This is a genomic window from Enterococcus sp. DIV1420a, from assembly GCF_051712165.1.
Classification (GTDB): Bacteria; Bacillota; Bacilli; order Lactobacillales; family Enterococcaceae; genus Enterococcus; species Enterococcus faecalis.
This window is the reverse complement of the sequence record NZ_JBIOOI010000001.1, coordinates 2045343-2103013: the sequence shown is the minus strand read 5'-3', so window position 1 is coordinate 2103013 and position 57671 is coordinate 2045343. Positions and strand designations below refer to the sequence as shown.

The following is a 57671-nucleotide window of genomic DNA, read 5'->3' as shown; positions in this document are numbered from 1 at the left end:
CTTATTTATAGTCACTATTTCTTGTTGTAAAATTGGTTGAAATAGACGACGTTCTGCTAATTTTCTTGCTAAAATTGCTTCACTTTTTTCCGTAAAGATACCTAAGTTATGGCGCTTGCCTTTCAAAGAGATATAAGCCAGCCATTTCCCAGAAGCGGTCTGGCTCACTCCTTTGTGTCCGCTGCTATTATTTTTAGGGCGTTTACTTTGCAACTTCCCTGGAATTACGCCAGCAACTCTTTGTCGGTAATCCTTCTTTTTACGATGACCGCAACTTTTGGTATGACCATTCAACAAATTTTCACAGCGAACCCAGCAAGATTGTCCGCATGAACACAGACAATACGCTTTCATTGTCTGATGAATACTTTCGATCCGTACCACGACTAATTCATGATAGTTTTTTTTCAACATTGTTTGATAGCGATGGTGCGCACATTTGGTTCGATACCCACGAATTAGTTGTCTTCTTGAAGCTTCTGTATAGCTCCCACAAGAACAGCGACAGGCCCAAACAATTAGCCCTTCTTTTCTTTTTGCCGTTGGTGCTACTACTGTCAACTCACCAAACTTTTGACCAGTTAAGTCTTTATAGTTAACTGCTTGTCTCAATTGACTATCCTTCGTATTCTTGTTCTCGCCACATCTCGATTGGGTCTCTCTCATAGTGCTCATTTTTCTGAGTCTCTCCCTTTCTTAGTTCTCTGACTACCTCAGCAAATACTTGCCAATCTTTTGTTTCCGGCAAATGACGCCATGTCAATTGACGACACCGTACTTTCGAACTATAAAAATCGGACAAATACAAATCGGTTTCTAAGGTTAATTTGTGATCAATCATCACATCCATATAATTGAAAGAAGCAATAATTTTTGCAATAAAGCGGTTATAATCCTCCCCACCAGAAAAATCAACAAATACATGAATCGTTTTTTCAATTGCGCAAAAAGACCGATCATTTAACAAACAAAACATAAAATCATAGTATAGATGCACGCGTTCATACATTAAAAATCGTTTTTGATGCAGCGACTCTGTCTTTTGTATAAAACCATCTAAGGCGCGATGAATTTGAGGAAACCGCTCTTCAAAGAAACTGCTCTGCTTGGCGGGAATAAATGCAGCCACCGAAAAGTATAGGCGGTCCCAGCGATAACAAATCAACTTTAATTTTTCTTTTGTTTCCACCGTAATTCGCTTTTCAAAGAAAGGAATAACACTATTCATATGATCAATAAATTCGTCTAACATGGTTAACTTATCTGGAAAAACAATCGAACTATCAATGTATTCATTTAAACTTAAAAAAAGAAAAATATATGAAGTCTCTTTGCCAAAATCCTCTTTAAAAAGAGGTGTTTCACTTGTATAGATTTTTTCAAACGCATGCTGTAAACAGCTAGGCACATGAACTTCCGTAAAAGAGTCCACTACATGATCAGAAAATACACGAAAACGTTGGATCGTTAAAAGAATAAATAGTTGTGCGCTTTGATTAAGACTAAACGTTCTTTGATACATCAGTTGTAAATCGTTTATAAATCGTTTAATGCCAGGACTATTTTCCAGCAAAATGTTAGGCAGCCTTTCTTGATTACTTCCATAAAAATAATACAAGCATTGAAAACAAAAACTTCGGATATTTTTCTCTTCTCCAACCAAGCCTGTTGACTTTAATTTAATACGCCAATTAGCTAAAATCAGATTTAGTTTATACGAGAAGGCATAAATTTTGCTTTTGCTCATAAAATGAATTTGAGAAAATTCTTGAATCGTGTGCTTTTGATAGAGGCCCACATCAAGAAGCAACTTGGCCATTAGTGATTGATCAAAATAATATTTTCTTAAGGCTTGATAATCAATTTGCGATAATTTTTGCGCACTAATCAGTCCTTTAGCTGGAAAAAGAATTTGACTCCTTGAAGAAATCTGTGTACATTCATAATTTATTTGACGGCACAACGATTCTAACTTTTGAGTGGATAAATCAAAATATCCATAAAATTCTTCTTTTAATAATGGACCTTCACTATTCATAAAAGTTTGATAAATAAGTAATTTATCTCGGAATTCTTGGTCTAATAATTCATCTAACAAAGTAGTCACATTTTCAACTCCAAACTATCACGCCTTAAGTATCTATTTTTTTGACAAGACGTGAGTGTCAATCTTGCTTATTTTTTCCACAAATTTAAAAATGATTCTTTCAATATTTAGGAATCTTCATAGAAAAGTATTATTTTAACCAAAAAAAGCCCCCTTGCGTCACCAAGGAGGCTTTTTTTGTTATTTTTTTACTTTAAATTTAAAGAAAAGCTGATTTGTTTGACTAATTTTCTGTTTCTTTTCTAGCCTATTCGTCAAAAATGATTGAAACTTTTGGTTCGTCTTCTATACTATCTTCCTATAAAGTTCTTACTCTTTTAAGTATCAGCTTCTGTCAATAAAAGTCCTCATTTGGCATTGCTAATCTGAATACAGTATGACTACTTGTTGCCGCTATTTTTTGCTGTTATTTTACTCTTTAATTGAAGCGCTAGAAACGCTGTCAACTGTTGGCTTTTCGGTCGCTGACTCTTCTTCATGGACTGATGCACTTGAGACACTATCTGCCGTTTCTGGCGCTTCTTTTTTGGAGGCACCACTGACTGCATCGACGTTTTTTCCACCGACTAATTCTTGCCCAGTTTGTTTTAAATACCAATCAACAATTGGTTTAAAGTCTAAAATATACTCATTAATTCCCGCGTAATTTCCATTATCATCATACATCGCTTGATAGTTATGCACTACATAGGTATCTGGTCCGTGCATTGGAACATGAACGCGAATAGCATCTGTTTTTCCTGACCGTAATTGTTGAATCACCCATTCTACATTTTTCAATGCTTTTGGCGGATGGCAATTCGCTAATGGATTACCAACTTGTCCTGGTTGCCGTTTAGCAAACATTTCTTCAGCAGCCATTTTTTTATTGTAATATAAAAATTGATTGTTACTGTCTGCATAAGTCAATTCCATTGGCATTGATTTTAAGAAATAATTTAGCTGATCTACGGTTAAAATGCCTCGATCTAATTTTACATATGTGTCGCCTTCCACAGCCTGAACCGCTTCTGCTGCTTGTTCTACCCAATCATCTGCTGCCATATCAACCCCTTCGATCGTTGTTTCAATGGTTCCTTTTGCATGTAAATCCTCAGGTAAGTCTTTTGGCTTAGCTCCTTCTAATTTTGAAATCACATCAATGAATTCCACGAATTTTTGTAATGTGCTTTCTAAAAATTGACGTGTTCCCTCCGCAATTAAGTTGCCGTTTTCATCAAATGCTTCTTTAGCTTTTCCTAATAAAAACTCGTTTCCAGGCATCACGATTGCATTGACACCAGGTGCATCAAGAATTTGACGGAGATGTAATTGCGCACGTGAGGTTCCTTGATCATAATAAGAGCAACCAACAATCATTACTGGTTTATTTTCCAGCGGATGAATTTTGAAAGATAACCATTCTAACACACTTTTCAAACCGGCAGGAATGGTATGGTTATGTTCGGGCGTCGCAATAATTACGCCGTCTGCTTGTAAAATTTTGCGATTCATATTCTGAATCAAGACACTGTTCGTTTGATCCTTACTTTGATTAAACATTGGAATATCTTTAATTTCTAAAATTTCCAAGTCGAACATTTTATAAAACTCTTTGCCAATATATTGCAGTAGTAACCGATTATAAGAAGAATCAGCGTTTGATCCGACGATCCCAATTAATTTCATTTTATTCACTCCATTTCGTTAAATCGTTTCCCATGAGAAATTTTCTGCTTCTTTTTTATTTTGCGCATGCGCATGTTTCAGCTGTTCTGTAATTTCAATAAATACACAAAAATCTGCAAACAAACCAGCTAGTTTATCTATTTGTTCTGAATCTTTTAACGCATTGTTTTCATCAAAAGCTTGTAAGGAATGCGCTAATAGAAATTCAGAGCTTGGCATAATTCGTGCTTTCAATTCAGGAGCATCTAAAATTTGACGCAGATGCGCTTGTGCTCTAGAGGAACCTAACGTGCCATAGGATGCACCAGTAATCATAACTGGTTTATCAACAAACGGAAAAATCCCGTAAGATAACCAACTTAGGGCATTCATCAAAGAAGCCGGCACCGCATGGTCATATTCAGGCGTACTGATAATGACGCCATCTGCTGCTTCAATTTTTTCAGCAACCGTTTTAACTATTTCTGGCAAAGCTTTGTCTTCTGGCTTGTTAAACATAGGAAAGTCAACAATTTCAACTAGTTCAATGTCAGCCTCCTGCGCAAAATAGTGTTGCATAAATTGCAAAAGTTGACGATTGGTTGATTGCTCTGAGTTCGTTCCTACTAAGCCGATAATTTTTTTCATAATGAGCTGTCCTTTCTTTTTCGGTTCTATGAATGGATAATGTGAAGAGTATTTGCTAACCCACTGCTATATAAAATTTGCTGGTCTTGTGTAATGATGACTCCTTCAATCCCATCTAGTTGATTGAGGATTTCAAGCGCTTCTGGAATTGGATAACCAAATAAACGCGTTGTCCAAATCTCACCATCCACTGAAGCATCCGAGATAATTGTGAGGCTGGCCATTTCAGTTTCCAATGGGTAACCGGTTGTCGGATCCAACAGATGGTGATAGACTCGCCCAGCTTCGGTTAAACTTCTTTCATAAATGCCCGACGTCACAACCGATTGATTAGCCACTTCGACAAGTAAGCTGATTGTTTCTCTGGATTCTTGCGGATTGCGAATACCAATTCGCCATTTTTTGTTTTGATGCGTAGAGGGCCCCAACGTCACAATATTGCCGCCCAGATTAATCAAAGCAGACGTCACATGGACTTCTTTCAAATAGGCAATTAGTAAATCAGCGATATAGCCCTTTGCTAAAGCCCCCAGATCTAATTTCATTCCTTCTTCTTCCAAAAAAACCGTTTGTTTTAATGGATTTAAGTGAATCTTTTCTGGATTAATTTTTTTCAAACAGGCTTTAATCTCCTTTTCTGACGGGACACGGGCATCTTTAAAACCGATTCGCCACGTTTGAACTAGTGGGCCAATGGTAACATTCAAATGACTAGCTGGATCACAACTATGCTTTTTCCCTAATGCAATTAATTGATACAACTCTGGATGAACGCTGACTGGTTTTTGCCCAGCTTGTTGATTGACAGCCATCAGTTCCGAAGTTGAATCATTTGCACTAAAGCGTTGTTCATAAGTGATCAATCGTTGATGCACTTCTTCTAGAATTTTTTCAGGTTCTTCATGGTCTACAAATACATCTATTACTGTGCCCATCAAATAAATAGTTTGACTTTGTTGCACCTCAAGACTTCCTCTCCACGAAAGATTGTGTTTTATTTCACATTTATTCACAAATGAATCATACGCCTTTATTTGATGCCAGTCAAGTCGTTTATATATTTTTTTATATAAAATAACGACCTTAAAATTTTCATTTAAGGTCGTAACGTGTCTTTAACTCTTTTAAAAAACGCTTTTTTTATTATATTTTTAAAATAAATATATAATTTTCTATATAAACTAATTCTCCTTAGATAAAATTGTTTCTTTCAATGTTTGAATTGCTTCCAACAAGATGCGGTTTTTATTGATTTTTGCATACGCGCGGGCATCTTGTAGTAGTTCTAAAATTTGCTCTTGCGGCTTTTCTTCAGCTAAGGCATTTTTCGCAAGTTGGAAAGCTGCTCTTGCCAAGTAATACGTGACGTGATTATCAGAACAGATGGAAATCGCATACTCTAACAAAGCATCACTTGTTTCTAAATCGCCTTTTTCTGCATAAAAAACACCACAGTGAAAGACAACATTTAATACTCGCCAAGTATCTTCCATTGATTGAATAGTATAGAGATAAATTTCCTTGAAGACCTTATTGAAATAAAATTCGGCTTTCTCAATTTCGCCTTCTTTGGCATAGGCCATGCCAATTCCAGTAAAAGCTAACAAACGGTAAATATCGCTCGTGTATTTTTGCTCTTCAAACAGAAGTTTTTCAAAGGTAAATAAGCAATCCATCAACGAAGCATTTTGAAAAATCATGACAAAGCCTTGTAAATAATAATATTCTAATAACAGTTGGGAATCTTTGATTTCATCAAAAGGAATATTTTTTAAAATTGTTTGCAATTGGTCATGTTCGCTGGTAATCAAGAAGAATTCTGCTTCTTCCATTTTTTCAAGAATTTCAGGTTGTTTAATCCCTACGCGCGGGAAGAGTTCCCCCAAAGGTAGCTCTAAACGATTACATAGTTGGATCAATATTTTTAAAGTTGGGACTTGACCATTCTTTTCAAAGCGACTAACCGTAACTTGCGTACAAATCCCTTTAGCTAATTCACTTTGCGACAAACCACGTGCTTTGCGTTTTTCTATAAACCGTTGTATATTCATTGCTTTTCCTCTCATTCTCATCTTCTCAAACTTACTATAATACAACTTACCTTAAAAATATATATAGAAAAAGAAAAATGTTTATAACAAAAAAGAACACAGACAACTCTTTCATTAAAAGTTTGTCTGCGCTCTATTAGAACCTGAATCACTAAACGTCAATTCAGCGTTATTTAATCAATCCGATACGTCATACTTGCTTTGTTTAGAGAGCAGCTCTTTTTTTAGCTTCTTTCACAAACGTATTCATGGCCTGATATAATTTTTCCTTGATTTCTTTGAGATTAGCTTGTTGTAATTCTTTATTGGCAACTAACTGTTGACCGTTCACCCAAACGGCTTCAACATTGCTAGCATTTGCTGAATAAACCAACGCTGAATAGGCATCAAAAATCGGAAACATATTAACTGATTGCGTTTCAATTAATGTTATATCCGCTTTTTTGCCCACTTCCAATGAGCCGACTTGCTCCGCCAAGCCTAACGTTTTAGCGCCCCCCATCGTTGCCAGATAAACAATTTCTTTCGCAGGAAACAAAGAGCGATCTTGGTGTGCTGTCTTATGAAAATTCGCAACCATACGCATTTGGGTGAATAAATCTAATGTATTCCCACTACTAGGTCCATCCGTGCCTAAACCGACAATAATCCCTTGATCAAGCATTTGCTTAATCGGCGCTACGCCTTTGGCTGATTTAGTATTCGCACCGATACAATGAGCGACACGCGCTTTTCCATTAGTCGCAGCTAAACTCGCAAGATCTTCATCTGTTGCCAAAATACAATGCGCTAAAATAAACGGCTCGCTCAAATAACCCAGTTCTTCTAAGAAAGCAATTGGTGTTTTTTGATAGGCTTTTTCAAACTCAGCCATTTCATAAGTCATTTCAGCAACGTGCATGGTCACAGGAACTTGGTATTGCCGACTAAGTTCAATAATTTTTGCCAACACTTCTGGTGAATTGGTATTCGGTGCATGTGGCGCAAGTATAGGCGTAATCAACGGATGGCCTTGCCACTTGCGAATAAAGGTTTCCGCGTAAAAAAGACCGCCTGAAGGCTCCGGACTATCACAAGTGGGCATATCAATGATCGTCTCTCCGAGCAAAGCACGAACACTCATTTTTTCACAACTTTTAGCAATTTCATCTTCAAAATAATACATATCACAAAAGCTCGTAATACCACTCAGTAACATTTCAGCAATTGCATAATCACTACTGCATCCTACTAATTCTTTTGTCATGAATTGTTCTAATGGAAAAAGAAAACGCCGGAGTCGATCTGGCACATCGTCTCCTAACGAACGAAACGGAATCATGCCTACATGGGTATGGGTGTTAATCATCCCAGGCATTAAAATTCCATTTTGACCATCGATTACTTGATTTGCAGCCATTCGCTTTTCATCAAGTGTGGTCATTGGTGCTAATTCCACAATTGTGTCTTCTTCAATCACTAAATAGCCGGCTTTGATTTCTGAAAATTGCTCATCCATTGTTAGTATATGCACATTTTTAATGAGTGTTTTCATGCAAAAGAACTCCATCCTCTGGAAAAACTAATGGATAGAAACGTTGTGACTTCGTATCCATCATCCCAAAATCTGTCACTTTAATGGCTGGCGAGACAGGCAATGATAGTGTAGAAAAGGACATGATTTCATTCATATTTTGATAACCTAACGCTTGCATAGCTTGTCGGACTTTTTGTAAAGAAGCGCCTAATTGTTCAATCGGTGCTTGCGATAAAATCCCACCAATTGGTAAAGGACAAGTTGCCATCACTTGCTGATCCGAAGCAACCAAATAGCCGCCTTGCATCGCTAATAATTCATTCTGCGCTAACAGAATATCCTCAATCGTATTACCCATCACCATTAAATTATGATGATCATGGGCCCAGGTTGTCGCAATGGCTCCTTTCTCGGAAAGAGGTTGATCCATTAAAGAAAAAGAAATATTACCATTTTTTCCGTAACGTTCCATCACAATTAATAAGGCGCAGTTGGCTTTTTGCCATTGCAACAATCCATTTTCAACAGGAATTTCTTTTGTAATTCGTTCTGTAAATGTGCCAATTTCTTGTTTTTGAATCACATTACAACGAACTGTTTCTTTTGTTGTAGCCACCTTTAAAAGTAAATCTTCTTCTGTTAACTTTTTACATTGGATGGTTTGTTGGTAAGCGCCTGGAAACTCTTCAATTTTTTCTGGATAATGGAAGGGCTCACCTTTTTCAAAAACGACCTTTCCAGATTTATAAACCGTATTAATATCAAAACTTTCTAAGTCATTTAATAACAAAAAGTCAGCTTTTTTACCAGGTGCAATTTCGCCACGATCATGGAGACCCATTCGTTTGGCCGGCGTATAAGTTGCCATATAAATGGCTTTTTCGATAGGCAATCCTGCATGAACGGCTTTTTTGACATTTTCATTTAGATGACCTTTTAGCAAATCATCAGCCATCACGTCATCCGTGATAATACTTGCATAATTGTAGAAGTCATTGTCTACTATCACCTGAATGTTTTCAGGAGTGATTGATTTATTTTGAAATTGAATAAAGACGCCCGCTTCAATTTTTTCTTTTAACGTTTTAGGAAATTGATGGGTATGATCTGAAGTGATACCACTATATAGAAAATCTGCTAACTCTTGATCTTCGATTTTAGGACAGTGGCCTTCTAAAGGCATGGTTGGTCGTTGTTTTTGACACAAATCGATAATTTGACGAATTAAAGAATCTGGCTCATAGGAAATCCCTTTAAAATTCATGGCTTCCCCTAAACAAATCACTTTTGGCTCTTTGAGTAATTCTGCTACTTCTGCTAAGCCGATAATCCCACCAGTTGTTTCTAATTCGGGAGTGGTCGAAGGAACCGAGGAAGGAATTGCGTGAAAGATATCTAGTTCTGTTTCAGCGGCCATAAAAGCTTTTAAGCCTTCTAAGCCAAATACGTTAGCCATTTCATGGGCATCGGCAATCACCGTTGTCACACCGTAACGCACTACTGCTTTGGAAAAAATAGTAGGTGTCGTCATGGAACTTTCAATATGCATGTGTGCATCAATTAAGCCGGGAATCATCCATTGATTCTCGGCATTAATTGTTTTTTTGGGCTGCAAATTGACGTTCTCTTCTTCATAAATGTAATAAAATTTATCATTTTTAATCGCAACATTTCGTTGAACGAATGTTTGAGTGACTGTTTGATACAGCCACACATTTTTTAGTAATACATCGACGTTCATTTTGTCCCTCTTTTCTAAAACTATTGATTCATCGTACGGTTCCATTGATCAATCCAATCCGCTAGTTGACTATTAATAAAATTAAAATCGACTGTTTTGGCACGTTCGGCAATGGCACCATATGTTTTATTTTTCGCTTCTTTTTCGCTTAGCGTTACTTGTTGATTTGTAGGTCCTTCATTTAATGAAATCGCTTTGGCCTTTTGTGATTCTTCACTAATCCGTGCGTTAACAAATTTAAAGGCGGTTTCTTTGTTTTGTGCTTTTTTAGGAATATTGACTGTATTATAGTTGGCATACGTGCCGCTTTCTGGGACGACATACGTCACGTTTTCTGCTGCGCCTTGAATAATATCAACCGCAAAATCAGCAACCACAGCTGCTTCAATTTCACCAGATTGGAACATATTAGCTAAGTCTGACGATTTTGAATACGTTTTAACAACGTTTGGTTTTAATTCTTTCATCGCTTCAAAAGCGGCCTTCCCGTTATCTTTTGTAATATCTTGACCAGCATGTTCACTGGCAACGTATAACATTAAAGGACCTGCCGTCGTGGCAACGTCTGGAACAGAAATTTTACCTTTCAAATCAGCTGACCATAAGTCATCCCAGTTTTTAATTTCTTTGCCTAATTTTTCTTTGTTGTAAACAATCCCGATACTGTTTACAGCGATTGGTACGCCAGCACCACTTTCAAAAACCTCTTTTGCTCCTGGTGTTAACTGACTTAAATTAGGTACTTCTTTTTCTGTAATTTTTTCAAATAACCCTTCTTTTCCACCTTGTGCTGCATTTGCTTGTGCTAATTCAATGACATCAATTCCCGCATTGGGATTATTTTTTAATTTCGTAAAGCGGTCTGCGCTATTGCCTACTTCTAAGGTAACTTTCGCTTCATTCTCTTTTTCAAATGGAGCGATGATGTCTTTTTTGACAATATCTTCACTTAATCCGAAAGTTGAAACGACTAAAGCATTACTTCCACCTTTGCTCTCGCTTTTCGTAGTTGCTTCGCTGTTTCCACAAGCAGTCATTAATAACGTTGCAGCGACTAATGTCCCTAAAATTACGCGTTTTTTCATTTTTAAATCTTCCTCCAAAATGGTTTTTATTTTTCTAAAATAACTAATTTCTCAGCTGGAAAAGCCAAGTGAATGGTTTCGTTTGTTTCATATAACTGTTCACTTGTTCCATTAACCAGCAATGTACCTAACGCTGTTTCCACTTCATATTGATAGCTTTTCCCTAAAAATGTTCGGACAGCGACAGTACCTGCGACAGTATTAGTAGCAGGTTCTGAAACAATCTCAATGTCCTCTGGACGAATCGTTGCCACCGTCGTTGTAACATTTGGTTCAGGATTAGTCGTTTTCACTATTTGATTTGTTTGTGTCCGATAATGACCGGCTTCCATTTTTTCGACAGAGAAAAAGTTTTCAAAACCGATAAATTCAGCGACAAACTTAGTACGAGGCAAACGATAAATCGTTTCTGGTGAATCATATTGTTCAATCACGCCATTATTCATAATGGCCACTTTATCTGAAATAGAAAAACATTCTTCTTGGTCATGTGTGACAAAAACTGTCGTAATGCCTAATTGTTGTTGAATCCGTTTGATTTCAATCCGCATTGCCACTCGCAATTTTGCATCTAAATTACTCAACGGTTCATCTAGTAGTAATAGTTTAGGTTCAATAATCAGAGCACGTGCTAGCGCAACCCGCTGTCTTTGACCACCAGATAATTGTTTTGGATAACGGTCGCCCAAGCTTTCTAAACCACATACTTTTAGCATTTCCGTGACTTTTTGGTCCATGGTTTGTTTGTTTTCTTTGCGTAATTTCAGCCCAAAAGCGACATTTTCTGCAATCGTTAAATGGGGAAATAACGCATAGCTTTGAAAAACCATCCCGAAGTTTCTTTTATGGACAGGAACCTTTGTTAGTTCTTCTTGGTCAACGAAAAACTGTCCTTCGTTTGGCTTAATTAATCCAGCAATCACTCTTAGCGTAGTCGTTTTACCACAACCACTCGGTCCTAATAAAGAAACTAACTCTCCTTTTTCCATTGAAATATTTAAATCTTTTAAAATATCTTGTTTTCCGTCATAGCTGACGCGAATATCTTTTAAATCCACAAAAGTCAAAATTTTCTCCTCTTTCTATCTCGTGCTTCTTCCATGTTTTAGGCAATGGAAGCTAGTCCCAACGTTTTTTCAATTAAAAACATTAAGCCCATTGTTAGTAGCATCAACAATACAGAAATTGCTGAAACAGTTGGATCATAATTGTATTCCATATAACTTAATAAAGAAGTAGGCAGCATCGTCACACCGGGACCTGATAAAAACATCGATACAGGAACATTGTTAAACGAATTGACAAATGCTAACATAAAGGCTGCAAAAATTCCTGAAGACACATTGGGTAAAACAATTTGAATAAAAGCTCGCAATCTTGTACAACCTAATGTCCAAGCTACTTCTTCCATTGAATAATCTAGTTGTTCCATACTTGATCCAACCACTCGAATAATATAAGGCAAACTAATTAAAAAATGCCCCATTAACAATCCTTGAAAGACAGGCAAACCTAATTTAATAACAATATATTGAAATAACGTATACCCGACCACAATTCCTGGAATCACAGTTGGGGATAAGAAAAAGCTTTTAATAAAGTTGCGCCCGCGAACGGAATAACGTGCCAGCGCATAGGAAGCCGGAATCCCTACTATTAATGCTAAAACAGTCGCTAATACCCCAATCAACAAACTTAACTTAAAACTGTCCATAAACGTTTCCGATTGTAAGGCTTTGGCGTACCAATCTAAAGTAAATCCTTTAATCGGAAATTGAATCGCTGCGGCTGTTCCAAAAGAAGTCACCACAATCAAACATAATGGTAAAAATAAAAACAGAAAAACTAGAATTGCAATAACAGATAGTCCTTTTTGCTTACGCATGATTTGCTTCTCTCCGATCTACTTTCTTAGCGACCATGTCTAGGCCTTTCATCACAATTAATGTTGTTAAAATCATAATAAATGCAAGAACACTCGCCGATTGCCAATCACCTAAAGTATTAGCCTTTTGATATAAGAAGGTCGACATCATCATTTTTTGGTTACCACCTAACAGCTGTGGCGTCGTATAAGCCGTTAAAGTTCCTGTAAACACTAATATACTTCCTACAATGGTGCCTGGAATTGATAAAGGTAAAACAATTTTCCGAAAAGCCGTCATTGGATTGGCGCCTAGCGTCTCAGCCGCTTCTAGCATTTCTCCTTCAATGTTTTCCATAACCCCAACTAAGGTCATAATCATTGTTGGTAAAAATAAATACACTGAACCGATAATAATTGCAAATTCTGTATACAATAAATTCAGCGGTTGCTCAATTAAGCCTGTTTTTAATAACAACGTATTCACTACACCGTTTTTTCCTAAAATGTTAATCCAAGCAAAACTTCGAATAACTGAATTGGTTAATAGTGGAAACAAGGTCATAGCCATTAAAAAGCCACGCCATTTTTTGGAAACTCCAGCAATAAAGTATGCCGTTGGAATGCCCAACACAATTGAAATACCCGTCACAATTAACGAAACTCTTATCGTTCGCCAGAAAATTGAAACATTATAGTCATCTTTAAAAAAAGTAACATACTGATTTAGTGTCAAGCCATGATCAGTAAAAATGGTTGGCAAAATGCTAGTAATTAATGGAATCATTAAGAAAAATAATAATAGTACTAGCCCCGGTGCCACAATTAAATAAGGAACTTTCTTGTTCATTCGTACACTCCTCGTTCGTTTTTTCACTTCATCAGTATACGCAAGGAAAACGTATATTTCAACACATTTTCATCTTTTTGTTCGTTTTTAAACCCGAACGTTCGTATATTTTTTCGAAAAAGGTTATTAAAAAATAAAACACGAACATTAAACAAAAAAACACAAACAAGACTGTTTGTGTTTTTTGTCAACTTTTTTATTTATCACTTAATTTTCTTGGAACGTTTGATCCTTTTCCATCATTTTCACTATAATACCATCTTGATACACCTGATAATATCCGAACAATTCATTCTCTTTTGAGACACTATTCTTTTCAGATATAATTTGAACAACATAACTTCCTTTATTTGACTGCTTAAACGTATAATGAAACGCCGAGTCGTTCGTTGGTATCCCTAAACCATTTTGTAAAAATTCAATCGCTTCCTGTTTAGTATAAGATTCTGCTTCTAATTGCGTTCCTAAATGCGGATTTTTTTGATCAACAAATTGTCTTGCTTTGTCATTATTAGCAGACTTTTCTATAACGACTTCCTGTTGCGAATTCCTACTTCCTGAACAGCCAGATAATACAAATAAAATCATCAACAACCCGAAACACTTACTCAAAGTTTTCTCCTCCTCTCCATTTTGATTAGTGATACTTGATGATTTCTTTTATATTTTAGCATGCTTGATATAACGAATTGTGCTCAAAAAAGACAGAATCAACAAGTAAAAATTGTCGACTCATCTTTCTCTACTAATATTAAACACTATCTGTCTCAATATTTTCGAATTCCCTGTAAATTACTGATAAATAAAAACAGCTCCTTTTGCGTATACTTATATTATCAGCACCTAAAGGAGGAACTTTCTTGAAGCAAAAAAATCTACTCACTTATCAATCACTTGCAGCCTTGTTGCTAGTATTCAGTCTCTTTAGTTTTGACCCATCGGTTTCTTTTGCCACCCGTTCTGGAAAAACGCCTGTTTCAGTTGAACTAGAAATTGGAGGGCTGCCTGGTGATGAATCGGTTGACGATGCCATTGATCCTGATTTAGAAAATCCTAACACTAGTTTTGACTTGCTCTTTATTCCGAAAGAATTTACTTTTGAAACCCAAGCGATTTCTGGTGATTTAACGGCAGTTCCTATACGACCTTCTGAAGGCAATACTCATACAATGAGACACTTCGGGATGGGGAATGTTCGCGGAGCCTTAACTGGTTGGCATGTCACTGCTGAAATCCCACACATGCGAAACGAAGCTCATTCTTTACTAGGCATCATTACGTTTCAATTAACAGGCGGCTATGCTCGCTATGACAAAACGTTAAGGCGTTTCTTTATGACAAATACAATGTATGGACTGGATTTTTCAGAAGATCCTGCTGCACCCGACTTCCCGACCAACCCAATTATTATCGGTAACGGTGCGACTTTAATGAGTAACGCTGGTGATAGAAAAGGACAAGGAATGTGGAGCGGCCGCATGACCGATATTTCTCTTGCAATCCAAACCCCTGTTTCACAATTATTTCCTGGCGCATATACAGGTTCGATTATCTGGAATTTAATCTCTGGACCTGCATAAAATAAAAAAGCGCTTAGAAAACTAGCGGAATCACTACTCTTCTAAGCGTTTTTTTATATCATAAGGACTATTTGCTCCTTCTATTTGTCTAAGCATGCTTTACCACTTTTCGTTTAACGAATCACTTGGCCCCAACGGTAATCAAACTGATACTCTTGATTACCATTATTCAGGTTAATTTTGTATAAATAACGCGGGACTTTAATGAATAACGCATCCTCTACTTGAAAAGCTTCAATAGGTACATTTTCTTTAGTTAAAAGCAACGGTGTTTGCCACTCGTATGTTTTTTTCTGCCAATTGTATAAGCCAACTATCGCTTGATTACTTTGTCTTTTCTTGTATGACAGAACATAATAATTTGCTTCATCTTTCTTGCCTAATAAAACTGGTGCTATTAGTTGCTCTTCTAGTTTTCCTTGCACTGTTGTACGCTCTTCCGATGACAGCTCTTGACCAATTTGACTCTCATTTGAATCTACCGTCCATTTAGGCGCTTCTTGTGTTTGAAAGACTTCTTTGAAAGTTGGGTCTTGTTTTAACTGCCAATTTTTCAAATCTAATTGATAATATCGATTGTTTAATCCATAAATATAGAGATAGCGATTATCCATAAAACGATAATCAACGAAATCAGAGCTTAAATAGTCTTTTAATTCAGGGAATTTCTTCACTAAATCTGCTTCAGAAAACTGTTTTTTCCCTGTTTTTGTATCTAGTAAGTAAATGGCCTCGTTATCAGCATTATTCAAAACCACATATTGATCTGTTTGACCAATTAAATAATCACGCCAACCTAAACGTTTACTCCACATTCGTTCGCCCGTCTGACTATTAACAGAAATCACTTGGAACAATGAGTTACTGGTGCTAATGCCATTCGTTCGTCCATTTGGAATAATCATTCGCTCGATTGAAGTTAAGCCTTTCGTTTTTTCAGAATAAAACGTCGCACTTTTCTCTTCAATCGTTACTGAACGAAACATTCCGAAAAATATCAAACCAGCAAAATGTACCACTGCAAGATAAACCAATAAAATTAACGCATAGGGAACCAGTCTCCTTGTACTCCGCCTTCTTATTAAGGAAATAACCAAAATACCACTAATTACTATAAAAATAATTGCTACAATGATAACAAAAATATCATGATAGAGCCAACCAGACAATTGCCAACTTCTATAAAGTGTGTCCATTACGCCATCCTTTCCAATTGTTATTTGCTTATTATAAAAAGGATACTATTTTTTTTTGAAAAATAACAACAAAAAGCGACGAACAGCAATAAGCCCATTCAAGTTGACCTAGTTAGTCAACTTGAATGGGCGTGGAGAAATGTGCCTTGTTATTCAGTTATTCCGCTTCTTCAATTGCGGACAAAGCTTTTGCAATATCAATTTCTTTATTCCGATAATCAGCATCATGAACTGGAAAATGCTGTCGCAATTCTGCTGTTTCCATCCACGAAACAGTCCCTTGTTTAATGCCAAAATCAAGAATGTGCCCACCAAATTGGTGATCCTCACTGATAAAGTGCAAATGAAACCCTGCGGCAGAGGCACCATGAAATAATTTAGGTGTAAAGAACCCTACAACTGTTCCCTGAATATTCTCCGCTGTAAATTCAGGTTGATTGCGTGCTGCTTCTACAAATGGTGGATACGGTTTTTCTTGTTTAGGTGCCACACGGACATGCATCTTCGCAAAAAGACCGCTAATTTTAATTGCCGCAAAAAAATTAGGACTAATTTTTTCTAAAATTTGTGCTTTAATATTTTCATCGGTTTCCGTTGATACAGGGAATGCGCCATCTTCTTGAAAACGAGTAACTGCGGCATATGGCGTTAATTCTTCGCCTTCTAGAATAGTAATTTCGCCAGTTTGATTTGCATGATACAATGTACCGTCCAATAAAATAATTTCGCCATTTGAGCCTTCTAATGTCCCAATTCCAAAATCACCTTGCGTGAGTAACGTACCAATTTCTGCCGTTCCTGCCATCAAACTTTCCATTAAACCGCCTAGCGTACCATGTTGATAAACATATTGTTCGCTCATTTTTCCATCTCCTAATAAAGTTGATCTGGTAACAATGTTTTACCTAATTCTTGATTATCTGAATAATCCACAGGAACATCAATAATCACTGGGCCTTCTGTTTGCATTCCTTCTTCTAAAGCTGCGGCAAATTCTGCTTGTGAATGAACTCGAACCCCTTTGGCTCCAAAAGCTTCAGCATACTTCACAAAATCAACTGGACCAAAATCTACGCCAGAGGATCGATTATATTTCATTTCTTCTTGGAATTTAACCATATCATAACTACCATCATTCCAAATAATATGCACGATATTTTGCTTTAAACGAACCGCTGTTTCTAATTCTTGCGCCGAAAATAGGAAACCGCCGTCCCCAGAAACAGAGATAATTTGTGTATTTGGACGAACTAGTGCAGCTGAGATTGCCCAAGGCAAAGCGACACCTAATGTTTGCATACCGTTACTAAATAATAAATGACGCGGTTCATAACTTCTAAAGTGGCGAGCCATCCAAATGTAGTGGCTCCCTACATCAACAGTAACTGTCATTTCATTCGTGGTTTTTTCTTGAAGCGTTTGAACAATTTCTAATGGATGTAATCGATTTTCAATTGTACTTGTTTTTACTTCTTTAATCGTTAATTTTTCTTGAAGCGTTTCTAAATAATCTTGCGCATCTTCTGTTAATATTGGTTCACTAAATGCTTCTGATAATTTCAAAATATTTTTAGACATATCACCAATTAGCTCTTCTTCCGGTTGCATATATTGGTCAATTTCCATTTGAACTTCATCAATAACAATAACGCGCGCATCTTTTTCTGCATTCCAATTACGTGCCTCATATTCAATTGGGTCATAGCCAATCGCAATCACTAAATCACTTCTTTTTAACAAACGGTCCCCAGGTTGGTTTCGAAATAAACCAACACGCCCAAAGAAATGTTCTTCTAATTCTTTTGAAATAATGCCTGCTCCTTGGAACGTTTCCACGACTGGCAAACCAGTTATAGCAACCAATTCACGAATGGCTGCGGTAACTTTTCGTGCAGAGGCCCGCATTCCTAAAAGTAAAACAGGTAATTTCGCTTGCTTGATTCGTTCAGCTAAAGCTGCGATTGTTTCTGCTGATGCATGGCCCAGTTTCGGAGCCGACAAAGGCTTAATTGCTTCGCCTGTCACCGGACTATCTGTGACATCTTGTGGGATCGATAAGAATGTTGCGCCTTTTTTCGCTGTTTTGGCGATACGGTAAGCATTGGCAATATTTTCAGATAATGTTTCTGGATCTTGAATTTCTGTACTGAATTTTGTTATTGGACTAAATAATGCAGCATTATTCATGCTTTGGTGAGTTAATTTTGACAAATCGGACCGTTTCACCTGTCCAGCCAATGCTAAAACAGGGTCCCCTTCTGCAGTCGCAGTTACTAACCCAGTTGCTAAATTGCTGGCACCAGGTCCACTAGTTGCAATAACTAAGCCAGGCTCTCCCGTCAAACGACCAATCCCTTGTGCCATAAAGGCTGCATTTTGTTCATGTCGAGCTAAAATTAATTCTGGACCTTTGTCAACTAATGCATCAAAAACTCCATCAATTTTTGCACCGGGAATCCCAAAAATATAGGGCACTTCGTGATTGATTAAACTTTCTACTATGATATCTGATCCTTTTTTACTCACTGTTATACCTCCAATTAAAATCTGTACTAATTACAAATACAAAAATACCACTAAAATTCTAATTAATCAACAATGAAACACCTTGAAAACGTGTAATATACTAATTCGCATATTTTAATAGAATTGAGATATTTCAAAAGATTAAGCAAAAATAATGCAAAATACCTTAAAGTTTTATAGTCTTTCAACAATTATTATATACTTCTTCACTAAAAATTAGTAAGATTAACCTATAAGAAAAAAATCACAACCTGTGATAAATTATTGGAGGAAAAATATGTCAAAAGGGAAGAAAATTTTTGCCATTATCTTTGGAATTATCTTGGTTCTATTTCTTGCAGTTGTTGGAATGGGAGCAAAACTTTATTGGGATGTTTCTAAATCAATGGATAAAACCTATGAAACAGTAGAACGATCTAAAAAAAGTCAGGTCAATTTAAACAATAAGGAGCCTTTTTCTGTTTTATTATTAGGGATTGATACAGGCGATGATGGGCGTGTCGAGCAAGGTCGTTCGGATACAACAATTGTTGCAACAGTTAATCCTCGTGACAAGCAAACAACCTTAGTCAGTCTTGCTCGCGATACCTATGTTGATATTCCAGGTCAAGGAAAACAAGATAAATTGAATCACGCCTATGCTTTTGGTGGCGCATCTTTAGCAATGGACACAGTTGAAAACTATTTAAACATACCTATTAATCATTATGTTTCAATTAATATGGCTGGTTTAAAAGAATTAGTCAACGCGGTTGGCGGAATCGAAGTGAACAATAATCTGACTTTTTCTCAAGACGGGTATGATTTTACGATTGGTAAAATTTCATTGGATGGTGAACAAGCACTCTCCTATTCAAGAATGCGTTACGAAGATCCTAATGGTGACTACGGCCGCCAAGAACGTCAAAGAAAAGTGATTGAAGGCATCGTCCAAAAAGTCTTAAGTCTTAATAGCGTGAGCAACTATCAAGAAATTTTAACAGCTGTTTCTGATAATATGAAGACAGATTTAAGTTTTGATGACATGAAAAAAATTGCCTTAGATTATCGCAGTGCCTTTGGTAAAGTGAAACAAGACCAACTTCAAGGTACTGGTTTTATGCAAGATGGTGTTTCCTATCAACGTGTGGATGAACAAGAATTAACTCGTGTCCAACAAGAGTTGAAAAATCAATTGAATACAAAATAAAAATAAAACCCACGAGTACTATAAATACTCATGGGTTTTATTTTCTCTTCTATTAACGTTCTTGTTTCACCGCTTCTAAAGCCGCTGTATTAATAATATTCCAAGGTTTGTCAAACGCTGGTTGGAAGAAGAAGTCCGCATAGGCTAAGTCTTCAATCGTCATTTTGGCTTGAATCGCTAATGAAATAGCATTAATGTTTGCAGTTAAATCTGCTTTCGACATTAATTGAGCGCCTAAAATTTGTGTTGTTTCAGGATCATACACTAATTTAAACCAAGCTTTTTGTTTGTCTGGATTGAAGTCCATCAAGTAGTCTTCTACTACTGTCACCGCTTTTGTTTCTTTTCCTAATTTTTGAGCCATGACTTCGTTAATCCCTGTTGAAGCAAATTTATAATCAAAGACGGCCAAGCCAGAAGATCCTTGAACACCAGGGAAAGGTTTAACTGGTTCCTCTAGGTTTTTCACAGCAAAGCGACCTTGTTTACGAGCATTCGTTGCTAAGGCAATATTTACTTCTGTGTCTGCAGGATTGTATTTAATTAACGTAGCATCCCCTACTGCAAATACATCTGGCTCACTTGTCCGCATGTATTCATCCGTCTTGATTAGGCCATTCGGATGTAATTCTAAGGTACCTTTTAACCAAGCAGTGTTTGGACGGACACCAACCGCTACAACGACCAAATCAGCATCGTACGCATTTTTATCTGTAACGACTTTTTGCACACGACCGTCGCCTTCGTAACGTTCAACTGTTTCACCAGTTGCAATGGTAATGTTATTGGCTTCCATCTCTTCTGTTAAAACATCTGTAAATTCTTTATCTAGATACACCCCTAATGGACGATCTAAAATATCAATAACGGTAACCTTTTTACCGGCTTTTGCAAATGCTTCGGCAGCTTCAATCCCAATATAACCACTACCAATCACAACCACATTATTGACTTCTGGATCTACTGTTTTTTGTTTTAATTTAATGGCCCATTGACGACCACGCATCAAGTAAATATTATCCAAATCTTTACCTGGAATATCTAATTCAAATGGGACAGCTCCGGGACTGATGATTAATTTATCATAATTTTCAACACGTTCTTCACCTGACACTAAATCTTTCACTGTCACTTGATGTTCTTTTGGTTGAATCGCTGTAATTTCAGTATTAGAAAAGACATTTACACCACGGCTCTCCATTTTTTCGCCAGTCATATAGCGAACAGAATTAACATCTTTCACTTTTCCTTCTAGGTACAACTGCATGCCACAAGACAAGAATGAGATAAAATCACCTTTCTCATACCATTGAATTTCTGCATCAGGATGAAGATTTAGTAATTCCTCTACCGCTTCATAACCTCCATGTGATGATCCTAAAACAATAACTTTCATCGCTCGTTCCTCCCATATAATATTATTTCTTACATAATAAAGAATATCATATATTCTCAAAAAATAACAAATAATATCCTCTTTTCCATTCTCAATTAAGTTCTTTAAATGAGAATAAAAAGGAGTATCCTCTGTATTTTGTAGTGAGACCCGAAAGTTAGACCGAATACCGACTGGAGAAATCTGGTCGGTATTTTTATGCGACGAACCGTTTACGGAATTGAACGGGACTGCACCCTAGTTTTGTCTTTATTCGTTGATGATTATAATAATCAATCCATTCCTCAATTGCTTGTTCTAGTTCTTCGAAACTAGAATAAATAATGCCATGGTAGGTTTCTTGTTTTAGTAAACCAAAGAAATTCTCCATAGGAGAATTATCAAAACAATTGCCTTTTCGAGACATACTTTGAAAGATCTGGTGACTGGTTAATTGCTTTTTGTACTGCTTCATTTGGTACCCCCAACCTTGGTCAGAATGAAAAGTGCGCCGATATGGACAATCTTGCGTTTTATCAATGGCTTCTTTTTGTGCCTCAAGAATTGCTTTGGCATTCGGCTGTTTAGAAATACGGTAAGACAAGATTTCACCATTAAATAAATCAAGAAAAGGATCTAAATAGAGTTTTTTTATTTGAATCTTTCCACTTTGATCACGTTCATAATACTTAAATTCAGAGGTATCTGTTGTTAGCTTTTGATGGGGTACTGAAGTGTAGAAACGACGATGTAGACGGTTTTTTTCGCCATAGCCAACGGTTCCTTTGTAGGAATTATATTTTCTTGATTTACGAATAAATTTTGTCCCTTTTAGGCCAAGTTTACGCATAAGACGACGAATTTTTTTCTGGTTTACGTTCAATCCTTGTTCTTTTAAAGCTAATTGAATACGGCGATAGCCATAGTTTCCTTTGTTTTCGTCAAAAATTTTCTTAATCAGGGCTTCTAATTTTTGATTGGGATTTTTTCGCTCAAATCGCTTTTGCCAATACATATACGTCGCTTTAGGAAATTTGGTTGCTTCCAGTAAGATTGTTAATCGGAATTTTTTTCGGAGTTCGTGGATGATTCGGGCATCTCGTTCTTGAGTCGTTCCGGGATATTCATTCCTAAAGCGCGGAGCTTTTTTATGAAGGCTAGTTCCGCTCGCAATAGTTCATTTTCATGTTCTAATTCTTGTTCACGTGTTCGTGTTTTTTTCACCTGAACGGGTTTCTTTTTCTTTGACATAGAAGGTCTTCCTTTCTGTTTTGGTGAAAGCCCTTCTATGCCTGTTTCTAGAAATTTCTGGTGCCAAGCCAAGACTAAGGTATCGTTTGGCAGACCATATTTCAATGCGACAGTCAGATAAGAGTCACCACTCGTTAAATAATAGTGTATGACATCCCGCTTGAATTTGGAAGAGTAATGTTGGTAATTTACTCTTCGATGAAGTGCGTTAAATCCAAATTTCTCGACTGTTTTAACCCATTTACGAACAGTCGAAAGTGAAGCAATATCAAATTGATTCGCTAGTATTCGATAACCTCCTGCGCCATTTTGGTAAGCTTCTACTACTTTTTTCTTGAATGCATAATCGTATTTTGCCAATTTAAATACGCCTCCAAAGTTAGATTTTTTGGTCTAACTTTGGGGGCGCACTACATTTCGCCACTTTTCAATTACTTTTTTTATTTACTAAAAAATAAAAAATACTAAATTCTCCGATACGATTGATAGGGACGCCCCACTTTTAAATAGCTATTTTTACTTTCTAAAAGGTTATTTTTTTCTAGAAACAACACATATTTGCGAACAGAAACATGTGAAAGCTGACTCGCTTCTGATAATTCTTGAATCGTAAAATAGTCGGTAAATTCGTCTATTTTTTTTAACAATAATTGTAATGTTGCTTGTGTTAGTCCTTTTTCTAAGGACAGGTTTTGAAGATCTTGTTCATTTTTACGTGCGTTTGTCTGTGAAGAATGAAACAATTGGTCCACTTTTGTTTGCGAAAGCTCCTTCGTTTCCAGCGTGAATTGAGCAGCTTTTTTCTGATAGTTTTCGATACTTTGTTGAAATCGCTCAAAAGAAAAGGGTTTAACTAAATAGTCTAAAACGCCTAAATGTAAGCTTCGTTTAACGTTTTCCAACTCATTGGCAGCCGTAATCAGGATAACTTCTGTATCAATTTTTTCATCTCTAATTGTTGCCAGATAGGTCAAGCCATTGCCATCTTTTAAATGAACATCTAATAAAACAAGTGCTGGTTGTTTTTCTTTCGTTAGTTGTAGACCTTCAGCAATTGTTGCAACCGTAAAAATAGTCGGTTGGTGAATTAATTTTTCAAGATATTTTTGATGTATATATGCAACCATAGGATCGTCTTCAATAATCAATAGGTTCATTTTCCTCTGCTCCTTCGTAATGAACATTTATGCGAAGGACAAGCCAATTGTTTTGTTGGTTTTCCCAAGTCAATGTCGCTTCCGCATTCTCTAATAATCTTGCCAAATAAGAAGTGAAAAACTCTTGCTCAAAGCGTTCCAGTTGTTCTTTTGGATAAGCAAACGAATAAGTCGTCGTCAAACTTCCTGGCTGATAATCAATGGTTTCAATGATCTCTTCTGGCAACGTTTGCTCCATCAGGAAACGATGAATATAACGGTAGATAGCAATCAAATTTTGCGTATCTTCATCTCGTTTATTTGGTGGAATTTCTGGATAAATTTCAATAGCTAATTGTGTTTTAATTTCTGCAAACTTGATTCTTTCCCCACTTAAAAAACCTGCTAGAATAGGATTTCTGACCAAAATAGCTAAGCGCTGTGCAAATTCCTTTTCTGGTTTCAATAAATCGGCTAGATAATGTTTTAGCGCCTCATAATCTTCTAAATCGACTAAGCCATAAATGACATGCATCTTATTCATAAATTCGTGTGATTGACTTTGTAATGCCGAAGCATATGTTGTTGTGCTGACAAGCTGTTCTGCGACAATAAACGTTTCCGTCGCATTTTTCAGAAAGATAACATGCCCAATTGTTTTTTTACGGACATTAATCGGGGCGATTGAGACGAAATAATCCTGGCCATTTTGACGATAGAATTGCTCTGTTTTTGAATGTACGACTAATTTTTCAGGAGATAAAACCAATGCTGAAAGTTTCTTTCCTAGTAAATTTTCTTCACTATTTGTTATATTATGATACATTTTAGTCGCCTCAATATTTGCTAATAAAATATTTTGATCGGTATCAATCACAAGGATTGCGTCTTTCGTTTCCTCAAGCATGGCGTTTCGCTCTTCTAATAGACGAGCAATTTCTCTTGGCTCTAAATCGTGAAGTTGTTTTTTTAAATAATAAGAAACCACGATGGCTAATATAAAGCCAAAACCAACACTTAAAAGGACACTCACTGTGTAATCATTTTTTGTTCGTTCAATCAATTGTGAAAGCGAGGTCATTTTAATGCCCATTGCCACAACCCCAATTTGTTTTCCTTGATCATAGACTGGGACAAAACCTCGTAATGATTCTCCTAAACTCCCTTGACTAACAGACAAATGTTCCTCCCCTTTTAATGCTCGCACTTCATCGCCACCTTCAAAATGCTTACCTATTTTTTGGCGATCAGGATGTGTTAAACGAATCCCCTGCATATTCATAATCACGATAAAATCCAACTGATGGATTTCACCTAAACGAACCGTATACGCTTCCAATTCATCTGAATAGTGATCATTCTTTAAGGCTTCAATAACATTCGGTTCAATAGCCAACTGTTCCCCGACGGCTAAAAGTGCTTGCTCTTGGTTTTTACGAACTTCTTTAATTGTTTGAACCGTCGTTACTCCGTAAAAGAAAGTAATCATAATAATTAATGTTGCAATAAAAATCACTGATAAGAAGCACCATAATTTCCCGCCACGCTTCATTCCATCCCTCTTTTCTCTTCAAATAAAGTATAGCATAGGAAGATTTGGTTAAAAAACTTTTCTTTAGTTAAATTAATTAAATAATCTACTCTACAGAAAACGTTTACATTATGATGAATATAGATTAAAGTTATAGGAGGAAATAGCATGGAAAAGAAATTGCACGCAACAGCTGCTAATGAAACAGATTGGCGCAACAAATTAACCAAAACGAGGATTGGTTCGGTTACGTTACCTGTTTATCTTGTAACAGCTAGCATTATTCTTGTTACGGCTCTATTAGAACAACTACCAGTCAATATGTTAGGTGGTTTTGCCGTAATTTTAACAATGGGTTGGTTACTTGGAACAATTGGTGGAAATATTCCTATTTTGAAACATTTTGGCGGTCCCGCAATTTTATCTTTATTAGTACCATCAATTATGGTCTTTTTCAATTTACTCAACCAAAATGTCTTAGACTCAACAGATATTTTAATGAAACAAGCAAACTTTCTCTATTTCTATATTGCATGTTTGGTCTGTGGAAGTATCCTTGGAATGAACCGCAAAATTTTAGTCCAAGGTTTAATGCGCATGATTGTCCCGATGGCATTAGGAATGATTTTAGCAATGGGCGTTGGGACCCTTGTTGGAACACTGTTAGGTCTCGGTTGGAAACATAGCCTTTTCTATATCGTCACTCCTGTTTTAGCTGGTGGAATCGGTGAAGGCATTCTTCCTTTATCCCTTGGTTATAGTGCCATTACTGGATTGCCAAGTGAACAATTAGTGGGGCAATTAATTCCCGCAACCATTATTGGTAATTTTTTTGCTATTATGTGTTCTGGTTTACTTAGTCGTTTAGGAGAAAAACGCCCTGAACTTTCTGGACAAGGTCAGTTGATTAAAATTACCAATTCAGATGATTTAAGTGATGCTTTAGAAGAAGACAAAGCACCAATTGATGTAAAATTAATGGGCGCTGGTGTTTTAATTGCGTGTACCTTATTTATTACAGGCGGTTTATTGCAACACTTAACAGGCTTTCCTGGTCCTGTTTTGATGATTGTTGTCGCAGCCTTTTTAAAATACTTAAACGTAGTACCGAAAGAAACCCAACGCGGATCAAAACAGCTTTATAAATTTATCTCTGGCAATTTTACGTTCCCGTTAATGGTCGGCTTAGGTATGTTATATATTCCTTTAAAAGATGTCGTAGGAATGCTTAGCTGGCAATATTTTGTTGTGGTAATTAGTGTCGTTTTCACTGTTATTGCTACAGGATTTTTCGTTTCACGCTTCATGAATATGAATCCCGTTGAGGCTGCCATTGTCTCCGCTTGTCAGAGTGGTATGGGTGGGACTGGCGATGTGGCTATTTTAAGTACAGCCAATCGAATGAACTTAATGCCGTTTGCACAAGTTGCGACACGTTTAGGCGGTGCCATTACAGTAATAACAATGACTGCTATTTTTAGAATGCTTTTTTAACTATAAGTGAATTATTTAGGAGGAAAATGATATGTCAACAAAAGATGTAAAAGAATTAGCGATTGAGCAAGCAAAAAAATTTGGGGGAAAATTAGAAGTCTGCCCTAAAGTTCCGATTGAAACAAAAGCAGATTTAGGAATTGCCTACACACCAGGTGTTGCGGCTGTTTCTTCTGCCATACATGAAAAAAAAGAACGCGCTTACGAATTAACAACAAAGAAAAACACCGTCGCCGTTATCAGTGATGGTTCAGCAGTTTTAGGTTTAGGTAACATTGGTCCTGAAGCAGCGATGCCTGTCATGGAAGGAAAAGCTGCATTGTTTAAACGCTTTGCTGGTGTGGATTCGATTCCCCTTGTTTTAGATACACAAGATACTGAAGAAATTATTCAAACGGTGAAATTTTTGGCTCCAACCTTTGGGGGGATTAACTTGGAAGATATCAGCGCTCCTCGTTGTTTTGAAATTGAACAGCGTTTAATCGATGAACTAGATATTCCCGTTTTCCATGATGATCAACACGGGACAGCGATTGTTGTTCTAGCGGCTTTGTACAACAGCTTAAAATTAATCAACAAGAAAATAGAGGACATTCATGTGGTAATCAACGGCGGTGGCTCCGCTGGTCTTTCGATCACAAGAAAATTTTTAGCTGCTGGCGTAAAACATATTATCATTGTTGACCGTGCAGGGATTCTGAGCGAAACAGATACAGCTCTGCCACCACACCACGCAGAAATTGCGAAGCTAACCAATCGGGAACACCGTACCGGTGATTTAGCTACTGCTCTTGAAGGCGCTGATGTCTTTGTTGGTGTTTCGGCACCAGGTGTTTTAAAACCTGAGTGGATTCAACAGATGAATGAGCAGCCAGTTATTTTTGCAATGGCTAACCCAGTTCCTGAAATTTTTCCTGATGAAGCTTTAGCGGCAGGCGCTTATATTGTCGGAACTGGTCGTAGTGACTTTCCGAATCAAATTAATAATGTGTTGGCCTTCCCTGGTATCTTCCGCGGTGCCTTAGATGCTCGGGCGAAAAAGATTACGATTGAAATGCAAATTGCCGCTGCCAAAGGTATTGCAAAATTAATTCCCGATAACGAACTCACGCCGACCAATATTATTCCCGATCCATTCCAAGAAGGAGTCGCAAAAGTCGTCGCCGAAAGCGTCCGTAACGCTGTCAAAGAAACAAATTAAAAAGAGAAAAAAGGAACAACCTAACTCCTCTTGAGTTAGGTTGTTCTTTTTAAAATCTGAAACGATAATTCATTATTTAAAACTGATGTTAAACTCTTGCATATCTTTTTCAATATAAGTAAGTAATTTTTTATTTTCAAAGAAACGTGTAAAGTAGTACGCAATACGATAATCTTCAACAGCATCTAGTCCTAGCATTTGTTTATTAAACGCTTTTTCGTATAATAAGCAATCTAAAGAGTAAATAGAACTGTGTGTCCGATTAATTTCGATTCCTTTATCACTTAATTCAATACTCTTTGCATAGTCTTTAATTAATGAATAGAATTTTGCGGTATTATAATAAATACGGCATTGCTCTAATGGATAATCTAATTTGAATTCGCTTAGCAATTGTAAAGATTTATCGTAATAAACTTTTGCTTTTTCAATATCATCTTCTAATTCATATAAAATACCGATCGCATTCATACTCAAAATATTATAAATATTAATATCACGACTAATTTCAGAACCACGATGTAAATAGAACAATGCTTCGCTATTATTTTTCTTACCTAATAAACTCGTAATTCCTTTATAATAGAAAAATTTTGTTTCTAAAATTCTGTTTGAACTTTCGATATCATCTGGATAGTCTTTCAACAAATCATAGGCTTCATCGTGCTTAAAGTAAAAGCATAATTCTTCTACTTTATTTAATAAGCTTTCGAGTTTTTTCTCACTAGAACCTTCGATACATTCTTCCACTTGTAAGTCTAAACGTAGACATACAGATGAGAAAATGTCTAAACTGTCACACACATTTTTGTTTTCAATGTTACTAATTGTTGCTTGTGTACAAATTCCTTTTGCCAATTCAGCTTGCGATAATTTTTTCTTTTTACGCGCTGTTTTGATTTTTTCTCCCGCTACTCTCACAGTCAAAACTCCAATCTTTCTATTTTTTTTGTATTAAACATACCATCATTTTACAGATAATGTTATAATGAAGCTATCATAATAAAGGAGGTGAAATATATGTTTGATTTACTTGCTTTATTAACTGGAATTTCAGTTCGTGGCAATGCACCACACCAATAATTACGTGTTTGTTTAACTGAATTTCTGACGGCTCTACCTATGCCAGTAGGTGGAGCCATTTTTTTATTTAATATTATAAAATTAACAGTATTTCCAAAACCTCATACTTAGTATAACACAAATTATAAATTATGCTAGATAGTTGCCAAATTAACGTCATTACAAGGATGTTACGTTTTTACAACATCTTGTAAAACTAGACAATGCTGTCCTTCTTTATCCACCACACTCAATGATAGTGATAGTATCTTATGATAGAAACAACATGTACATTATAACAATTATTATTAAGAAAGCTACTTCTCAATAGGAGAAGTAGCGCTTCTCTCGTTACAGTTTTACTCTTCTTCTTCAGCCATGAATGTATTGAAAACTTCTTCAATCATATCCCATTCAGCGTCTGTTTCGATTTGCTGTAAATCGCCTTCTGTACCTTCTGCGTTTTCCACATATGAGTAAGCTTGCAATTCAACATCTTCATCCTCAGGAATTCCTGCTGGATATAATAAAACATAATTTTTACCGAATTCTTCTTGACCGTCAACAGTTAGTAAGATCTCGTATAATGTTTCATTTCCTTGTTCGTCTACTAAAGTAATGTGTTCATGTCCTTCGTGATCATGATCGTGGTTGTGTTCTGTCATTCTTCTTCTCTCCCTTGATGTATTCAAAGCTCGATAATTATCGGCTATGTGCATCTAAATAATTTTGTAGAATCATTACTGCCGCTAGTTTATCAATGACTTTTTTTCTTTTGGCTCTTGAAGCATCTGCTTGCTCCACCAAGAAACGCTCTGCTTGGACAGTTGTTAATCGTTCATCTTGATAGTCAACAGGTAATTGAAATAATTCTTGAATCTTATCACCGTATGCCATGGATGCTTCAGCTCTAGGACCGATGGAATTATTCATGTTTTTCGGTAAACCTACGACAAATTTCGTGACTTCGTATTCTTTCACCAATTCACCTAATCGCTCAAAGCCGAAGTTCTCTTCCTCTTCATTGATGCGAATAATTTCGATGCCTTGTGCTGTCCAACCTAATAAATCACTAACAGCCACACCGACTGTCCGTGAACCTACATCTAGCCCCATGATCCTCATTTGATATCGATTCCGTGGTTCGCTAAGTAATATTTGGTTAATTCTTCCATGATTTCATCACGTTCATGACGACGAATTAAGTTTCGAGCATCTTGATAACGAGGAATGTAAGCCGGGTCCCCAGAAAGTAAATACCCTACTATTTGGTTAATAGGATTGTATCCCTTTTCTTCTAATGCCCGATATACGGTTTCTAACGTTTCACTGATTGCTTTTTTTCGATTATCATCAAAATCAAAGCGTACTGTTTCGTCTGTAAAACCCATTTTACTACACCTCACTTCTACTTTTATACAATTTCATTTTACTAGAAAAGAACCGAAACTACAAACAAAATTTCTTCTCCTTCTCTCTTTTTTGTTATTTCTTAGTCTTTTATTAATAAAGACTCCGCAAAAAAATGACAGCCATCGATAATTTTATAATTATAAAAACAAATACACAACTTTATAAAACAAGAATAAAGGTCTGCTAAATCGCCAGAATATCACCTTTCCCTTCAATCCATTTTGCGAAAAAATCGACGTTTTTCTTTTGAAAACTTTTAAATATCTATGATTAAATAATATCAGCCTTTTAATGTTACAATTCGCTAACAATCTGTTTACGATGTAAATTTTCGATTGCAGATGTTATTTATTTCCTCTTTTTGGTTCGTTTGTAGTACACTAGAAGAAAATACATAAAGTGAGGCTTGCTCAATGACTCCTGCTCATTTGGATTTACTTTTAGAAACCTGTTTGTTAGCTGGTAAAATTATGATAGAAAGCGATGCAGAAATGTACCGTGTTGAAGATACAATGAGCCGAATTGCGCTTGCTTCTGGCAACTATCGAATGGTTAGCTATGTGACACAAACCGGGTTATTTGTTGGCATAGATGGAACCTCCACGATTCGTATGGTTCAAGTAATGAAACGTGGCATTGATTTAGAAAAAATCTCTCGTGTGAATCAGCTGTCTCGTGCTTATGTGGCTGGTGATTTTTCTTTAGAGGAATTACTGAATAAACTAAAAGTGATTGATAGTGAACACCGACATTTTCCAATTAGCGCACGCATTGTTAGTGCGGCCGTTGTCAGCGCTACAATTATGATCCTTTTTGGTGGCGTCTGGTCCGATTTATTCTTGACTTTTCTGATTGGTGGTTGCGGCTATAGTCTTTATTATTTTAGTTTAAAGTTTCTCAAGATTAAATTTTTATCTGAATTTTTAGCTTCGCTGTTCATTGGTGCAGCCGCTATTCTTTCAGTCAAATTGGGACTCGGACAATCGCAAGATTTAATCATCATTGGTTGTGTCATGCCTTTAGTGCCTGGTGTGCAAATTACCAATGCTCTTCGCGATTTGCTAGCTGGACACTACTTATCGGGTGTTTCTCGTGGGACTGAAGCATTAATGACTTCAGGAATGATTGGTTTTGGCATTGCTTTTGTCTTTCAACTTTTCTATTAAAAGGAGTGACTTACTTGCTAGGAATCGTTTTGGTACAATTTATCTTTAGTTTTTTAGCTTCTGCGGCGTTTGCGATTATTATTAATGTTCCTCGACGATCACTGGTGGCTTGTGGTCTAACTGGTAGTGTGAGCTGGATGCTTTATTGGGGAATCGTTGAAGTTTTTAGTGGAAATGCAGCATTAGGTTCCCTTATCGGTGCTGTCGGTGTTGCGGCAGTAAGCTACCTATTCTCAAAAATATTGAAAATGCCTGTCACGATTTTTAATATTCCTGGTATTGTTCCATTGGTACCTGGTGGCTTAGCTTATCAAGCTGTTCGGAATATCGTAATTGGCAATTATGAAAAAGGCGCCTATTTTACCGTGCAAGCTGTAATGATTGCTGGGGCAATTGCGTTAGGCTTAGTCGCTTCTGAGGTTTTCAATCAGAATATCCGCAGCTTTCGAGAAAAAAGAGAATCTTTGGGTTTTATTCGTCGTAAACGCAACAAAATTAAAAAATAGATAGCAAAAAAGTTGGTTGCTTCCATTTGATAAGGAAGCAACCAACTTTTTTTAAAAGGAACGATAGACATATTGATTTTTTGGTGCTTGATCTGCTTTGACTTTCTCCACTTGCACAGTTGGTATTTGTCGTTTAAACGGTGGATAATAGGACAACTCAACCGTGCCGGTAATCGTTACCCAATCATTGTTTTGAAATTGGGTATGTTCAGGAAAATGAACCAACAAGCCAAAAACGCCAGAATCAGCGACACAATGAATAATCCCAAAACGGAAGACAAACTGGTCAACACTTTCTTCTCGTTTTGAATTATAGACAAAGCCTTTATAAGAAATCCTTTTTCCTGCAAATTGACTTGGATAATTATAGATTAGTTCCATAATTTCCAAATAGTTTTCATCCGTAATTGAAATCACAGATTGGCCATCATATTGTTTCATGGCTTTTGCCATCTGCTTGTCATAATCCGTCTTATTGAAATACATACTTGTATCAGGTTTCAAATATTGCGTTTGCATATCAGGATCCCCTACTGATTCTTTACTTACTGGAAAGTTAAAGCCTTTTGCTTCAACAATTGTTGTGTCTAAACTAACTGTCGGAAATAATAAGCCAACAATCAACGGTAAAGAAAGTAGTAAATAGGCAAGCCCTCTTTGGCTGGGTTTTTCCAAATTATGCTGATGGCCATGATGTTCATGTCCCCCATGTTGGTGCATGTCTTCATGTTTTTTTTGCATTGATGGATCTGCTTGGTTCCACAAAATCAATTGGACAATCGCCATAATAAAAGCTAAAACCATTGATAAAACAGCTAAGTAATTATAATGAATATTGATATATTGGTTCAGTTCACCTGAAATTTGAAGATACATCATCAACCCCATATATCCAATTAAAATAATAAATCGTATCATCGATTGTAGGCCTCCTTTCTAAACTACTGCCGCATAAATAGTTACGACAAGCGCCACTATCAAAACAAATTGTACAATGAATGACATCTTAAAATAACGTTTCATCATCAATAAATTTTTAATATCTACCATTGGACCAAAAACTAAGAAGGCGACAATTGGTCCTGTGCCAAATAAACTCAAAAGAGAAGAACCAATAAATGCATCTGCTTCTGAACAAAGTGATAGAGTGGCAGCGATGACTAGCATGACTAGAATCGCTAAAATCTTTGAATGGCCCAATTGCATAAGCGCACCAGTTGGAATATAGGTTTGCATGATTGCTGCTAACAAAGAACCAAAAATTAAATAACGACCCGTATCAAAAAATTCATCAATACTATGGGTTAACGCTGACCAGCCGTTTTTCCAAAATGAACGAGCTTCATCAACGTGTTCATGCGTATGAGCAACCTGCTCTTCTTTAATCTGCGCTAACTCTTTTTCTGTTAAAATTGATTCTTTTCGAAAATAAGCTAACCAAATGCCGATAACCCACGCGACAATCATACTGCCTAAAACTCGCCAAATCACAAATTTTGTTGCGCCACTAAAGGCTACGTATGTTGAAAATAGCACAATTGGATTAATGATTGGTGCCGTTAACATAAAAGCAAAAGCGGTATGTGTTGGTACATCTTTTTTAACAAATTGATGCACAATGGGTACGATCCCACATTCACAAGAAGGGAAGAAAAACCCTAGGAAACTACCTACACAAATTGATAAAAATTTATTTTTAGGTAACACTTTTTTTACTCGTTCTGGTGTTAAAAAAACATGTAAAGCGCCTGAAATCAAGCAACCTAACATGACAAAAGGCAATGCTTCGATAATAATCGAAAGAAAAATAGTGCTCATCTGTAAAACAGAGTTTGGTAAAAATTGAAACATTATAGACCTCCCACTAGTAAAAATCTAGTTAACTATACTCCTAACACCAGACAAACACAAGTATTTGTCAAAAAATTAACTAAGAGTTTAAAAGTATTATCACCGATGTCTCTGTCAAACCAGCTGGATAAAAGAACAAAAAATGAGCATGGGACAAAAATCACTTTGGATTTTTGCTCCACGCTCAAAAACTGATAAACCACCATTATTCTAAATTTGAAATAACTCTGAGGCTGAATCGGGGTCTGTATCATATACCTTAAATGCTTCACCGACGCCTAAATCCTTTTGCTTCAAAGTAGACTCCATTGCCATTCGCGCATGAAGTTTCGTATTATTTTCTTTGCTAAGATGGCCTAAATAAATGCGTTTTGTTTTATCACCTAACACATCCGCCATCACAAGAGCACCATCATCGTTGGATAGATGGCCTTTATCTCCTAAAATCCGTTGTTTAAGACTCCATGGATAAGGTCCTGCTCGCAAAATTTCAATTTCATGATTGCTTTCGACTAAATAAGCATCTGCGTTTTCAATCGTGCCACGAATATGATCGCTACAATAACCTGTATCCGTTAGAACAACAAAGGAACGATTATTGCGATGAAAACGATAAAATTGAGGCGCAATCGCATCATGTGAGACACCAAAACTTTCAATGTCCATATCTCCCAAGGTCAAAACTTTGCCCATTTCAAAAATATGTTTTTGAGCGACATCGACTTTGCCAATCATGGGATCCATCGCTTGCCACGTTTTTTCATTGGCATAGACATCTAACTTATATTTTCGCGCTAACACGCCAACGCCGTGAATGTGATCCCGATGTTCATGTGTAACTAAAATCGCATCTAAATCTTCTGGTTTGCGATTGACTTCTGCTAACAGTGAAGTGATTTTTTTGCCACTTAAACCCGCATCTACTAATACTTTCTTTTGGTTGGTTTCAATAAAAAGGGAATTGCCTGTACTGCCACTGGCAAGAACACTGATATTAAAAGCAAACTCTGAATCCATTTAAAACTCTTCCCTTCTACATTACAACATTAACGTGTTTCATTATACAACGGACCTTAATGTTTTTCCACCTTTGGCACAGTATTATTTGTGATGATGGTATTACTTACGGCATTCACCTGTTCAATTTCAACTGAATCTTCACCAGTAGAAATTCCTACAAACCAGACTGGAACGTATACATTTTTCTCACGAATTTTATAAATTCTTGAATAGGCCAATTTAATGAATGTTATTTTGGAATTACTAGGAATCCGGTTATTCATATAGAGCGTGTCTATCGCATCACGATTGGAATATAAATCCGTTTTGTCCCGTAACTCTTCAATATTTTCAATGTGCGTTTGCGAATATTTACTAATTTTCCATAATTCACCTGACGTATCTGCTAAAATACTTAATTTTGCCGTGTCGTCTCTAAAAGGAATTCCTTTATACGATTGTGCAGCCACAATTTCTGCCGTCGGCTCTTTTAAATGAGAAAATTCTGGTAAGTATTGATATTCGTCTCCGAATAATAAAGCATTTTTTTCATTTAAAAAGGTACTTAAATCTTTATCAATTTTCTTAGGATCAATAAAATAGTTTTTACTAGGTACACTCGTTAAAGTATTATCCGCAATTTGCAGCCCATTTCTCAAAAAATTTTTATTCTTTTCACGTTGGATTTTTAAAGCAGCAGAAAAATTGGTTTGTTCGCCACTTAAATAATAACCTTCCAATCGTTCTGAAGAAAGTGTCCCTTTATACGAGATGTTATCTTTTTCCAACCGACTTTCAATCGATTCTGTTTGGCTGGAAGAAGAGACGTTGCTCTCCTCTTGTTGACCTTCCCGATAAATTCCAAATAAAAAGATATTTAATCCTAAAAACGCTAAGAAGAAAATCCACTCAATTCGTTTAAAATCCATTAGCCCACCTCCAAGCTTGGTAATTGTTTTACCAAGTCCGTTGCAGTGTACCAATTGTTGTTATAAAGGACATACCATTCCGGACTTAAATCAACGACTTGTTTGACTTCTTCAATTGTCTGCCACGTATAACCGATAACAGCCGATTGGATTTTTTCCTTTTTAGCACCAGCCGTTTCTAAACGCTTAATCAATTTTTCCGTGCTTTCCAGCGTCACTTCTTCTTCTGAAGGAATCGGCACTTGGATCGTATTCACACTTGTGTTAATGGTTACGCTTGGTGCAGCACCATCGTTGTTCGTGATGCGAATATCCACTTGGCCTTTTAAATCATTACTGAACACTGGGAAACCTTCCACAAAAGTCCGATAATTGACACTATCTTTCGTTCGATCAAAGTAACGTAAATTCCCCATATTGGTTCCTAAACGTTTTACATAAGAAAAGCTTTGATTATAGATTGAGTCCCGTTTATTCTCTTCTGGCAAGGTCCCTTTAAAATCGATTTTCCCCAGTTTTTCTTCTGCAAACAATCGTTCTTCTTTACTCGTATAGGTTAAGTCTTGACTGTCTTCATTGGTTTGGATATCTTCCGTTTCATTGAAAAAAGCATTCCTAAAACGAGTAACTGGTTGCGAAGCTAAGATATAACTGTACTTTTTCAACTTCATATCATTGGTTAAATAACATTGTCCTTGTTTGGTTAGCGTATTTTCGGAAACGTCTTGATATTGCAATCCCTCTTTATTGATAATTCCCATTAAGCGCGCCTTATTAACAGTCATGGGCGCTTCATAGACGTTGGATTGATCATAATCTAAAAAACGTATCTTATTTTCGTTAAAATCCAATTGAATTTTCGTAAAATACTGGTCCGTCAACTCATTAAAGTTAGTAAAATTAATGGATAGATTATAAATCGAAGCATAGTCCGAGATTAAAAAGGGACCTTGATAAAGAAGTTCAATGCCTTGTTCCATTTGGTTGTAGCGCTTAAGTTGCTCTGCATTTTTTGTCACAACTTGTGTCAATTTACCAAACGTAGCCATTTTAATATCATTTTGAACATTACTAATTAATGTTTCACGATTACTTTGCATCGCTTTTCCATCAGTTATTCGAATCAATTGCAAAGGTAAATAGACATCGCCAATGGCTTTTTCATTGACAGCTGTTGTGACTTGGCTTCCCGACTTCATTTCTGGTATTTTTTTGGCAGAATTCAGCCAGATATTGACTGAAAAATATATACTTAAAATGACCATCAAAATCAAGCCAATTCTTGTAATCCATTCTGATAATTTCATCATTCCCACCAATCCTCTTCATAAGGTTCATATGGTAGTGAAATATAGAAAGTCGATCCTTCACCTTCTGTACTTTCCACCCAAATACTCCCGTTATGGGCCCGAATTACTTCTTTAGAAATTGCTAAACCTAAACCAGTCCCACCTTGTGCTCGCGCACGTGCTTTATCCACACGATAAAAACGCTCGAAGACTTTCCCGAGATCTTTTTTAGGGATGCCCAAACCTTGGTCCGAGATACTAAAGACGACATTATTATGTGTTTCAACTAGTCGGCAGGTAATGACGCCGCCATCTGGCGAATACTTAATCGCATTGTTCAAAATGTTGTCTAAAACCTGAATTACTTTGTCTGTATCTAATTCTACCCATAAATCGCGTTTAGTAAATTCACGGCAAATTTTGTAATTTTTTTGCTCATTTTCAATCATCATATCAAAGCGATCCAAGACAAAATTAATCAATTCGTTAAAATTCACATACTCTAATTGAAGATGTGTATTCCCAGAGTCCATCCGAGATAAATTTAACAAATCATTAATCATACGAATCATCCGGTCGGTTTCTTCTAACGTGACTTTTAAGAAATTCGGCGCAATCTCAGGGTTTTCCCAAGCTCCTTCACTCAAAGCCTCTATATAACTACGCATACTTGTTAAAGGCGTTCGCAACTCATGAGAAACATTGGAAACAAATTCCCGTCTTTCCCGTTCGTTTTTTTCCTGTTCTGTGACGTCATGAAGTACGCAAACTAAGCCAGTAATAAATCCTGATTCCCGACGAATCATTGTAAAGTCTACCCGGATAATCATTTGGTCTTCTTCACGATCAGACGTTGAGCGATCAATCAGCAGTTCATCTGGCTCTTCTAACAGCTTCCGCAATGTGTAATCTTCTTCAATATCTAACAACTCTAATAACGAGGTCCCAATCACATTTTCATTTTTTACATTTAATAATGAAAGGGCCATTTCATTAATCGTAATCACCTTTCCGCGGCGATCCGTCGCAATGACACCATCTGTCATATGCGTTAAGACACTATCTAAACGATTTCTTTCTGCTTCCATTGTTTCTTGTGCTTCTTCAATCCGTTCTGATAATTGATTAAATGTTTCTGCTAATTGGCCTAATTCATCTTTTCCATGGACTTCTACTTTTCCAGCGTAATCACCACGAGCGATTCGAATGGCTTGCTCGCGCATTTCACCAATCGGCTTCGTGATTGATCGTGCAATCAGTAAAGTCACAATAATCGAGATTGCTGCGGCAATAATAGAAGCAGTGAAAAAGATACTTGCTGTGTTGGTAATTTCTTGGTATTTATTTTCTAAATTACTTTTCACATAAAGGACGCCAATCACTGTTTCTCCAGTAGGCGATTGAATCGGCTGGACATTCACATACACGCGTTTATCATTATCTAAAGCTTGATATTTTTTACTCGTAAAGTCATTTAAATCACGATAATCATTCTTTTTCCCAATAATATTTTGTTGATTTAAATCATTGGTTGCCCGAATAATCCCTTTATCATCGACAATTCTCGCTTCAGAAATATCTGCATTTGAAAAATCAGATAACGCTTTTTTTAAATTTGCATCAACGTCACTACGTTCGAGATCTTTGTTGCTCATCTGCGTGCTTAACGTATTTGACAATTGGACAACTTGGGAATCCATATTTTTTTTAAAATCGGAAATTGTAGTGGCTTCCAATTCACGAATGAAATAGCCACCAATGATTTGAATCGCAATCAGTAACAGCAGAATAAATGATAACGCAATCTTAAAATTAACAGATTGAAAAAAGTGAACTTTTTTCTTCATACCTGATTACTCCTGTTCAGGATTTCTTAGATAATAACCAACCCCACGACGAGTAACCAAATACGTTGGATGACTTGGACTATCTTCAATTTTTTCTCTTAAACGACGCACGGTTACGTCCACTGTCCGCACATCACCAAAATAATCATAACCCCAAACGGTTTGTAACAAATGTTCACGAGTCATCACTTGTCCGATATGTTTTGCTAAGTAATAAAGTAACTCAAATTCACGGTGGGTTAATTCAATTTTTTCACCCCGTTTTGAGACCATGTATGCATCAGGATGAATGGTTAAATCACCAATCGTTAATTCAGATTGTGTTGTCACCTCGGCTTCTTTCGCATTGGTTGCACCTCGCCGTAAATTGGCTTTTACACGAGCAACTAATTCACGATTTGAAAATGGTTTCGTTACATAGTCATCGGCTCCTAATTCTAATCCTAAAACCTTATCAATTTCAGAATCTTTGGCAGTCACCATAATGATTGGCATATCATGTGTTTTGCGCACTTCTCGCGCGACTTCTAAGCCATCCATTTTAGGGAGCATTAAGTCTAAAATAATTAAGTCTGGTTCCACTTCTTCCACTTTTTCAAGTGCTTCTTCTCCATCGTAAGCAGTAAATACTTCATATCCTTCTTTAACCAAATTATATTTAACGATCTCTGAAATTGGCTTCTCGTCATCAACTACTAAAATTTTCTTCACAAAGAGACACCTCTTTTTCCTTCTAATCTTATTTGATACTTTCCTATTATACCTTATTTTGATGATGTTTTCATCTTTGGTTAAAAATGCGCCTTTAGGTTCTCCTAGTATAACAAAAAAAGAATCTCTGACAACAATTGACGCTTGTTATCAAAGATTCTTCTTCCGCTAATCTATTCTTCCGTATCTAAGACGAATTTAGCTACAAGAGCGGCTAATAATCCACCAATTAATGGCGCAACGATAAAAATCCACAACTCAGATAACGCTGAACCACCCGCAAAAACAGCTGGCGCGATGCTACGAGCTGGGTTGACAGAAGTTCCTGTCAAAGGAATACCGACTAAGTGAATCATTGTTAGTGTTAACCCAATTACGATTCCTGCTAATGAAGCATTGCCTTTCTTAGCACTTGTAACTGTCATGACAACTAAAACAAAAATAAATGTTAAAATAATTTCGACTGTCAATGCACCAGCAACACTTAATTCCCCTACGCCATTTTGACCTAAGTTCTCAATACTTTTACCAGCACCTTTTAGAATGCTTAATAATGCAAATGAGGCAATCAAGCCGCCAAGAATTTGTCCCACTACATAGTAGATTAGTTCCATTGTTGTTATTCGTTTATTAAGCCACATTCCTATAGAAACAGCTGGATTTAGATGTGCACCTGAAATTGTGCCAATACTATAGGCAGCAGCAACGATTGTTAACCCAAATGCTAAGGCAATCCCCGTTGTTCCAATCCCTTCCATACCATTTCCTAGAACGGCTGTTCCTGTCCCAAAAAAGACAAGAATAAATGTTCCTAAACATTCTGCTATTGCTTTTTTCACAAAAAATTCCCCCTTTGTAGATGAATTGTAACACATTCGTGAAATTTTCAATATAATTTTCGTTGTTTTTCCAGCAAAATGATATTTCTATGAAAAAGAGAAATCTTAAATGAAAAATCCCCTCAAAAAAATTTGAGGGGATTTTTCATTTAATTAATCATTTAATAACTGTATGCCAACACCTAAAAGTCCTGGTCCTGTATGAACAACTAATGCCGGACTAATTGTTCCAAAGTAAATTTCTTCTGCTTGTGGAAAAGCTGCTTTCAAGCGTTCCATCATTGCTTTTGCTTCTTCCTCTGCCGCACCGTGAGCGACTGCCAAACGGAAACGGGGTGCCTCACCTATAAAGTTCGTCACCAACTCAAACGTTTTATCAAGACTTTTTTTACGGCCGCGAGACTTAGCCACCGTATAGTAAATGCCTTCTTCATTACAAGAAATAATGGGGTTTAATTTTAGCGCATTCCCTAAAATAGAAGTGACTAAACCAATTCGTCCACCTTTTTGTAGATATTCTAAAGTGGCTACATTAAAAAATACTTTTGCGTTGGCTACTTCTTCTGTTAATTTTTGTTGTAATTCTTGCCATCCTAATACTGTTTCAATTAATTCTGCTGCTCGTATCGCCTGAATGCCAGCCCCAATACCAATGTTCTTTGTATCTAAAACAAATACATCTAGTCCTTCGGTTTGTTCTCCAAGCAAGCGAACCACATTATAGGTTCCACTTAAACCACTAGAAATGGTCACCGCTAAGACTTTTTCGTAACCCGCTTCTTTAATTTTGTCAAAAATAGCTTGGATTGTTGCGCCATCTGGTAATGAAGTACTAGGGATTTCTTTCTCTAAACGTTGATACACTTCTTCTGGTGTAATATCTACCTTATCTGTATAGGTTTTTTCAGGATAAATAATCTGTAAAGGCAAGACATACATGCCGTATTGTTTGACTAATGCCTCTGGAACATCTGTCCCAGAATCAACCAGTAGTGCGATCTTTTCTTTATTCATGTGTCATCTCATCCATTTCTTTTAAGTATTCTTGTTCCAATTCAATCACTTTTTCACTAAACATTTTAGTAGCAAAAGACATTGTCGCTGCTTTTACAGCCAAATATTCAATCCCCATAGGTTCTTGTGATTTGGCCTGAACTTCTTTTTCTTGCGCTTGAGCAGCAATCACATAAATCGCTCGTTCCTGTTCTTGACAAAATAAATTGTACGCTTCACGAATACCAACCGTAGCTCCTTGGAATAAAATGCCTTGCTTAATTTCTGGCAATGTTAACACTTGTTTCAACAACGTAATCGCAATTAAAAACGCTAAATGCTTTTGATTGTAGCGCTTTTTCACTGGGGCCGGGATTAACCCGTGTTTGACATAATTATTAACCATTGAGGACGTTAACAAAGTATGTTTTTCCAGTGTAATCAATGGGGATAAGTATTTTTCTATCAGAGTAATCACTTGATCCATATATAATTCAATATCTGGTAACTCATGCCATCTTGGCAAATGAACATTTTCCAATTGTTGGCCCCAATCTTGTAGTGATTTTTCTATCTCGTCCATAAAAACCCTCCTAACCATTTCTAAAAAAGAATATCATACTTTTGACAATTATTCAATCTAGTTTTTAAAACTAGATTGAATAAAAAAGAAAAGCGAGCAATTTTGGAATTGTTCACTTTTCTCTCTTTATTTTTTTAAAGAACGTTTTCCGATTAAAACACCTATCAAAAACAGGCCTTCTAATAAAACAAAAAACAAGATAAAACAATGCATAAAGTAGGCTTCAGGCAAGGCATTGATAATCGGATCAGTCAGCGGATTAAATAACCAAGCATCGTTGTTAAAAAATAATCCATGAAACGCAATAAAAAATTGATCAAAGCCAATCAGCATGAAAAAGCCAAAAAGCACAGGCAAAAACATTCCCCACTGAAATGGCCGTATCAATGTCCATAAACGCTGATTTTTCACCAAATATTTTAAATAAAGGACACTAGGCATCAACGTAACTAGTAATACGCCATAGCACAATAAAAACAATTTTTTCACTTCATAAAAATGAAAAGCCGCGCTATCAGACATTGGAAAATCAGGAAATACTAATGTTTTTTCAAAAGGATTGTTTAAGTACATCATTAAATGATCGTAATTTTTAATCAAGGTCACACGATCAACCTCTACGTCTTTTAAAATATTTAAGTGTTGGATATCAAAAAGATACAATGGACGAAAATTAATCGTGATCGTGATACTTAAAGCCACAATCGTTAAAAACAAACAAATGAGTCCAAGCGTTTCCCTTAAACGCAATTTCGACCTCATCATACTCAAAAAGTCCATTCATCTAAGGAATCAACAACATAGGTTGGTGGCGTTGGCAAAGTTGGAACAGCTGACTTAGGGGTAAAACCCGATGTAACTAACAAGCTATCAATACCATTTTGAATCCCTGATTGAATATCGGTTTCATAATTATCTCCAACCATAATTACTTGCTCTTTTTCCACGCCTAAATGCGCAATCGCTCGTTCCATGATAATCGCTTTTGGTTTGCCAATATAAACTGGTTTTGTTTGAGTAGCTGTCTCCACAAACGTCACAACTGAACCTGCACCAGGTAATAAGCCTCTTTCTGTCGGAATGTTCTTATCTGGATTGGTCCCAATAAACAACGCCCCTTTTTGAATGGCTAAGGTAGCTAAAACCACTTTTTCGTAAGATAATTCTGTATCAAGTCCCACGACAACATAATCAGGATTTGTTTCATCCCATTCAAAACCTGCTTCTAAAATTAAGTCAATTAAACCTGCCTCGCCGATGACAAAGACTTTCTTGCCTCGATTGGTTTCTTTCATGTAATCAATCGTCGCTAAAGTCGCTGTATAAACAAGGGATGCTGGGACATGAATATCAAATTCATTTGCTAAACGTTGTGCCACTGTTTCAGGAGATTTAGTGGTATTATTCGTTACAAATAAAAAAGGCAAATCTTTTTCCTGTAACTGCTCGACAAAACGTTTTCCGGCTGGAATTGGTTCTTTTCCTAAATAAATCGTTCCATCTAAATCAATTAAATATCCTTGATAGTCTTTTTTCACTCTGTTTACTCCTCACGTTGACGAATCGTAAAGCCTTTGCCAGATTTTTTGGGACTAGGCTGTTTGGGTGTAGTCGTTTTTTTATTTTCTTCTTTTCGCGTACGAATCACTGGCTTGCTATTTTTATTAGCGGGCGCACTCTTTTCCTCGACAAACGCGTTAGAACGATTATTCTTTTTATGGCGACGACGACGATGCGTTGTTTTTTCTTTACGTTCCCCTGTTCGTTCAATTACAAAATAGGCACAGCCAAAATTACAATATTCATACAAATAGTCTTCTAGTGTATCAATGCGTTGATCCGGCGCTGCCCGACGATTAGAAGTATCAAAAAAGCCACGCAAGCGTAACTGTTCATAGCCCCAGTCTCCTACGATATAATCATAACGCGCTAATACTTCACTAAACCGTTCACCTAAGCGTTCAGGATCAAAGGCATCACGATGATTTTTAACAATTCGGTACTCTCTTTCACCAATTTGAATATCTGTTTCATTCACAATGGTGACAATTTCCCCTTTTTTCTTTTCTTTTACAGGTTCTTCTTTTATTTCTTCAAGGACTGCTGTTAGTTCTTCTGTAAAGGTTGCAGCAGTTTCTGTTTCTTTTTTTTCGGTTGTCTTTTTGTCTGTCATTTTTTCACCACCTAGTTTTTATTATACCTTGTTTTTATTTGATTGGATAGTGGGCATGCAGATAGTTCGCCACGACAGTTCTTAAAACGTCTGGAAATAAAAATTCGACTTCTCCAACTAACTCAATCGTTGGGAAAAACGGAACAAATTGAAAGTGATCCACTGTTGTCAGCGTATACTTCTGCTCTGGCTGAATAGGTTTCCCTTGCCAAAAAACGGTCTGGCTATTTCGCTCAAAACGAATCCCGTCATAACATAATTCGCCAAAAATTTTCCCGCGGAAGCCCATCCCGCGAATCGGAAATTTCCGCAGAAATTGACGACTTTTTTCCATTTCACGAATCAAACGGCTCATGTCTGACCCTTTCAAGGTAACCTTGATTAAATGCATTGGATGAGGCAAGGCCTCATGTAATTGGTCTGCATTGATTATTCCTTCTGGTAAATCTGCTAAAAATAACCCGTTGTTCAACACAGCCGCTTCGGTCTGCCCCGCTTCTTTTAACGCCTTCAAGGCAACAGTTATAAAGGCATGCGGTTGCCGTAAGTCCGTTGACAAGGTTTCAGGGATTTGTGCAATTTGCTGCGCTTGCAATAGTCGATGACCTTCCGTTAAGTAACCCGCAATTTCCTTGGCATCAGTTGCTTGCTCTTCTAAACTTGCTGTTTCCATCGTTTTTGCATAACTTGTGACTTGCTTCGTGTCGTCATCCACAAACAGATGCACTTCACCAATATACTGTCCATATTTGCCAGCAGCTGCTAGTTGCACATGATTAATTTTTTCACCATCTTTAAATAAATGATGTGTATGGGAACCTAAAATCACTTGAATTTCAGGATAATTCGCCGCAATCATAAAATCAGTATCTATCCCCAAGTGACTAAGCAAAATGAGAACATCACATTGAGGCGCAACTTCTGTAATCAGTTGAGGAAGGACTGCTTCCACTTGTTTGATTGTCCAGCCATTGGGATTATACGTTAAAGGAAATGGTGCGGTTAAGCCAATAAACCCTAACTTTGTGCCTTCTTTAGTTGTCATAATTTTATATGCTTGACAAAAATCTGGTAACGTTTGGGTTTTTGGTTCTTCTAAATTAGCTAAGACCACTTCAAATGTTGCCTGATCATATAAATGCTCTAATTGTTTCTTTGAATTGCCGATTCCTTCATTATTTCCAATTGTAACCAGATCATACGCTAATGTATTCATTATAGCTACATTTGCTCGACCATCTGTTGCTTCGGTCAAAGGATGACACCGATCTGAAAAGTCACCTAAATCAATGGTTACGACTGTTTTGCCCTCTTTTTGGTACAGCGAACGTTTGGCTTTAACCAGACGCCGTATTTTGGGCCAATTTTCAAAGTGAGAATGAAGATCATTGGTATGGAACAACACAATCTCTTCCACTAAAATCGCCTCCTTTATTCAGCGCTCTGATTAATAGTACCATATTTATAGAAGAAAGTTACAAAAAAGAACAGATGACTTTAGAAGAATTTCTCCTAAAATCACCTGCTTTTATCAGGACGAACTATGCATTATTTTTGGGACGCTTGCGTTGCGTCGCTTCCATGATAACTGGTAAGATCACAGGACGACGTTTGGTTTGTTCAAATAAATAACGGCTTAAGTTTTCGCGGATTTCTTGTTTCAGTTTGCTCCATTCGAAATCGTCACTTTCTAAATGCTTTTCAACAATTTCTGTGACAATATTGCTACTTTCTTTCATTAGGTCTTTACTTGTTTTAACGTAAACAAAACCTCTAGAAGTAATTTTAGCTGGTGAAACAATTCGTTTTTCTCGACGATTAATTGTCACAACAGCCACAAAAATACCATCTTCGGAAAGAATACGACGATCCCGTAAAACGATATTACCAATATCGCCGACACCAATCCCGTCAATCATAATATTTTCGGCCGTTGTGCTGCCAGCTACCGACATTCTACCTTTTGTATACTCTAGAATGTCCCCACGACCTGTAATAAAGATATCTTTATAAGGCATGCCAATTTCGTGTGCTAAGTCCGCATGCGCAGCTAACTGGCGGTATTCACCTTGGACAGGAATGAAATATTTTGGTTTCATTAAGTTCAGCATCAATTGCAAGTCATTCGGATTAGCGTGACCAGACACACGTAAATTGTCGGAAATTTGCTTCACCGTAGCACCGGCCCGATAGACAATATCCTCTGTTTTGGCAACCGTTGTTTCCATGGCCGTTGTCGGCGTTGTCGTAATATAAACTAAATCGCCTTCTTCAATTCGAACGACACCATGTGTATTATTAGCCATTTTTTGAAGTGACTTAATAGGTTCTCCCATCCGGCCTGTTTCTAAAATTAATAACTGTTCGGGTGCATATTTTTTCATTTCTTTTGGTTTCACTAATAGATCTTCGCTTGGCAATTGTAATTTTTCTAATTTCATCGCCGTCCGAATAATCCGTTCAAAATCTTGGCCTGTCAAAACGACTTTACGACCAGAACGATCCGCTGCATTCAATACTTGTTGAACCCGTTGCAAATTACTTGCCACACATGCCACGATGATTCGTCCTTCCCAATAGCGAATCGTGTCGAACACTTCATCAGCGATTTGGGCTTCCGATGCAACTTGGGCTGGGTTTTCAGCATTTGATGAATCACTAAGTAGCGCCAAGACGCCTTCTTTCCCAATTTCAGCCAAGCGGCCATAATCGGTTTGATACATCTCAATCGCACTTTGATCAAATTTAAAATCACCAGTATAAACAATGTTACCTTCTTTTGTTTTGATGCTAACACCAATCGAATCTGGAATGGTGTGCGTTGTTTTAAAGAAGCTCACCGTTGCTTGACCAAAATCAATTTCTGTATGCGGGTCAATCACATGGAAATCTTTAAATTTCTTCGTTTCCGCATGACTGTTGACACTTAGTTTTGCTAGTTCAATCGTTAATTCTGTCCCAAAAACAGGCACTTGAATTTTTGAAAGCAAATACGGTAAGGCCCCAATTGCATCTGCATGGCCATGTGTTAAAAAGACCCCTGCAATTCGTTCACTATTTTCTTCTAAATACGTAAAATCCGGAATGACAACGTCAATTCCTAAAAGTTCGTTCTCTGGATATTGTAATCCACAATCCAGTACAAAAATTTCATCTTCCACTTCAGCAACGTACATATTTTTTCCATTTTCACGAACGCCGCCTAATGGAACGATTTTTATTGTACTCACTCTTTTCACCTCTCTATGATTACACGTTCTTTAAATCTCTAACGTGCGAATAATTCTTTGCTCTTCTTCTGGTGTACAAGCAACTAGAGGTAAACGTAAATTTCCAACAGGAATACCTAAATGATTTAAGGCCGCTTTCACGGGTGCCGGCGAAGGCACTGAAAACAATGCGTTCATTTTTGGTAATAACTGTCGTTGAATTTTAGCCGCTTCCGGCAAGTTCCCCTGCTCCAGCGCTTGATACATCTCATACATTGACGAACCGAAGACATGACTGGCTACCGAAATAACCCCTTGTCCGCCAAGTGCCTTGGTGGCAAAAGCCAACCCGTCTTCTCCAGTATACACTAGAAAGTCTTTTGGCGCTCTTTCAATCAACTCAGTAATTGCATCTAACCCTGCACATTCTTTAATCGCCACAATTTTTTCCAATTGTGCTAAGCGCAAAGTAGTTTCCACTTCTAGACATGCAGCCGTTCTACCAGGAACATTGTACAAAATAATTGGTAGTTCACTTGCTTCTGCGATGGTTTTAAAATGTTGATACATACCTTCTTGATTTGGTTTATTATAATAAGGAACAACCGCCAAAACAGCATCGATACCAGCGATTGTCGCTAACTCTTTCACAAAAGCGACTGAGTCACGTGTATCATTCGTACCCACACCACAAATAATCGGAATACGTCCATCAATCAGTTCAATAATTCGCTGGAATAATTGTAATTCTTCTTCATGAGTTAACGTGGGTGATTCACCAGTTGTTCCTGCTAAAATAACGCCTTCTGTATGATTGGCCAATAAATAGTCTACCAATTGCGGTAGTTTATCAAAATCTATTTCTCCCGATTCTTGAAACGGCGTAACCATTGCCGTAATAATTGTTGCATTCGTTAAATCCATCCTATTCCCTCCCGAGTATACAATACAAACCTTCTAGTCGTTTTCAGGTACACGAAGCAAATTCATTTCGTGTAGCGTTTCAGCAATTTGGACCGAGTTCCAAGCAGCTCCTTTTAATAGGTTGTCTGACACAATCCATAAATGGAAACCGTTCTTCACGTCAACGTCTTGACGAATACGGCCGACAAATGTTTCTTTCTGGTTGACGCTATTTAGCGCTTGTGGATATAGTTGTTCACTTGGCTCATCTTGCAAAATTACACCTGGAGCTTGCGCCATTAATTCTTGGATGGCTGAGACCGATGCATCTGCTTGTTTCACTTCTATATAAACAGATTCAGAATGTCCTGAAATTACCGGAATACGGACACAGGTGGCAACGACTTTTAGCTTGTTGTCTCCCATGATTTTTTTTGTTTCATTCATCATTTTCCATTCTTCGTAGGTATACCCTGCTTCTGAAAAAACATCAATTTGAGGCAACGCATTAAAAGCAATTGGATAATGTTTTTCGTCACTGCCAGCTGGTAAAATTTCAGCTGACCATTCACTGACAGGTTTTCCCTCTAAAAAATCTTCGGCTTGTTCTTTTAGCTCATTAATTGCACGGATACCTGCGCCACTCACAGCTTGATACGTTGAAACGATGATTCGTTCTAAGCCAAACGCTTGCCGAATTGGTTCCAAGGCCACCATCATTTGAATCGTAGAACAATTGGGATTTGCGATGATTCCCTGATGATTTTTCAAGGCTTCCGGGTTCACTTCTGGAACAACTAAAGGAACATCTTTTGCCATTCTAAAATGGCTAGTGTTGTCAACAACAACAGCTCCGCGCTTAACTGCTTCTGGTGCAAACTTTTCGGAAATACTCCCACCAGCACTAAATAATGCTAAATCGATTCCTTCAAATGATTCCGGGACTAATTCTTCCACGATAAGAGGTTGCCCTTTAAACTGAATCTCTTGTCCAGCAGAACGCTTAGACGCCAATAACCTCACACTGGCAATTGGCAAACTTGTCTCTGCTAACAATTCAATCATTCTTGTCCCGACAGCACCTGTTGCTCCTACCACGGCAACATGATATTCTTTTCCCATATTTTCATACTCCCCTCTTACCTTCTTGTAAAAGCTACTTGTCCTATTTTACCATAGTATTGAAAAAACCTACATAGTCAAAAAAATGATTTTTTTATTTTCCCATGATATTTTAAAACTATTACCCATCAAAGGACTATCCATTGACTTTTGACTTAAATTTGTTATAGTTAAAACGAATTTAATTATAAAGGGAGCGAAATTTCATGGCACGCGTAGAAAGTTTTGAATTAGATCACAACACAGTAAAAGCACCATATGTTCGCCTTGCTGGCACAGAACAAAATGGTGATGCGTTAGTCGAAAAATATGACTTACGTTTCTTACAACCAAACAAAGATGCCCTACCAACAGGCGCATTACACACGTTGGAACATTTATTAGCAGTTAACATGCGTGATGAATTAAAAGGAATCATTGACATTTCGCCAATGGGTTGCCGCACTGGTTTTTATATGATTATGTGGGATCAACATTCACCACAAGAAATCCGTGATGCATTAGTCAACGTTTTAAACAAAGTAATCAATACAGAAGTTGTTCCAGCAGTCTCTGCAAAAGAGTGTGGAAACTACAAAGATCATTCTTTATTTGCAGCGAAAGAATACGCAAAAATCGTCTTAGACCAAGGAATTAGTTTAGATCCATTTGAACGTATTCTGTAATCTTTAGCAATTAACGACAGAGAAACCCACTATTAAGCTGTGGGTTTTTCTGTTCTCTTTCTTAATTTAAACGGAGGTTTTTTATGAATCAAACAATCGAACAATTACTAAGTCACCGTTCCGTTCGTCATTTTAAAAAGCAAGCGTTAACGGACAAGCAGAAACAACAGTTAATTACTGCAGCTCAAGCAGGATCAAGCTCCAATTTTTTACAAGCTTATACAATTATAGAAATCAAAGATCCTGAGCTACGCAGAGAATTGGGAAGTTTAGCGAATTGCGAAGACTATGTCGTTAACACTGGTGTGTTCTATGTTTTTGTTGCTGATTTGTATCGTCATGCAACGATTTTGTCAAAAGAGGGGCAATCATTAGAACCCTTAAAGACACCAGAATCATTATTAGTAGCTGCCGTTGATACAACGATTGCTGCGCAAAACATGGCCATTGCGGCTGAATCTATGGATTTAGGGATTTGTTATATTGGCGGCATTCGAAATGACTTAGACACAGTAGCCAAACGCTTATCTTTGCCTGAATTAACTGTACCACTTTTCGGATTAACAATCGGTGTACCAGAAACGTTAAATGGTGTAAAACCACGGATGCCTTTTGAAAATATTTTAAGCGAAAATCACTACCAATCAGACAAATTGACAGATATGCACACATATGATGAATTATTAAAAGATTATTATGCCAGCCGCTCAAGTAACGCCCAAACAGCGGATTGGTCACAGAAGTCTTTGTCCTATTTTTCTTATAATCGTCGCCCAGAAGTAAAAATTTTCTTGCAAAAACAAGGATTTGATGTCTAAACAAAAGAGCGTGGGCCTACGTTGAAATAACGTAAGCCCACGCTCTTTTGTTAATTTTTATTTATCTTTACTAAATTTTTCTTTTAAGTCTTCAAAGCCTTCTTTAACTTTATCAGTTAATTTTTCAGCGCCTTCTTTAAGGTCGTCGCCGGCATCACGTGCTTTGTCTTTTACGTCAGCAAAGGTTGATTGAGCTTTTCCTTCAAGTTCTTTGCCTTTATCATCCGTAACTTTGCCTTGCGCTTCTTTTGCAGTACCTTCTACTTTATCTTTTGCATCGTCAAAACGTCCTTTTAAATCTGCCATGCTAATCCCTCCTAAATAATTAATTACATAATAAGAGTATCATTCTTAGCCATTTCCTTCAAATATAATGCATGAACTACGAATAAATGGTTATTTTTGAGCTATTAAAGCTTTTTTTGCCAAGGCAAAGCAACCAATTGTTCCTGGATTATCTTCTAAAAGAGGCGTCACCAAGTATTTTTCTAAAGGCGGTGTTTCCACATATCCATTGACTAATTCAGCAAATTTTTCACGAACTTTCGGCATCAAATGACGTTGTTTCATGACGCCGCCACCTAAAATGATCACTTCTGGCGCTAATAATAAAGTCGTATTGTACGCCGCTTGCGCTAAATAATAAGCTTCTAGTTCCCAAATTTTATGATCCTCTTCCAATAAATGACCTTTTTTACCAGAACGACCTTCAACTGCTGGTCCTGCTGCAATCCCTTCTAAACAATCTCCATGATAAGGACAATTTCCTGCATACGTATCTTCAGGATGACGACGGACTAACGCATGCCCCATTTCTGGGTGGCTAAAGCCTTCAATAAACTCACCGTTTTGAATCGCTCCAGCGCCAACACCAGTTCCAATTGTATAATATACACAACTAGATGTATGTTGCCCATTTCCAGCAACATACTCACCATATGCCGCAGCATTCACATCCGTTGTCCAAGCCATTGGCACATCAAAATGTTGTTTCATAGTCCCTAACAAGTCAAAGTTACGCCAAGCTAATTTTGGTGTAGAAGTGATATAACCATACGTAGGAGAATCAACGTGAATATCAATCGGACCAAACGAACCAATCCCAATCGCTTTTAAAGGATATTGTTGGAAAAATTCTATTACTTTTTTCATTGTTTCTTCTGGGGTTGTTGTGGGAAAACTGACACGTTCCACAATGGTCAAATCATCTGTCCCAACGCCACATACAAATTTTGTGCCACCGGCTTCGATACTTCCTAAAAGTTTTTCTGTCATTGCAATATGCTCCTTCGTTTCCACTTTATAAGTAAGCGGATACATTACTTTTGATTAAATAACTAACATACACGTTTAGTTTACCACTTTTTTGTCGTTTCGACAGAACAATTTAACAATTTCAGTCAGGTTGCCCAATGAAATCTGGCAAGTTGCTAAAGAGCATTTTTCTAAAACAAAAAAACGAGCATTCACGGTTATCTAACAATGAATGCTCGTTTTTTGTTTATTGATTCTTTAGCGAAAAATATAACAATAGTCCGATTGTAATCCACCCACCACTAAGTAAAAGCATTAACCAACTTAAAAGCGTTTCTTTTAGAATACTTCTGGGTTCTTTTGCATGCTGAATAAAACTCATACTAGTCAGCAAAGAAAAGAGGAAAAACATAAAACAAATGACCGCTAAACCGCCAGACAACCAAAACCAACTAGCCATTATTCTCACTCTCCTTTTCGCTTGTTTTTTGATAATTATTGCGCCAAATGACACTATAAATTGCCCCAATTGTGATTACTAACAACGTGTAGAAAGTCGGTAACCACCATGTGGGTAGGACCCATTTGACCGTAGCTTCTTGATTCAATTTTTTTGCTTCACGAGTGTTAATCGTAAATTCTTGTTGAAAAGGCCAAGACTGTTGTTCATCTTGTTGTAAAATAGCACGTCCTGTAAATATATAAGTCCCAGCATCTAGCGGTTGTTTACCCAAATCAAGATGAAAATTCATGGAACTATTTGGGGCAAAGCGAACATTTTTTAGTGTCCGTTGTGCAATTTTTTTAGAGGACCCTTTTTTTATCACTTGACCTTCTAAACGAACTTCTGGAAAAATAGCAGCATACGGATTTTGAATGACCGCCTTTAGTGATTTGGCCCCTAAAGCAATTGTAGGTGTTACTTTCGCTAATTTCAGTTGGTTCACCTCTGTTAAAGGAGCATTCTCAGCACTCCTCATAGCAATCGCAACATTAAACCCGTAGCGACTGGTTAATCCCATTGTTTGGTTCTCTTCCTCTGTTTTTTCATCTTTGAGATGCGCATAAACCCCGCCTAAAACAACTCCTTTGATAGGCTGATCAAGTCCCTTCACCTTCATCTTTGCTGATACTGTTTGATGAGGCGGCACACTCACTTCCTCATTTTCTAAAGTAACCAAGTCTGTCAGCGGAACCTTTAACGATGAATCAAGTGGTTTATCAAAATCATTGTACACAATCAACCCATTATCATTTGTTGATGCATTTGCTAGAGTCAATACGATGGACAATTTTTCGTCTGTCTTATTTTTTATATCTAGGACAATAGTGGAAGATTGCTTTGGTGCCAGAATTAAATCATAATAACTAGATGTTCCTGACACTTGATTTTCTGGTAAAACAGGCGTTACTGTAAATTTAGTCTTCATTTCTTCTGTAGCTTCTACTTTTGGAACAATAATAAAAAATGTGAAAAACAGAAATAGACAGAAAACACCGACTTTTTTTCTACTCATTTCTTCAAGATCTCCTTTATAAAGCTGAATGTACCTACTAGTCTAACAAATCAGCGAAACAATGCTGATCAATCTTTGACTTTTGGGAAGGATAATCTTGAAAAGAAAGAGGAAAAGATTGGTAAGTTGCTTTATTTCTTTTCTCTGAATTAAAACTACATATTTAACGCAAAAAAAGAGGTTTCCCACCACAGTGGAAAACCTCTATAAACCTTGTCATAACAATGTTTTAAAAGACTATGCGTCTGGATTTGCGTTTTCGTCTTTGAGACCGTATTTTTTGTTGAAACGGTCCACACGTCCGTCGGCTTGTGTGAATTTTTGACGACCAGTGTAGAATGGGTGTGAGTCTGAAGTAACCTCAACACGTAATAATGGATAAGTGTTGCCATCTTCCCATTCAACAGTTTCTGAAGATCCTTTAGTTGAACCTGAAAGGAATTTGAAACCTGTTGTTGAATCCATGAATACTACTGGTTGGTAATTTGGATGGATATCTTGTTTCATACGTTTTTTCGCTCCTTTGCCCTGATCCATTTGCTGTATCAGAGTTATTTTGTCGGTATACAACAATGCTATCTTACCATGTTTTCAGTTGGTATGCAATTATCTTTTTGGATTTCTTTTAATTTGTTTGCCAAACGAAACATCATGGAAAACTTCAAATAATTGTTGATTATTTTGGGTCCGTTTCAACATTTTTATGAATTGATCCGTATATTCCAGCGAGTCTCCTGACATATTATTTCTCAATTTCCACGTTTCTTCTAGTTGTTCTGGTGTCATTAGCAACTCTTCTTTTCGCGTACTTGATTTTTTAATATCAATTGCTGGGAAAATACGGCGCTCTGCTAATTCACGAGATAAATGGAGCTCCATATTGCCTGTGCCTTTGAATTCTTCATAGATGACATCATCCATTCGGCTACCTGTATCCACCAATGCTGTGGCTAAAATAGTTAGACTGCCCCCTTCTTCGATATTTCTGGCAGCACCAAAAAATCGTTTAGGTTTGAAAAACGCAGCTGGATCTATTCCGCCACTTAAGGTTCGACCACTAGGCGGGACCACTAAATTATAGGCCCTTGCTAAACGAGTGATGCTGTCCATTAAAATAACTACGTCCCGTTTGTCTTCAACTAAGCGCATTGCTCGATCCAGAACCAATTCAGCAACTCGCGTATGATTTTGTGGTTGTTGATCAAAAGTTGAAGAAACCACATCGCCTTTAACACTTCGCTCTAAATCAGTCACTTCTTCAGGACGCTCGTCAATTAACAACAGAATCAATTCCACATCAGGATGATTTTCTGTAATCCCATTAGCAATTTCCTTTAAAACACTTGTTTTTCCCGCTTTTGGCGGCGCTACAATTAAACCACGTTGCCCAAAACCAATTGGGGCAAATACATCAATCATTCGTGTTGATAATCTGCCAGCCGTTGTTTCTAACGTTAATTGTTTTTCAGGATACAACGGTGTTAGCGCTGGAAAATGTGGCCGCTCTTTCGCTTCTTCAGGATCTTTCCCATTGACACTTTCAACATGCATGAGTCCATAGTAACGTTCTGATTCCTTTGGCGGACGCGCCTTGCCAGCTACTTTGTCCCCATTTCTCAATCCGAAACGACGAATTTGAGAAGAAGAAATATAAATGTCTTCTGCACTTGGTCCATAATTAATTGGCCGCAAAAAGCCATAACCATCCTGAGAAACAATATCTAAAATTCCTTCCATGAAGAAAAACCCTTGCTTCTCAGCTTGTGCACGAATCACAGCTAAAGACAATTCTTTTTTGTTCATTTGGCTATAATAAGGAATTTTAAACTCTTTCGCGTACGCATAAATATCTTTTAACGTACTGTTTTCCAATTCAGCCATTGTTAAATAGTCGCTCATTGATCCACCTCAAACGGACCTTCTTGTTCTTCGGTTTCTAGCATTTGAATATCAGCACCCAAAGCAGTTAACTTTTCGATAATGTGGTCGTACCCACGTAAAATATATTCTACATTATAAATCGTGGTCGTACCTTCAGCCATCAAGCCGGCAGTGACTAGGCAAGCGCCTGCCCGTAAATCAGAGGCGACTACTTCTGCACCGTGCAATTGATTTGGGCCATTTAAGATAATCATATTGCCTTCAACCGAAGCATCAGCCCCCATCCGCACTAACTCAGGGATATGCTTATTTCGTTGAGCATATATCGTATCAATAATTTCACCAGTTCCTTGCGCTTTTAAAAGTAATGGCGTTAACGGTTGTTGCAAGTCTGTGGCAAAACCAGGATACGGATAGGTTTTCACCGTCGTCATTTTCAGATCATGTGACGGATGAACTTCAATCATGTCTTCTTCAATTGTCATCTTAACGCCCATTTCTTGCAATTTCGCAATGAAGCTTTCTAAATGCTCATAAATAACATTTCGAACCTTGATTCCTTCACCCATAGCTGCTGCCATAGCTAAATAAGTCCCAGCTTCAATTCGATCTGGAATAATCGAGTGACGACAGCCATGTAATTCTTCGACTCCTTCAATCCGAATAACATCCGTTCCAGCTCCTCGAACTTTTGCACCCATGTTATTTAATAATGTAGCAATATCAATAATTTCTGGCTCACGCGCAGCATTTTCAATAATCGTTTTGCCTTTGGCTTTAACTGCGGCTAACATGACATTGATTGTAGCGCCAATAGATACCATATCCATAAAAATTCGGGTTCCTTGTAAGCCAGCTTCGTCTGTTCTCAAGTACATCGCCCCATGTTCGTTGGTTACATGAGCGCCTAATGCTTCAAATCCTTTGATATGTAAATCAATTGGACGAGGGCCTAAGTAACAACCGCCAGGTAAGCCGACAACGCCTTCCCCAAATCGACCAAGAAGTGAGCCCATAAAATAATAGGATGCACGTAAGCTATTGATTTTTCCTTTTGGCATTGGCACAGAAACAACTTCTGTTGGGTCAATAATTAATGTATTATTTTCAAAAGTAATTTTAGCACCCATAATTTCTAAAATTTCAATTAATGAGTGAACATCCTGAATGTCAGGAACGCCATCTAAAGTCACGGGCGAATCTGCTAAAATAGCAGCTGGAATTAAAGCGACCACACTATTTTTAGCGCCGCTAATGGTTACTTCGCCTTTTAATGGACGATTCCCATTGATTACGATTTTTTTCATTTATATTCTCACCTATCTATAATATACGTTTTCTAAATAAACTACCCAATCATTCTATCATAATCAAGCTTAAGAAAAAAGAAAACTTCTCAGGTATTTTAATAGAATGAAAAAATAACAAAAAATAAAAAAGACAGCCACGTGCTGTGGCTGTCTTTAACGTAACTAGTTGATTAAGCTTTGTTAGCTGAACCGAACCAATCAATGTGTTCTTCTGCATCTTTGATGATTGCAGCTTTACCTGGTGCTAATAATTTACGAGGGTCAAATCCTTTACCTTCTAAATCTTTACCAGCTTCAATATATTCGCGCGTTGCTTTAGCGAATGATAATTGGAATTCTGTATTTACGTTAACTTTTGAGATACCCATTGAAATTGCTTTTTCAATTTGTTCTTGAGGAATACCAGAACCTCCGTGTAATACTAGAGGTACATCAGAACCGACAGCTTCAGCAATTGCTTGTAAGTGATCAAATGCTAAACCTTTCCAGTTTTCTGGATATTGACCATGGATGTTACCGATACCACATGCTAAGTAGTCAATACCTGTAGCAACCATTTGTTTACATTCTTCGATATCAGCTAATTCGCCAGTACCGATGATTCCGTCTTCTTCACCACCGATTGAACCAACTTCACATTCAA

Annotated in this window: 57 protein-coding genes (2 of these 57 cut by a window edge); 8 read left to right on the top strand and 49 right to left on the bottom strand. The window is 37.1% G+C overall.

Annotation, left to right across the window (positions count from 1 at the left end):
- The 13 genes from IGI80_RS10535 to IGI80_RS10475 form a co-directional block, all read right to left on the bottom strand.
- A protein-coding gene (locus IGI80_RS10535; protein WP_438723450.1) for a hypothetical protein crosses the window boundary here: on the bottom strand, positions 1–666 show its 5' portion. The gene continues 9 nt to the left of window position 1, outside the view; only the first 666 of its 675 coding nucleotides appear in the window; the start codon lies at positions 664–666; its stop codon lies beyond the left edge, outside the window.
- On the bottom strand, positions 617–2107 hold the full coding sequence (locus IGI80_RS10530) for a helix-turn-helix domain-containing protein (protein ID WP_438723370.1): 1491 nt from the start codon (positions 2105–2107) through the stop codon (positions 617–619). Before IGI80_RS10530 ends, IGI80_RS10535 begins: the two co-directional genes overlap by 50 nt.
- 411 nt (positions 2108–2518) lie before the next feature.
- Entirely contained in the window at positions 2519–3775 is a 1257-nt protein-coding gene (locus tag IGI80_RS10525; protein ID WP_002360528.1) for an NADPH-dependent oxidoreductase, read from the bottom strand.
- A gap of 18 nt (positions 3776–3793) precedes the next feature.
- Positions 3794–4402, bottom strand: coding sequence for an NADPH-dependent FMN reductase (locus IGI80_RS10520; protein ID WP_002363762.1), 609 nt, complete (start codon positions 4400–4402; stop codon positions 3794–3796).
- Between the two features lie 26 nt (positions 4403–4428).
- Complete coding sequence (locus tag IGI80_RS10515; RefSeq protein WP_438723368.1) at positions 4429–5364, bottom strand: FAD:protein FMN transferase; 936 nt, start codon at positions 5362–5364, stop codon at positions 4429–4431.
- Between the two features lie 219 nt (positions 5365–5583).
- The gene (locus IGI80_RS10510) at positions 5584–6474 is read right to left on the bottom strand and encodes a helix-turn-helix domain-containing protein (RefSeq protein ID WP_002385979.1); all 891 of its coding nucleotides are present in this window, start codon (positions 6472–6474) and stop codon (positions 5584–5586) included.
- Positions 6475–6658: 184 nt separating this feature from the next.
- Complete coding sequence (locus IGI80_RS10505; RefSeq protein ID WP_002394366.1) at positions 6659–7987, bottom strand: amidohydrolase; 1329 nt, start codon at positions 7985–7987, stop codon at positions 6659–6661.
- On the bottom strand, positions 7971–9755 hold the full coding sequence (locus tag IGI80_RS10500) for an adenine deaminase (RefSeq protein WP_438723367.1): 1785 nt from the start codon (positions 9753–9755) through the stop codon (positions 7971–7973). Before IGI80_RS10500 ends, IGI80_RS10505 begins: the two co-directional genes overlap by 17 nt.
- A complete protein-coding gene (locus tag IGI80_RS10495) occupies positions 9731–10795 on the bottom strand; it encodes an ABC transporter substrate-binding protein (protein ID WP_002357914.1) in 1065 nt (354 codons plus the stop codon). Before IGI80_RS10495 ends, IGI80_RS10500 begins: the two co-directional genes overlap by 25 nt.
- Before the next feature lie 26 nt (positions 10796–10821).
- On the bottom strand, positions 10822–11862 hold the full coding sequence (locus IGI80_RS10490; protein ID WP_438723365.1) for an ABC transporter ATP-binding protein: 1041 nt from the start codon (positions 11860–11862) through the stop codon (positions 10822–10824).
- Positions 11863–11900: 38 nt separating this feature from the next.
- Positions 11901–12680: an ABC transporter permease gene (locus IGI80_RS10485; protein ID WP_002357916.1), complete on the bottom strand. Its 780-nt coding sequence runs from the start codon at positions 12678–12680 to the stop codon at positions 11901–11903.
- Entirely contained in the window at positions 12673–13509 is an 837-nt protein-coding gene (locus tag IGI80_RS10480) for an ABC transporter permease (protein ID WP_002382189.1), read from the bottom strand. The genes IGI80_RS10485 and IGI80_RS10480 overlap by 8 nt, the downstream gene beginning before the upstream one ends.
- Before the next feature lie 207 nt (positions 13510–13716).
- The gene (locus IGI80_RS10475; protein WP_002392180.1) at positions 13717–14097 is read right to left on the bottom strand and encodes a hypothetical protein; all 381 of its coding nucleotides are present in this window, start codon (positions 14095–14097) and stop codon (positions 13717–13719) included.
- 230 nt (positions 14098–14327) lie between these two features.
- Between IGI80_RS10475 and IGI80_RS10470 the strand changes: the two genes are divergently transcribed.
- Positions 14328–15089, top strand: coding sequence for a WxL domain-containing protein (locus IGI80_RS10470; protein ID WP_438723363.1), 762 nt, complete (start codon positions 14328–14330; stop codon positions 15087–15089).
- Positions 15090–15202: 113 nt separating this feature from the next.
- Here IGI80_RS10470 and IGI80_RS10465 read toward each other — a convergent pair whose 3' ends face one another.
- From IGI80_RS10465 to alsS, 3 genes are all read right to left on the bottom strand, one after another.
- Positions 15203–16285, bottom strand: coding sequence for a PA2928 family protein (locus IGI80_RS10465; RefSeq protein WP_002357921.1), 1083 nt, complete (start codon positions 16283–16285; stop codon positions 15203–15205).
- Positions 16286–16442: 157 nt separating this feature from the next.
- Positions 16443–17147 (bottom strand): acetolactate decarboxylase, encoded by a 705-nt coding sequence (gene budA, locus IGI80_RS10460; protein WP_002357922.1) that lies wholly within the window; start codon positions 17145–17147, stop codon positions 16443–16445.
- A gap of 11 nt (positions 17148–17158) precedes the next feature.
- The gene (gene alsS / locus IGI80_RS10455) at positions 17159–18811 is read right to left on the bottom strand and encodes an acetolactate synthase AlsS (protein ID WP_002357923.1); all 1653 of its coding nucleotides are present in this window, start codon (positions 18809–18811) and stop codon (positions 17159–17161) included.
- Between the two features lie 277 nt (positions 18812–19088).
- On the opposite strand from alsS, the gene IGI80_RS10450 reads away from it, so the two are divergent.
- Positions 19089–20000 carry an LCP family glycopolymer transferase gene (locus tag IGI80_RS10450; RefSeq protein WP_002385983.1) on the top strand — a complete coding sequence of 304 codons (912 nt, stop codon included), beginning with the start codon at positions 19089–19091 and terminating at the stop codon, positions 19998–20000.
- Positions 20001–20052: 52 nt separating this feature from the next.
- On the opposite strand, the gene IGI80_RS10445 is transcribed toward IGI80_RS10450, so the two are convergent.
- The 4 genes from IGI80_RS10445 to IGI80_RS10430 form a co-directional block, all read right to left on the bottom strand.
- On the bottom strand, positions 20053–21396 hold the full coding sequence (locus IGI80_RS10445; protein ID WP_002357926.1) for an NADH peroxidase: 1344 nt from the start codon (positions 21394–21396) through the stop codon (positions 20053–20055).
- 196 nt (positions 21397–21592) lie between these two features.
- Positions 21593–22986, bottom strand: a protein-coding gene (locus tag IGI80_RS10440) for an IS3 family transposase (protein WP_251846742.1) whose coding sequence is annotated in 2 segments (ribosomal slippage) — positions 21593–22446 and positions 22446–22986 — 1395 coding nt in all. Because the reading frame shifts where the segments join, the coding sequence is not laid out codon by codon here.
- A gap of 104 nt (positions 22987–23090) precedes the next feature.
- Positions 23091–23783: a response regulator gene (locus IGI80_RS10435; RefSeq protein WP_002410754.1), complete on the bottom strand. Its 693-nt coding sequence runs from the start codon at positions 23781–23783 to the stop codon at positions 23091–23093.
- Positions 23764–25314, bottom strand: a complete 1551-nt coding sequence (locus IGI80_RS10430; protein WP_002379345.1) for a Spo0B domain-containing protein — start codon at positions 25312–25314, stop codon at positions 23764–23766. The genes IGI80_RS10435 and IGI80_RS10430 overlap by 20 nt, the downstream gene beginning before the upstream one ends.
- 147 nt (positions 25315–25461) lie before the next feature.
- Between IGI80_RS10430 and IGI80_RS10425 the strand changes: the two genes are divergently transcribed.
- The gene (locus tag IGI80_RS10425) at positions 25462–26787 is read left to right on the top strand and encodes a 2-hydroxycarboxylate transporter family protein (RefSeq protein ID WP_002357930.1); all 1326 of its coding nucleotides are present in this window, start codon (positions 25462–25464) and stop codon (positions 26785–26787) included.
- A gap of 31 nt (positions 26788–26818) precedes the next feature.
- Positions 26819–27988, top strand: a complete 1170-nt coding sequence (locus IGI80_RS10420; protein ID WP_002360544.1) for an NAD(P)-dependent malic enzyme — start codon at positions 26819–26821, stop codon at positions 27986–27988.
- Between the two features lie 72 nt (positions 27989–28060).
- Here IGI80_RS10420 and IGI80_RS10415 read toward each other — a convergent pair whose 3' ends face one another.
- The 4 genes from IGI80_RS10415 to ireB form a co-directional block, all read right to left on the bottom strand.
- Positions 28061–28909 carry a helix-turn-helix domain-containing protein gene (locus IGI80_RS10415; RefSeq protein WP_002385984.1) on the bottom strand — a complete coding sequence of 283 codons (849 nt, stop codon included), beginning with the start codon at positions 28907–28909 and terminating at the stop codon, positions 28061–28063.
- Between the two features lie 500 nt (positions 28910–29409).
- The gene (locus IGI80_RS10410) at positions 29410–29715 is read right to left on the bottom strand and encodes a DUF1292 domain-containing protein (protein WP_002357933.1); all 306 of its coding nucleotides are present in this window, start codon (positions 29713–29715) and stop codon (positions 29410–29412) included.
- A gap of 37 nt (positions 29716–29752) precedes the next feature.
- The gene (gene ruvX, locus IGI80_RS10405; RefSeq protein ID WP_002357936.1) at positions 29753–30175 is read right to left on the bottom strand and encodes a Holliday junction resolvase RuvX; all 423 of its coding nucleotides are present in this window, start codon (positions 30173–30175) and stop codon (positions 29753–29755) included.
- Positions 30172–30441 carry a regulatory phosphoprotein IreB gene (ireB, locus tag IGI80_RS10400; protein WP_002357937.1) on the bottom strand — a complete coding sequence of 90 codons (270 nt, stop codon included), beginning with the start codon at positions 30439–30441 and terminating at the stop codon, positions 30172–30174. Before ireB ends, ruvX begins: the two co-directional genes overlap by 4 nt.
- 435 nt (positions 30442–30876) lie before the next feature.
- Here ireB and IGI80_RS10395 point away from each other — a divergent pair, with 435 nt between their 5' ends.
- Both IGI80_RS10395 and IGI80_RS10390 read left to right on the top strand, forming a co-directional pair.
- On the top strand, positions 30877–31629 hold the full coding sequence (locus IGI80_RS10395; protein WP_002357938.1) for a threonine/serine exporter family protein: 753 nt from the start codon (positions 30877–30879) through the stop codon (positions 31627–31629).
- A 5-nt stretch (positions 31630–31634) separates the two neighbouring features.
- Positions 31635–32135 carry a threonine/serine exporter family protein gene (locus IGI80_RS10390; protein ID WP_368023048.1) on the top strand — a complete coding sequence of 167 codons (501 nt, stop codon included), beginning with the start codon at positions 31635–31637 and terminating at the stop codon, positions 32133–32135.
- Between the two features lie 51 nt (positions 32136–32186).
- Here IGI80_RS10390 and IGI80_RS10385 read toward each other — a convergent pair whose 3' ends face one another.
- The 17 genes from IGI80_RS10385 to IGI80_RS10305 form a co-directional block, all read right to left on the bottom strand.
- The gene (locus IGI80_RS10385) at positions 32187–33053 is read right to left on the bottom strand and encodes a TIGR03943 family putative permease subunit (RefSeq protein ID WP_002357940.1); all 867 of its coding nucleotides are present in this window, start codon (positions 33051–33053) and stop codon (positions 32187–32189) included.
- Positions 33054–33071: 18 nt separating this feature from the next.
- Complete coding sequence (locus IGI80_RS10380; protein WP_002357942.1) at positions 33072–33986, bottom strand: permease; 915 nt, start codon at positions 33984–33986, stop codon at positions 33072–33074.
- Positions 33987–34196: 210 nt separating this feature from the next.
- Positions 34197–35003, bottom strand: a complete 807-nt coding sequence (locus IGI80_RS10375) for an MBL fold metallo-hydrolase (protein WP_002357943.1) — start codon at positions 35001–35003, stop codon at positions 34197–34199.
- A gap of 56 nt (positions 35004–35059) precedes the next feature.
- Positions 35060–35914 carry a two-component system regulatory protein YycI gene (locus IGI80_RS10370; RefSeq protein ID WP_002365516.1) on the bottom strand — a complete coding sequence of 285 codons (855 nt, stop codon included), beginning with the start codon at positions 35912–35914 and terminating at the stop codon, positions 35060–35062.
- A complete protein-coding gene (locus IGI80_RS10365; RefSeq protein ID WP_002404482.1) occupies positions 35914–37224 on the bottom strand; it encodes a YycH family regulatory protein in 1311 nt (436 codons plus the stop codon). Before IGI80_RS10365 ends, IGI80_RS10370 begins: the two co-directional genes overlap by 1 nt.
- Positions 37221–39050, bottom strand: a complete 1830-nt coding sequence (gene walK, locus IGI80_RS10360) for a cell wall metabolism sensor histidine kinase WalK (protein ID WP_002379340.1) — start codon at positions 39048–39050, stop codon at positions 37221–37223. Before walK ends, IGI80_RS10365 begins: the two co-directional genes overlap by 4 nt.
- Before the next feature lie 6 nt (positions 39051–39056).
- Complete coding sequence (gene yycF, locus IGI80_RS10355) at positions 39057–39761, bottom strand: response regulator YycF (protein ID WP_002357947.1); 705 nt, start codon at positions 39759–39761, stop codon at positions 39057–39059.
- A gap of 173 nt (positions 39762–39934) precedes the next feature.
- The gene (locus IGI80_RS10350; RefSeq protein WP_438723362.1) at positions 39935–40636 is read right to left on the bottom strand and encodes an MIP/aquaporin family protein; all 702 of its coding nucleotides are present in this window, start codon (positions 40634–40636) and stop codon (positions 39935–39937) included.
- A gap of 117 nt (positions 40637–40753) precedes the next feature.
- Positions 40754–41614 carry a DegV family protein gene (locus IGI80_RS10345; RefSeq protein WP_438723361.1) on the bottom strand — a complete coding sequence of 287 codons (861 nt, stop codon included), beginning with the start codon at positions 41612–41614 and terminating at the stop codon, positions 40754–40756.
- Complete coding sequence (locus tag IGI80_RS10340) at positions 41607–42176, bottom strand: DUF1836 domain-containing protein (protein ID WP_002361647.1); 570 nt, start codon at positions 42174–42176, stop codon at positions 41607–41609. The genes IGI80_RS10345 and IGI80_RS10340 overlap by 8 nt, the downstream gene beginning before the upstream one ends.
- A gap of 126 nt (positions 42177–42302) precedes the next feature.
- On the bottom strand, positions 42303–42956 hold the full coding sequence (locus IGI80_RS10335) for a TIGR01906 family membrane protein (RefSeq protein WP_002381967.1): 654 nt from the start codon (positions 42954–42956) through the stop codon (positions 42303–42305).
- Positions 42944–43714 (bottom strand): TIGR01457 family HAD-type hydrolase, encoded by a 771-nt coding sequence (locus IGI80_RS10330; protein WP_002357953.1) that lies wholly within the window; start codon positions 43712–43714, stop codon positions 42944–42946. The genes IGI80_RS10335 and IGI80_RS10330 overlap by 13 nt, the downstream gene beginning before the upstream one ends.
- Before the next feature lie 5 nt (positions 43715–43719).
- Positions 43720–44349 carry a YutD family protein gene (locus tag IGI80_RS10325; RefSeq protein WP_002357954.1) on the bottom strand — a complete coding sequence of 210 codons (630 nt, stop codon included), beginning with the start codon at positions 44347–44349 and terminating at the stop codon, positions 43720–43722.
- 34 nt (positions 44350–44383) lie between these two features.
- Positions 44384–45766: a bifunctional metallophosphatase/5'-nucleotidase gene (locus IGI80_RS10320; RefSeq protein WP_289853445.1), complete on the bottom strand. Its 1383-nt coding sequence runs from the start codon at positions 45764–45766 to the stop codon at positions 44384–44386.
- Between the two features lie 124 nt (positions 45767–45890).
- Positions 45891–47579, bottom strand: a complete 1689-nt coding sequence (locus IGI80_RS10315) for a ribonuclease J (protein ID WP_002357956.1) — start codon at positions 47577–47579, stop codon at positions 45891–45893.
- A 30-nt stretch (positions 47580–47609) separates the two neighbouring features.
- Positions 47610–48482, bottom strand: coding sequence for a 4-hydroxy-tetrahydrodipicolinate synthase (gene dapA / locus IGI80_RS10310; protein ID WP_002361644.1), 873 nt, complete (start codon positions 48480–48482; stop codon positions 47610–47612).
- A 33-nt stretch (positions 48483–48515) separates the two neighbouring features.
- Complete coding sequence (locus IGI80_RS10305; RefSeq protein ID WP_002381968.1) at positions 48516–49583, bottom strand: aspartate-semialdehyde dehydrogenase; 1068 nt, start codon at positions 49581–49583, stop codon at positions 48516–48518.
- 206 nt (positions 49584–49789) lie between these two features.
- Between IGI80_RS10305 and IGI80_RS10300 the strand changes: the two genes are divergently transcribed.
- Positions 49790–50248, top strand: coding sequence for an S-ribosylhomocysteine lyase (locus IGI80_RS10300; protein WP_002357960.1), 459 nt, complete (start codon positions 49790–49792; stop codon positions 50246–50248).
- A gap of 83 nt (positions 50249–50331) precedes the next feature.
- Positions 50332–51066 (top strand): oxygen-insensitive NADPH nitroreductase, encoded by a 735-nt coding sequence (nfsA, locus tag IGI80_RS10295; RefSeq protein WP_002388950.1) that lies wholly within the window; start codon positions 50332–50334, stop codon positions 51064–51066.
- A gap of 57 nt (positions 51067–51123) precedes the next feature.
- Here the strand turns inward: nfsA and IGI80_RS10290 are convergent, their stop codons facing one another.
- From IGI80_RS10290 to IGI80_RS10255, 8 genes are all read right to left on the bottom strand, one after another.
- Positions 51124–51372 carry a YtxH domain-containing protein gene (locus IGI80_RS10290; RefSeq protein WP_438723359.1) on the bottom strand — a complete coding sequence of 83 codons (249 nt, stop codon included), beginning with the start codon at positions 51370–51372 and terminating at the stop codon, positions 51124–51126.
- Between the two features lie 90 nt (positions 51373–51462).
- Positions 51463–52341: a fructokinase ScrK gene (gene scrK / locus IGI80_RS10285; RefSeq protein WP_438723358.1), complete on the bottom strand. Its 879-nt coding sequence runs from the start codon at positions 52339–52341 to the stop codon at positions 51463–51465.
- A gap of 226 nt (positions 52342–52567) precedes the next feature.
- The gene (locus tag IGI80_RS10280) at positions 52568–52780 is read right to left on the bottom strand and encodes a hypothetical protein (protein WP_002357965.1); all 213 of its coding nucleotides are present in this window, start codon (positions 52778–52780) and stop codon (positions 52568–52570) included.
- Positions 52773–53837 (bottom strand): DUF916 and DUF3324 domain-containing protein, encoded by a 1065-nt coding sequence (locus IGI80_RS10275; protein WP_010717572.1) that lies wholly within the window; start codon positions 53835–53837, stop codon positions 52773–52775. The genes IGI80_RS10280 and IGI80_RS10275 overlap by 8 nt, the downstream gene beginning before the upstream one ends.
- Before the next feature lie 237 nt (positions 53838–54074).
- Positions 54075–54344, bottom strand: coding sequence for a type B 50S ribosomal protein L31 (locus IGI80_RS10270; RefSeq protein ID WP_002357967.1), 270 nt, complete (start codon positions 54342–54344; stop codon positions 54075–54077).
- Between the two features lie 99 nt (positions 54345–54443).
- Positions 54444–55736, bottom strand: coding sequence for a transcription termination factor Rho (gene rho, locus IGI80_RS10265; protein ID WP_002357968.1), 1293 nt, complete (start codon positions 55734–55736; stop codon positions 54444–54446).
- Positions 55733–57025 carry a UDP-N-acetylglucosamine 1-carboxyvinyltransferase gene (locus tag IGI80_RS10260; RefSeq protein ID WP_002357969.1) on the bottom strand — a complete coding sequence of 431 codons (1293 nt, stop codon included), beginning with the start codon at positions 57023–57025 and terminating at the stop codon, positions 55733–55735. The genes rho and IGI80_RS10260 overlap by 4 nt, the downstream gene beginning before the upstream one ends.
- 173 nt (positions 57026–57198) lie before the next feature.
- Positions 57199–57671 carry the 3' portion of a class II fructose-bisphosphate aldolase gene (locus IGI80_RS10255; protein ID WP_002357972.1) on the bottom strand. The gene runs 397 nt beyond the window's last position, so only the last 473 of its 870 coding nucleotides appear in the window; its start codon lies beyond the right edge, outside the window — the gene reads right to left on this strand; the stop codon is at positions 57199–57201.

Bases quoted from the DNA above. Each gene is read 5' to 3' on its own strand.
- IGI80_RS10525 (WP_002360528.1), bottom strand. From the start codon at position 3,775: ATGAAATTAATTGGGATCGTCGGATCAAACGCTGATTCTTCTTATAAT.
- IGI80_RS10520 (WP_002363762.1), bottom strand. From the start codon at position 4,402: ATGAAAAAAATTATCGGCTTAGTAGGAACGAACTCAGAGCAATCAACC.
- IGI80_RS10510 (WP_002385979.1), bottom strand. From the start codon at position 6,474: ATGAGAATGAGAGGAAAAGCAATGAATATACAACGGTTTATAGAAAAA.
- IGI80_RS10505 (WP_002394366.1), bottom strand. From the start codon at position 7,987: ATGAAAACACTCATTAAAAATGTGCATATACTAACAATGGATGAGCAA.
- IGI80_RS10500 (WP_438723367.1), bottom strand. From the start codon at position 9,755: ATGGAACCGTACGATGAATCAATAGTTTTAGAAAAGAGGGACAAAATG.
- IGI80_RS10495 (WP_002357914.1), bottom strand. From the start codon at position 10,795: ATGAAAAAACGCGTAATTTTAGGGACATTAGTCGCTGCAACGTTATTA.
- IGI80_RS10485 (WP_002357916.1), bottom strand. From the start codon at position 12,680: ATGCGTAAGCAAAAAGGACTATCTGTTATTGCAATTCTAGTTTTTCTG.
- IGI80_RS10480 (WP_002382189.1), bottom strand. From the start codon at position 13,509: ATGAACAAGAAAGTTCCTTATTTAATTGTGGCACCGGGGCTAGTACTA.
- IGI80_RS10475 (WP_002392180.1), bottom strand. From the start codon at position 14,097: ATGATTTTATTTGTATTATCTGGCTGTTCAGGAAGTAGGAATTCGCAA.
- IGI80_RS10465 (WP_002357921.1), bottom strand. From the start codon at position 16,285: ATGGACACACTTTATAGAAGTTGGCAATTGTCTGGTTGGCTCTATCAT.
- budA (WP_002357922.1), bottom strand. From the start codon at position 17,147: ATGAGCGAACAATATGTTTATCAACATGGTACGCTAGGCGGTTTAATG.
- IGI80_RS10450 (WP_002385983.1), top strand. From the start codon at position 19,089: ATGTCAAAAGGGAAGAAAATTTTTGCCATTATCTTTGGAATTATCTTG.
- IGI80_RS10445 (WP_002357926.1), bottom strand. From the start codon at position 21,396: ATGAAAGTTATTGTTTTAGGATCATCACATGGAGGTTATGAAGCGGTA.
- IGI80_RS10435 (WP_002410754.1), bottom strand. From the start codon at position 23,783: ATGAACCTATTGATTATTGAAGACGATCCTATGGTTGCATATATACAT.
- IGI80_RS10430 (WP_002379345.1), bottom strand. From the start codon at position 25,314: ATGAAGCGTGGCGGGAAATTATGGTGCTTCTTATCAGTGATTTTTATT.
- IGI80_RS10425 (WP_002357930.1), top strand. From the start codon at position 25,462: ATGGAAAAGAAATTGCACGCAACAGCTGCTAATGAAACAGATTGGCGC.
- IGI80_RS10420 (WP_002360544.1), top strand. From the start codon at position 26,819: ATGTCAACAAAAGATGTAAAAGAATTAGCGATTGAGCAAGCAAAAAAA.
- IGI80_RS10410 (WP_002357933.1), bottom strand. From the start codon at position 29,715: ATGACAGAACACAACCACGATCATGATCACGAAGGACATGAACACATT.
- ruvX (WP_002357936.1), bottom strand. From the start codon at position 30,175: ATGAGGATCATGGGGCTAGATGTAGGTTCACGGACAGTCGGTGTGGCT.
- ireB (WP_002357937.1), bottom strand. From the start codon at position 30,441: ATGGGTTTTACAGACGAAACAGTACGCTTTGATTTTGATGATAATCGA.
- IGI80_RS10395 (WP_002357938.1), top strand. From the start codon at position 30,877: ATGACTCCTGCTCATTTGGATTTACTTTTAGAAACCTGTTTGTTAGCT.
- IGI80_RS10385 (WP_002357940.1), bottom strand. From the start codon at position 33,053: ATGATACGATTTATTATTTTAATTGGATATATGGGGTTGATGATGTAT.
- IGI80_RS10380 (WP_002357942.1), bottom strand. From the start codon at position 33,986: ATGTTTCAATTTTTACCAAACTCTGTTTTACAGATGAGCACTATTTTT.
- IGI80_RS10375 (WP_002357943.1), bottom strand. From the start codon at position 35,003: ATGGATTCAGAGTTTGCTTTTAATATCAGTGTTCTTGCCAGTGGCAGT.
- IGI80_RS10370 (WP_002365516.1), bottom strand. From the start codon at position 35,914: ATGGATTTTAAACGAATTGAGTGGATTTTCTTCTTAGCGTTTTTAGGA.
- IGI80_RS10365 (WP_002404482.1), bottom strand. From the start codon at position 37,224: ATGATGAAATTATCAGAATGGATTACAAGAATTGGCTTGATTTTGATG.
- walK (WP_002379340.1), bottom strand. From the start codon at position 39,050: ATGAAGAAAAAAGTTCACTTTTTTCAATCTGTTAATTTTAAGATTGCG.
- IGI80_RS10350 (WP_438723362.1), bottom strand. From the start codon at position 40,636: ATGTGTTACAATTCATCTACAAAGGGGGAATTTTTTGTGAAAAAAGCA.
- IGI80_RS10345 (WP_438723361.1), bottom strand. From the start codon at position 41,614: ATGAATAAAGAAAAGATCGCACTACTGGTTGATTCTGGGACAGATGTT.
- IGI80_RS10340 (WP_002361647.1), bottom strand. From the start codon at position 42,176: ATGGACGAGATAGAAAAATCACTACAAGATTGGGGCCAACAATTGGAA.
- IGI80_RS10335 (WP_002381967.1), bottom strand. From the start codon at position 42,956: ATGGACTTTTTGAGTATGATGAGGTCGAAATTGCGTTTAAGGGAAACG.
- IGI80_RS10325 (WP_002357954.1), bottom strand. From the start codon at position 44,349: ATGACAGACAAAAAGACAACCGAAAAAAAAGAAACAGAAACTGCTGCA.
- dapA (WP_002361644.1), bottom strand. From the start codon at position 48,482: ATGGATTTAACGAATGCAACAATTATTACGGCAATGGTTACGCCGTTT.
- IGI80_RS10305 (WP_002381968.1), bottom strand. From the start codon at position 49,583: ATGGGAAAAGAATATCATGTTGCCGTGGTAGGAGCAACAGGTGCTGTC.
- IGI80_RS10300 (WP_002357960.1), top strand. From the start codon at position 49,790: ATGGCACGCGTAGAAAGTTTTGAATTAGATCACAACACAGTAAAAGCA.
- nfsA (WP_002388950.1), top strand. From the start codon at position 50,332: ATGAATCAAACAATCGAACAATTACTAAGTCACCGTTCCGTTCGTCAT.
- IGI80_RS10290 (WP_438723359.1), bottom strand. From the start codon at position 51,372: ATGGCAGATTTAAAAGGACGTTTTGACGATGCAAAAGATAAAGTAGAA.
- scrK (WP_438723358.1), bottom strand. From the start codon at position 52,341: ATGACAGAAAAACTTTTAGGAAGTATCGAAGCCGGTGGCACAAAATTT.
- IGI80_RS10280 (WP_002357965.1), bottom strand. From the start codon at position 52,780: ATGGCTAGTTGGTTTTGGTTGTCTGGCGGTTTAGCGGTCATTTGTTTT.
- IGI80_RS10275 (WP_010717572.1), bottom strand. From the start codon at position 53,837: ATGAGTAGAAAAAAAGTCGGTGTTTTCTGTCTATTTCTGTTTTTCACA.
- IGI80_RS10270 (WP_002357967.1), bottom strand. From the start codon at position 54,344: ATGAAACAAGATATCCATCCAAATTACCAACCAGTAGTATTCATGGAT.
- rho (WP_002357968.1), bottom strand. From the start codon at position 55,736: ATGAGCGACTATTTAACAATGGCTGAATTGGAAAACAGTACGTTAAAA.
- IGI80_RS10260 (WP_002357969.1), bottom strand. From the start codon at position 57,025: ATGAAAAAAATCGTAATCAATGGGAATCGTCCATTAAAAGGCGAAGTA.